The sequence below is a fragment of the Serratia sp. DD3 genome, from assembly GCF_000496755.2.
Map to the genome: position 1 here is coordinate 230,686 of NZ_AYKS02000047.1, position 57,671 is coordinate 288,356.

56 protein-coding genes and 1 pseudogene (2 of these 57 only partly in view) are annotated in these 57,671 nt (G+C 49.6%); 30 read left to right on the forward strand and 27 right to left on the reverse strand.

The features are described from left to right. Both IO95_RS08555 and phnW read right to left on the reverse strand, forming a co-directional pair. Positions 1–686: the start of an aspartate aminotransferase family protein gene (locus tag IO95_RS08555; protein WP_023492342.1), read on the reverse strand. 709 nt of this gene lie to the left of the window's left edge; 686 of the gene's 1,395 nt are visible here — the first part of the coding sequence; its start codon is at positions 684–686; the stop codon falls past the left edge of the window. Beyond that, positions 683–1,825: a 2-aminoethylphosphonate--pyruvate transaminase gene (gene phnW, locus IO95_RS08560; protein WP_037384979.1), complete on the reverse strand. Its 1,143-nt coding sequence runs from the start codon at positions 1,823–1,825 to the stop codon at positions 683–685. Before phnW ends, IO95_RS08555 begins: the two co-directional genes overlap by 4 nt. A gap of 178 nt (positions 1,826–2,003) precedes the next feature. Here phnW and phnR point away from each other — a divergent pair, with 178 nt between their 5' ends. The 5 genes from phnR to IO95_RS08585 all read left to right on the forward strand — a co-directional run bounded on the left by phnR (position 2,004) and on the right by IO95_RS08585 (position 7,884). Beyond that, the gene (gene phnR, locus IO95_RS08565) at positions 2,004–2,711 is read left to right on the forward strand and encodes a phosphonate utilization transcriptional regulator PhnR (RefSeq protein ID WP_023492344.1); all 708 of its coding nucleotides are present in this window, start codon (positions 2,004–2,006) and stop codon (positions 2,709–2,711) included. 99 nt (positions 2,712–2,810) lie between these two features. Continuing rightward, on the forward strand, positions 2,811–3,830 hold the full coding sequence (locus IO95_RS08570; protein ID WP_023492346.1) for a putative 2-aminoethylphosphonate ABC transporter substrate-binding protein: 1,020 nt from the start codon (positions 2,811–2,813) through the stop codon (positions 3,828–3,830). Positions 3,831–3,986: 156 nt separating this feature from the next. Then, complete coding sequence (locus tag IO95_RS08575) at positions 3,987–5,051, forward strand: putative 2-aminoethylphosphonate ABC transporter ATP-binding protein (protein WP_023492348.1); 1,065 nt, start codon at positions 3,987–3,989, stop codon at positions 5,049–5,051. Continuing rightward, positions 5,048–6,766, forward strand: a complete 1,719-nt coding sequence (locus IO95_RS08580; protein ID WP_023492350.1) for a putative 2-aminoethylphosphonate ABC transporter permease subunit — start codon at positions 5,048–5,050, stop codon at positions 6,764–6,766. The genes IO95_RS08575 and IO95_RS08580 overlap by 4 nt, the downstream gene beginning before the upstream one ends. A gap of 287 nt (positions 6,767–7,053) precedes the next feature. Next, entirely contained in the window at positions 7,054–7,884 is an 831-nt protein-coding gene (locus tag IO95_RS08585; protein WP_037384812.1) for an alpha/beta hydrolase, read from the forward strand. A 124-nt stretch (positions 7,885–8,008) separates the two neighbouring features. Here IO95_RS08585 and cpxP read toward each other — a convergent pair whose 3' ends face one another. Continuing rightward, the gene (gene cpxP, locus IO95_RS08590; protein ID WP_023491255.1) at positions 8,009–8,470 is read right to left on the reverse strand and encodes a cell-envelope stress modulator CpxP; all 462 of its coding nucleotides are present in this window, start codon (positions 8,468–8,470) and stop codon (positions 8,009–8,011) included. A 148-nt stretch (positions 8,471–8,618) separates the two neighbouring features. On the opposite strand from cpxP, the gene cpxR reads away from it, so the two are divergent. The 3 genes from cpxR to trmL are packed head-to-tail and all read left to right on the forward strand — an operon-like array spanning position 8,619 to position 11,215. After that, entirely contained in the window at positions 8,619–9,317 is a 699-nt protein-coding gene (gene cpxR, locus IO95_RS08595) for an envelope stress response regulator transcription factor CpxR (RefSeq protein WP_023491254.1), read from the forward strand. Next, positions 9,314–10,684, forward strand: coding sequence for an envelope stress sensor histidine kinase CpxA (gene cpxA, locus IO95_RS08600; RefSeq protein WP_023491253.1), 1,371 nt, complete (start codon positions 9,314–9,316; stop codon positions 10,682–10,684). Before cpxR ends, cpxA begins: the two co-directional genes overlap by 4 nt. Before the next feature lie 57 nt (positions 10,685–10,741). After that, complete coding sequence (gene trmL, locus IO95_RS08605) at positions 10,742–11,215, forward strand: tRNA (uridine(34)/cytosine(34)/5-carboxymethylaminomethyluridine(34)-2'-O)-methyltransferase TrmL (protein WP_023491252.1); 474 nt, start codon at positions 10,742–10,744, stop codon at positions 11,213–11,215. 254 nt (positions 11,216–11,469) lie between these two features. On the opposite strand, the gene cysE is transcribed toward trmL, so the two are convergent. The 4 genes from cysE to IO95_RS08625 all read right to left on the reverse strand — a co-directional run bounded on the left by cysE (position 11,470) and on the right by IO95_RS08625 (position 14,408). Beyond that, positions 11,470–12,291 carry a serine O-acetyltransferase gene (cysE, locus tag IO95_RS08610; protein ID WP_023491251.1) on the reverse strand — a complete coding sequence of 274 codons (822 nt, stop codon included), beginning with the start codon at positions 12,289–12,291 and terminating at the stop codon, positions 11,470–11,472. Between the two features lie 68 nt (positions 12,292–12,359). Next, positions 12,360–13,379 (reverse strand): NAD(P)H-dependent glycerol-3-phosphate dehydrogenase, encoded by a 1,020-nt coding sequence (gene gpsA, locus IO95_RS08615; RefSeq protein WP_023491250.1) that lies wholly within the window; start codon positions 13,377–13,379, stop codon positions 12,360–12,362. Further along, positions 13,379–13,861 (reverse strand): protein-export chaperone SecB, encoded by a 483-nt coding sequence (gene secB / locus IO95_RS08620; protein WP_037384815.1) that lies wholly within the window; start codon positions 13,859–13,861, stop codon positions 13,379–13,381. The genes gpsA and secB overlap by 1 nt, the downstream gene beginning before the upstream one ends. 112 nt (positions 13,862–13,973) lie before the next feature. Continuing rightward, the gene (locus tag IO95_RS08625; RefSeq protein WP_023490537.1) at positions 13,974–14,408 is read right to left on the reverse strand and encodes a rhodanese-like domain-containing protein; all 435 of its coding nucleotides are present in this window, start codon (positions 14,406–14,408) and stop codon (positions 13,974–13,976) included. A gap of 356 nt (positions 14,409–14,764) precedes the next feature. On the opposite strand from IO95_RS08625, the gene gpmM reads away from it, so the two are divergent. The 3 genes from gpmM to IO95_RS08640 all read left to right on the forward strand — a co-directional run bounded on the left by gpmM (position 14,765) and on the right by IO95_RS08640 (position 18,741). Next, a complete protein-coding gene (gpmM, locus tag IO95_RS08630; protein WP_023490538.1) occupies positions 14,765–16,309 on the forward strand; it encodes a 2,3-bisphosphoglycerate-independent phosphoglycerate mutase in 1,545 nt (514 codons plus the stop codon). 9 nt (positions 16,310–16,318) lie between these two features. After that, a complete protein-coding gene (gene envC / locus IO95_RS08635; protein ID WP_023490539.1) occupies positions 16,319–17,650 on the forward strand; it encodes a murein hydrolase activator EnvC in 1,332 nt (443 codons plus the stop codon). 155 nt (positions 17,651–17,805) lie between these two features. Further along, entirely contained in the window at positions 17,806–18,741 is a 936-nt protein-coding gene (locus IO95_RS08640) for a divergent polysaccharide deacetylase family protein (RefSeq protein ID WP_023490540.1), read from the forward strand. 33 nt (positions 18,742–18,774) lie between these two features. Here the strand turns inward: IO95_RS08640 and tdh are convergent, their stop codons facing one another. After that, positions 18,775–19,800, reverse strand: a complete 1,026-nt coding sequence (gene tdh / locus IO95_RS08645; protein WP_023490541.1) for an L-threonine 3-dehydrogenase — start codon at positions 19,798–19,800, stop codon at positions 18,775–18,777. A gap of 9 nt (positions 19,801–19,809) precedes the next feature. Then, the gene (locus IO95_RS08650; protein WP_023490542.1) at positions 19,810–21,006 is read right to left on the reverse strand and encodes a glycine C-acetyltransferase; all 1,197 of its coding nucleotides are present in this window, start codon (positions 21,004–21,006) and stop codon (positions 19,810–19,812) included. Between the two features lie 239 nt (positions 21,007–21,245). Between IO95_RS08650 and rfaD the strand changes: the two genes are divergently transcribed. From rfaD to IO95_RS08680, 6 genes are read left to right on the forward strand one after another with little or no spacing between them, the layout of a single operon-like run. Then, positions 21,246–22,178: an ADP-glyceromanno-heptose 6-epimerase gene (gene rfaD, locus IO95_RS08655; RefSeq protein WP_037384818.1), complete on the forward strand. Its 933-nt coding sequence runs from the start codon at positions 21,246–21,248 to the stop codon at positions 22,176–22,178. Between the two features lie 22 nt (positions 22,179–22,200). Next, positions 22,201–23,247, forward strand: a complete 1,047-nt coding sequence (gene rfaF, locus IO95_RS08660) for an ADP-heptose--LPS heptosyltransferase RfaF (RefSeq protein WP_023488971.1) — start codon at positions 22,201–22,203, stop codon at positions 23,245–23,247. Between the two features lie 2 nt (positions 23,248–23,249). Continuing rightward, complete coding sequence (gene rfaC, locus IO95_RS08665) at positions 23,250–24,212, forward strand: lipopolysaccharide heptosyltransferase RfaC (RefSeq protein ID WP_023488970.1); 963 nt, start codon at positions 23,250–23,252, stop codon at positions 24,210–24,212. Continuing rightward, positions 24,212–25,381, forward strand: coding sequence for a glycosyltransferase (locus IO95_RS08670; protein ID WP_037384821.1), 1,170 nt, complete (start codon positions 24,212–24,214; stop codon positions 25,379–25,381). The genes rfaC and IO95_RS08670 overlap by 1 nt, the downstream gene beginning before the upstream one ends. A gap of 21 nt (positions 25,382–25,402) precedes the next feature. Then, positions 25,403–26,635 carry an O-antigen ligase gene (locus IO95_RS08675; protein ID WP_037384823.1) on the forward strand — a complete coding sequence of 411 codons (1,233 nt, stop codon included), beginning with the start codon at positions 25,403–25,405 and terminating at the stop codon, positions 26,633–26,635. Next, on the forward strand, positions 26,632–27,630 hold the full coding sequence (locus tag IO95_RS08680; protein WP_037384826.1) for a glycosyltransferase family 2 protein: 999 nt from the start codon (positions 26,632–26,634) through the stop codon (positions 27,628–27,630). Before IO95_RS08675 ends, IO95_RS08680 begins: the two co-directional genes overlap by 4 nt. A gap of 7 nt (positions 27,631–27,637) precedes the next feature. Here the strand turns inward: IO95_RS08680 and IO95_RS08685 are convergent, their stop codons facing one another. Continuing rightward, the gene (locus IO95_RS08685; RefSeq protein WP_037384828.1) at positions 27,638–28,735 is read right to left on the reverse strand and encodes a glycosyltransferase family 9 protein; all 1,098 of its coding nucleotides are present in this window, start codon (positions 28,733–28,735) and stop codon (positions 27,638–27,640) included. A gap of 1 nt (position 28,736) precedes the next feature. Further along, positions 28,737–29,693 (reverse strand): polysaccharide deacetylase family protein, encoded by a 957-nt coding sequence (locus tag IO95_RS08690; protein ID WP_037384831.1) that lies wholly within the window; start codon positions 29,691–29,693, stop codon positions 28,737–28,739. 214 nt (positions 29,694–29,907) lie between these two features. Between IO95_RS08690 and rfaQ the strand changes: the two genes are divergently transcribed. Genes rfaQ through IO95_RS08705 form a run of 3 tightly spaced genes read left to right on the forward strand, consistent with a single transcriptional unit; the run spans position 29,908 to position 33,214 of the window. Continuing rightward, complete coding sequence (rfaQ, locus tag IO95_RS08695) at positions 29,908–30,990, forward strand: putative lipopolysaccharide heptosyltransferase III (protein ID WP_023492585.1); 1,083 nt, start codon at positions 29,908–29,910, stop codon at positions 30,988–30,990. Next, positions 30,987–32,114, forward strand: a complete 1,128-nt coding sequence (locus tag IO95_RS08700) for a glycosyltransferase family 4 protein (RefSeq protein WP_023492584.1) — start codon at positions 30,987–30,989, stop codon at positions 32,112–32,114. The genes rfaQ and IO95_RS08700 overlap by 4 nt, the downstream gene beginning before the upstream one ends. A 2-nt stretch (positions 32,115–32,116) precedes the next feature. After that, positions 32,117–33,214, forward strand: coding sequence for a glycosyltransferase (locus IO95_RS08705; protein ID WP_023492583.1), 1,098 nt, complete (start codon positions 32,117–32,119; stop codon positions 33,212–33,214). A gap of 33 nt (positions 33,215–33,247) precedes the next feature. Here IO95_RS08705 and IO95_RS08710 read toward each other — a convergent pair whose 3' ends face one another. Beyond that, positions 33,248–34,264, reverse strand: coding sequence for a glycosyltransferase family 9 protein (locus IO95_RS08710; RefSeq protein WP_037384833.1), 1,017 nt, complete (start codon positions 34,262–34,264; stop codon positions 33,248–33,250). A gap of 123 nt (positions 34,265–34,387) precedes the next feature. On the opposite strand from IO95_RS08710, the gene waaA reads away from it, so the two are divergent. The 3 genes from waaA to coaD all read left to right on the forward strand — a co-directional run bounded on the left by waaA (position 34,388) and on the right by coaD (position 36,984). Next, a complete protein-coding gene (gene waaA, locus IO95_RS08715; RefSeq protein ID WP_023490035.1) occupies positions 34,388–35,665 on the forward strand; it encodes a lipid IV(A) 3-deoxy-D-manno-octulosonic acid transferase in 1,278 nt (425 codons plus the stop codon). Beyond that, positions 35,666–36,436 carry a glycosyltransferase family 2 protein gene (locus tag IO95_RS08720; protein WP_023490034.1) on the forward strand — a complete coding sequence of 257 codons (771 nt, stop codon included), beginning with the start codon at positions 35,666–35,668 and terminating at the stop codon, positions 36,434–36,436. It begins immediately after the preceding gene. Positions 36,437–36,498: 62 nt separating this feature from the next. Beyond that, complete coding sequence (coaD, locus tag IO95_RS08725) at positions 36,499–36,984, forward strand: pantetheine-phosphate adenylyltransferase (protein WP_023490033.1); 486 nt, start codon at positions 36,499–36,501, stop codon at positions 36,982–36,984. On the opposite strand, the gene mutM is transcribed toward coaD, so the two are convergent. From mutM to radC, 4 genes are all read right to left on the reverse strand, one after another. Then, positions 36,985–37,794: a bifunctional DNA-formamidopyrimidine glycosylase/DNA-(apurinic or apyrimidinic site) lyase gene (gene mutM / locus IO95_RS08730; protein ID WP_023490032.1), complete on the reverse strand. Its 810-nt coding sequence runs from the start codon at positions 37,792–37,794 to the stop codon at positions 36,985–36,987. It lies immediately after the preceding gene. A gap of 127 nt (positions 37,795–37,921) precedes the next feature. Then, complete coding sequence (gene rpmG, locus IO95_RS08735; protein ID WP_002208990.1) at positions 37,922–38,089, reverse strand: 50S ribosomal protein L33; 168 nt, start codon at positions 38,087–38,089, stop codon at positions 37,922–37,924. Between the two features lie 11 nt (positions 38,090–38,100). Then, positions 38,101–38,337 carry a 50S ribosomal protein L28 gene (gene rpmB, locus IO95_RS08740; protein WP_004931195.1) on the reverse strand — a complete coding sequence of 79 codons (237 nt, stop codon included), beginning with the start codon at positions 38,335–38,337 and terminating at the stop codon, positions 38,101–38,103. A 262-nt stretch (positions 38,338–38,599) separates the two neighbouring features. Continuing rightward, on the reverse strand, positions 38,600–39,268 hold the full coding sequence (gene radC, locus IO95_RS08745) for a DNA repair protein RadC (RefSeq protein ID WP_200874164.1): 669 nt from the start codon (positions 39,266–39,268) through the stop codon (positions 38,600–38,602). 196 nt (positions 39,269–39,464) lie between these two features. Between radC and coaBC the strand changes: the two genes are divergently transcribed. From coaBC to slmA, 3 genes are all read left to right on the forward strand, one after another. After that, on the forward strand, positions 39,465–40,682 hold the full coding sequence (gene coaBC, locus IO95_RS08750; protein ID WP_023490030.1) for a bifunctional phosphopantothenoylcysteine decarboxylase/phosphopantothenate--cysteine ligase CoaBC: 1,218 nt from the start codon (positions 39,465–39,467) through the stop codon (positions 40,680–40,682). Continuing rightward, positions 40,660–41,118, forward strand: a complete 459-nt coding sequence (gene dut, locus IO95_RS08755; protein ID WP_023490029.1) for a dUTP diphosphatase — start codon at positions 40,660–40,662, stop codon at positions 41,116–41,118. Before coaBC ends, dut begins: the two co-directional genes overlap by 23 nt. A gap of 219 nt (positions 41,119–41,337) precedes the next feature. After that, positions 41,338–41,934: a nucleoid occlusion factor SlmA gene (gene slmA / locus IO95_RS08760; RefSeq protein WP_023490028.1), complete on the forward strand. Its 597-nt coding sequence runs from the start codon at positions 41,338–41,340 to the stop codon at positions 41,932–41,934. 65 nt (positions 41,935–41,999) lie between these two features. Here the strand turns inward: slmA and pyrE are convergent, their stop codons facing one another. Then, a complete protein-coding gene (gene pyrE / locus IO95_RS08765) occupies positions 42,000–42,641 on the reverse strand; it encodes an orotate phosphoribosyltransferase (protein ID WP_023490027.1) in 642 nt (213 codons plus the stop codon). A gap of 88 nt (positions 42,642–42,729) precedes the next feature. Continuing rightward, positions 42,730–43,446 carry a ribonuclease PH gene (gene rph, locus IO95_RS08770; protein ID WP_023490026.1) on the reverse strand — a complete coding sequence of 239 codons (717 nt, stop codon included), beginning with the start codon at positions 43,444–43,446 and terminating at the stop codon, positions 42,730–42,732. A 130-nt stretch (positions 43,447–43,576) separates the two neighbouring features. Here rph and IO95_RS08775 point away from each other — a divergent pair, with 130 nt between their 5' ends. Continuing rightward, entirely contained in the window at positions 43,577–44,440 is an 864-nt protein-coding gene (locus tag IO95_RS08775) for a YicC/YloC family endoribonuclease (RefSeq protein WP_023490025.1), read from the forward strand. Positions 44,441–44,689: 249 nt separating this feature from the next. Here the strand turns inward: IO95_RS08775 and IO95_RS25120 are convergent, their stop codons facing one another. Beyond that, the gene (locus IO95_RS25120) at positions 44,690–44,953 is read right to left on the reverse strand and encodes a hypothetical protein (RefSeq protein ID WP_152554916.1); all 264 of its coding nucleotides are present in this window, start codon (positions 44,951–44,953) and stop codon (positions 44,690–44,692) included. A gap of 304 nt (positions 44,954–45,257) precedes the next feature. Between IO95_RS25120 and IO95_RS08785 the strand changes: the two genes are divergently transcribed. Both IO95_RS08785 and dinD read left to right on the forward strand, forming a co-directional pair. Next, complete coding sequence (locus tag IO95_RS08785; RefSeq protein WP_051791157.1) at positions 45,258–47,291, forward strand: RNA-binding domain-containing protein; 2,034 nt, start codon at positions 45,258–45,260, stop codon at positions 47,289–47,291. A 281-nt stretch (positions 47,292–47,572) separates the two neighbouring features. Then, positions 47,573–47,668: pseudogene (gene dinD, locus IO95_RS26045) on the forward strand (DNA damage-inducible protein D); the annotation flags it as partial. A 1-nt stretch (position 47,669) separates the two neighbouring features. On the opposite strand, the gene IO95_RS08790 reads toward dinD, so the two are convergent. From IO95_RS08790 to glyQ, 8 genes are all read right to left on the reverse strand, one after another. Further along, complete coding sequence (locus IO95_RS08790; RefSeq protein WP_023491294.1) at positions 47,670–48,227, reverse strand: MltR family transcriptional regulator; 558 nt, start codon at positions 48,225–48,227, stop codon at positions 47,670–47,672. A 143-nt stretch (positions 48,228–48,370) separates the two neighbouring features. Next, entirely contained in the window at positions 48,371–49,525 is a 1,155-nt protein-coding gene (locus tag IO95_RS08795; protein WP_023491295.1) for a mannitol-1-phosphate 5-dehydrogenase, read from the reverse strand. Positions 49,526–49,590: 65 nt separating this feature from the next. Then, a complete protein-coding gene (locus IO95_RS08800; protein WP_037384843.1) occupies positions 49,591–51,507 on the reverse strand; it encodes a PTS mannitol transporter subunit IICBA in 1,917 nt (638 codons plus the stop codon). Between the two features lie 174 nt (positions 51,508–51,681). Continuing rightward, positions 51,682–51,948, reverse strand: coding sequence for a hypothetical protein (locus tag IO95_RS08805; protein WP_037384846.1), 267 nt, complete (start codon positions 51,946–51,948; stop codon positions 51,682–51,684). After that, positions 51,932–52,843 (reverse strand): cation transporter, encoded by a 912-nt coding sequence (locus IO95_RS08810; RefSeq protein ID WP_037384984.1) that lies wholly within the window; start codon positions 52,841–52,843, stop codon positions 51,932–51,934. The genes IO95_RS08805 and IO95_RS08810 overlap by 17 nt, the downstream gene beginning before the upstream one ends. Before the next feature lie 293 nt (positions 52,844–53,136). Beyond that, positions 53,137–53,856, reverse strand: a complete 720-nt coding sequence (locus tag IO95_RS08815; RefSeq protein WP_037384849.1) for a DUF3053 domain-containing protein — start codon at positions 53,854–53,856, stop codon at positions 53,137–53,139. A 189-nt stretch (positions 53,857–54,045) separates the two neighbouring features. Then, a complete protein-coding gene (gene glyS / locus IO95_RS08820; RefSeq protein ID WP_023491269.1) occupies positions 54,046–56,115 on the reverse strand; it encodes a glycine--tRNA ligase subunit beta in 2,070 nt (689 codons plus the stop codon). 9 nt (positions 56,116–56,124) lie between these two features. Next, positions 56,125–57,033, reverse strand: coding sequence for a glycine--tRNA ligase subunit alpha (gene glyQ / locus IO95_RS08825; protein WP_023491270.1), 909 nt, complete (start codon positions 57,031–57,033; stop codon positions 56,125–56,127). 366 nt (positions 57,034–57,399) lie between these two features. Between glyQ and IO95_RS08835 the strand changes: the two genes are divergently transcribed. Beyond that, a protein-coding gene (locus IO95_RS08835; protein ID WP_051791159.1) for a LuxR family transcriptional regulator crosses the window boundary here: on the forward strand, positions 57,400–57,671 show its 5' end (the start). Its footprint extends 490 nt past the window's final position; 272 of the gene's 762 nt are visible here — the first part of the coding sequence; it begins with the start codon at positions 57,400–57,402; the stop codon falls past the right edge of the window.

Sequence of the window (57,671 nt, forward strand, 5' to 3'; positions counted from 1 at the left end):
CCCTCTTTTTCAATCACATATTCAAGGTAATCGGCGTAGTGCAGGTCTTCCCCTTCGCCACGATACCAAACCCCGCGATAGCGAGTCGGCGGTGGAATACGCTCCACTCCCGCCATCAGCGGCCCCATGCCAGCACGGAAGCAGGCCTCTCCGCCGACGGCAATAGCATCAAGGGAGGCACCGTGGAACGCATCCCACAAAGAAACCACTTTGCTGTTGCCGGTAATAAAGCGGGCCAGTTTGAGGGCTATCCCCACCACTTCGCTGCCACCAGGGGCAAACAGCACCCGGTTAAGGTCACCAGGGGCCAATTCAGCGAGGGTGCGGGCGCACTCGATAGCGATAGGGTGAGTATAACGCCGTGGCACAAATGGCAGTGATGCCAGTTGCTGTTGTACCCGTTTCACCACCTTGGGGTGGCCGTGCCCAAGTTGGTGCACGTTGTTACCATGAAAATCAAGATATTGCTTACCTGACTGGCTGGTGAGGAGCGCGCCTTCAGCAGCCGTCAGCACATCAAGGCAGGGCGTTGATAGCGCCTGATGGAGAAAGTAGCGGCTATCTTCAGCCAGGGACTCTTGAGTGGCTGCGCTTTGTTCGGCCCACCACTGCTCCCGGGCCGCACTTTGGTTGATATCCCCTTCCGTGTCCGCCCCACCAGCGGGTAGTATCAACGGGTGTTTCATGCGTTGGCTTCCAGCCAGTAGCTGGCTTGCTGTATCGCCGCCAATAACTGCTGAATTTGCTGTGGGGTGACATTGCCGATATTGCCGATGCGAAAACAATCCGCTTTCGAGACTTTGCCTGGATAGATCACAAACCCCTGTGCTTTGAGGCGCTGGTAAAAATCGACAAAACGGTAATCGGGATGAGTCGGGGAATAGAAGGCGGTGATAATCGGAGATTGCCACTCCTTGGGCAACAACGGTTCAAAACCGAGCGCCTGCATTCCGGCTACCAACGTGTGTTGGTTTTCCTGATAACGTTGATAGCGTGCGCTGACGCCGCCTTCTTCATCCAACTCGCGCAACGCCTGGGCAAAGGCTAATACTGTATGGGTCGGGGAGGTAAAACGCCATTTCCCCCCCTGTTGTTCCATGGTTTGCCACTGGGCATGAAGGTCAAGAGAGACTGAACGGGCTTTACCGGCACAAGCGGCCAAGGCGGCGCGACGGGCAATAACAAAACCAAAACCCGGTACGCCCTGAATGCACTTGTTGGCTGAGCTGATAAGAAACTCGACACCAAGCTGGCCGATATCAAAAGGAATGCCGCCAAAGCTGCTCATTGCATCGAGGATCAGGCGGATCCCATGGCGTTGACAGAGGCTGGCAACCTGTTCCAAGGGGTTCAACATACCGGTGGTGGTTTCGCAGTGAACCATGGCCAGATGGCTGATTTCAGGGTGCCTTATCAACAGTTCTTCCAGATCCTGCACCTCTGGGCGGGCGGTTTCACCACAATCCAGCACCCGATGGTTCAGCCCCAGACATTGAGCCATCTCCACCATCCGGGCACCGTAGGCTCCGTTGTTGACAATCAGCACGCAGTCATCAGCACCCAATGCGGACCCCAGTACGCTCTCTACCACATAGCTGCCACTGCCTTGCAGTAATACCGCGCTGTAATCGTTGGCAAATTCCGGGCTGGTTGCCAGGCGCACCAGTTCACGGCGGATGGGTTCCACCACGCCAAGATTATAATCAGCATCCCAGGTACAGCTGTCTTGTAACATCGCCGCTCGCACGGAAGCCGTGGTGGACAGAGGGCCCGGGGTCAACAATAGATAATCGACAGCCTCTTGTGTAGGGGGAATATGGGTCATCATTACGCTCTCTTTTGGTATAGACCAGAATAAAGCCATTGTGAGCAACTTATTCGACCAGGTCAAAGGGGGTGCCTATCGTGCAACAAAAAATTCATGTTTCACGCCCTTGATGAGATAAGCTCTCTGTTCCGGCTTTATTGGTTATTACTGGTCTTGACCAACACCAAGGTTCATCATGACGAAACCGCAATACCTGCAAATCAAAGATGCTCTTATCACCCAGATTCAGGCCGGGGGATTGGTAGCCAATGACCGCCTCCCCTCCGAGCGGTTGTTGTGCGAACTCTATGGCACCACCCGGGTGACCATCCGCGAAGCATTAGTCCAGTTGGAGGCTAATGGCCTTATTTATCGGGAAGATCGCCGGGGCTGGTTCGTCACGCCGCCGCGCTTTCAACTCAAACCACGGCATACCTCCAATTTTCACCAGATAGTGCGTGAACAGGGCGGTGAACCGCGCACCGAATTGCTGGAAAAGGGCCGTAAAGCTGTTCCACCGTTTCTGCTTAATCGGCTGTTACTCAAGCCATTTGACAGTATCTTCCTGCTCAAGCGGCTGCGTTTTGCCAATGAGCGGGCAATCTGTTATTGCGAGAACTACTGCCTGCCTGAACGCGTACCGGGCCTGTTAGATCTCAATCTCAATGGCAGCTTGACTGAGCTTTACCAGAGCCATTACGGGTTACATTACGCCCGTATGCAGGTGACCTTTTACCCCACGGCGCTACCGGATGAGGTTGCCAGCCATTTAGGGGCCACGGCGGGGCTACCGGCACTTCGCTTGGAGAGACTTAACTTCGATCAGCATGGGCAGGTACTGGATTTTGACCTGGAGTATTGGCGTCACGACAGCCTGGAAATTGAAGTGGATACCCAAGATTAAACGCATCAAGTTGTCATATTGACGTCACGGGGGTGTCATAAAGATCCCCTAATCTTTCTCCCATATCATCTGGTTTATACCAATTTTGCTGGAGAAAACATGAAACCGATAACTTCTTTGCTCATCACCTCGCTGATTGCCGGTATCGCTGCACCGGCAGTGGCTAATACCGATCTGACTGTCTATACCGCCTTCGAGCCCGAGCAACTGGCTGAATTAAAAAGCGCTTTCGAACAGCAACACCCGGATATAAATATTAAGTGGGTGCGCGATTCTACTGGGGTGGTTACGGCGCGCTTGTTGGCAGAAAAAGCGCAACCTAAAGCCGACGCAGTATGGGGGCTGGCCGCCACCAGCCTGATGCAACTCGATCAACAGCAAATGCTGGCAGGGTATGCCCCTAAAGGGTTGGAGAAACTGGATAGCCGTTTCCGTGACGACAAGGCACAACCTCACTGGATTGGGCTGGATGCCTTTTTCAGCGCCATTTGCTTTAACGAGGTAGAGGCTAAAAAACAAGGGATCCCTGCCCCAGAAAGTTGGGCTGACCTCACTAAGCCTATCTACAAGGGTAAAGTGATCATGCCTAATCCCAGCTCTTCGGGTACTGGCTTCCTGAGCGTCGCAGGTTGGTTACAGACCATGGGGGAACAGCAAGGCTGGCAGTTTATGAATGACCTGCACCAGAATATCAGCCGTTATACCCATTCAGGTTCAGCACCTTGTAAACTGGCGGCCAGCGGTGAAACGGTGGTCGGTATCTCGTTTGATTTCCCTGCTGCGAGCCTTAAGGCTAAAGGCGCCCCCATTGAAGTGATCTTCCCCAAAGAAGGCTCCGGTTGGGATATGGAAGCCGCCGCTATCATCAAAGGCACCAGCAAGTTGCAAGCCGCGCAGCAGTTGCTGGATTTCGCGGCAACAGAACAGGCTAACAGGCTGTATAACAAGTCGTTCGCTGTGGTTGCCATCCCACAGGTGGCACAAGCTCGGCCAGGTTACCCGGCTGATATCAACAGCCAGATGATCAAGAATGATTTTGCCTGGGCGGCCCGTGAGCGTGACAATATACTGACCCGCTGGAACTCTAACTTCTCTGGCAAGACTGAAGCTAAAAAATAAGCGGGTTGTTACCGCACAGGCTGACCATCGTCGGTCTGTGCTGGTTGTCTTCCCCTTGGTTAGTCGCGCCTTAATCAGCTTGTCACTGTTTATTCATGGCATCGTCATATTTCAACGCTAAATTGGTATAGACCAAAAATAGCCGCGAGCCTTGTCATGACCCAGCCCTATCTGGATATCAAACACCTTAACAAACACTTCAAGGCCTTTCAGGCACTCAAAGATATCTCCCTGACCGTAAAGAAAGGGGAGTTTGTCTGTTTTCTCGGCCCCTCCGGGTGTGGAAAAACCACCTTATTACGGGCTATCGCCGGGCTTGATCTGCCAGACAGCGGTGAAATCTGGCAAGGGGGGTGCGATATTTCACAGCTCCCTCCGCAGAGACGGGATTTTGGCATTGTATTCCAGTCTTATGCCCTGTTCCCTAATCTAACAGTGGCGGAGAACATTGCGTTTGGGTTGCGAAATCAAGGGCTCGATAGTCAGGTAGTAAAAGAGCGGGTGGAGCATTGGCTCGCCTTGATTGGCCTTGGTGCGCAGTCGAATAAATATCCAAGCCAAATCTCAGGTGGCCAACAACAGCGAGTGGCTTTAGCCAGGGCTTTGGCTTTATCCCCGGGGTTATTGCTACTGGATGAACCCCTAAGTGCCCTCGATGCGCTGGTACGTACTCATCTGCGTAGTGAAATTCGTGCCCTGCAACAACGGTTGGGGATCACCACAATTATGGTGACTCACGATCAGGAAGAAGCGCTCACTATGGCAGACCGCATTGTGGTGATGGAACATGGCACCATTGTGCAAGTCGGGACGCCGCAGGAGATCTACCACCATCCCGCAAGCCGTTTTGTTGCCAGCTTTGTTGGCAGTATGAACTTTCTCGATACGCAGGTACTCAATGCTCAGCAGGTGCGTCTTAACGAGCAGCCGCTGCCGCTGACCAATCATGCCGCTGCAGGCAGTACGTTGCAGGTGGCTATCCGCCCTGAAGCTATCAGCCTGGCCCCACCAGCGCAGCAAGGGCTACAAGCCAGGATTGAGCAAGTGGAGTTTCTCGGTTCTGCCCAGCGGTTGATCTGCCTGGCCGATACGCTAATGGGCCCCCAGCGGCTGCTGGTACAACTCTCTAACGATGAAGGTCAAGACTGGCGCAGTGGCATGGCGTGCTCTCTGCACTGGCCCACCAGTGCTATGCAACCTTTTTATGGGAAAGCCGCATGACACAGCATCTTGTTACCACCGTTCCTCGTTATTCAATCTGGCAACGGTTATGGGGTAGTTGGAGCCGCGATAAGGGCCTACAGTTGATTCTGTTGCTACTGGGGATTGCCTTGTTCGCAGGTGGGCTGCTGTTCCCGGTGCTCGCCATGCTGCAAAAAAGCCTGCAAGACAGTGACGGTAGCTGGGTCGGCTTTGCCAACTTCCGTCATTATCTTTCCACCCCATCGCTGGGGCGTACCATCAGTAATACCCTTTCGCTTGGCTTGAGCATTACGCTATTGGTGGTCACTGTCGCCTTTGGTTATGCCTATGCGCTGACCCGTACTTGCATGCCCGGGAAATCCCTGTTCCGCTTGATTGCTCTTATTCCTCTCCTGATGCCCTCATTGTTACCGGCTATCAGTCTGGTTTACTGGTTTGGTAACCAGGGGATTGCCAAAGGGTTACTGGGTGATGCGAGCATCTATGGCCCCATTGGTATCGTGATGGGCCTCAGTTTTTGGTGCTTTCCTCATGCCTTGATGATTCTTATTACCGCTCTCAGTCATAGTGATGCACGCCTTTACGAGGCGGCCAAGGTGCTCGGTAGCCCTGCCTGGCGAACCTTTTTCACCGTGACGTTGCCCGCTGCTCGCTATGGTTTGCTCAGTGCGGCGATTGCCGTTTTCACGCTCACTATCTGTGACTTCGGGGTGGCGAAAGTTATCGGCGGGCAGTTTAGTGTGTTGGCGACGGATATCTATATCCAGGTTGTCGGGCTGCAAAACTTTTCACTGGGTGCGGTGACCAGCGTCATCCTTTTGCTGCCAGCGCTATTGAGCTTTGCCCTGGAGCACCGGGTGCGCAGTAAGATGCAGGAACAAAGTAATAGCCGGTCAGTTCCCTATCAACCAGCACCACATCGCTTGCGGGACTTACTGGCTCTGCTTTGGTGCAGCCTGTGGGCGCTGCTGTTTTTCGCCCTGGTGGGGATGGCCATCTATGGATCGCTGGTACAGTTCTGGCCTTATAAACTCAATTTGACGTTAGATCACTACGCCTTTAACAGTAATAGTGTTTATGGCTGGCAACCCTTTATCAATACGCTAAAACTGGGGGCGCTCACGGCCATCAGTGGAACGGTTATCATCATGGTCATCGCCTGGGTGCAAGAGAAAGGGCAGTATTTCGCCCCGTTGCGCCACCTCATCCACCTGCTTGCCATGCTTTCGCTGGCAGTACCCGGGCTGGTGCTGGGGTTGGGCTATATCTTCTTTTTTAACCGTGCTGACAGTTTGCTAAGTGCTCTATACGGTACTTTGCCGTTGATGGTGCTCTCTTGTGTGATCCACTACTACACAGTGGGCCATATGACCGCGCTGACCAGCCTGAAGCAGTTACCGAAAGAGCTGGAGCTGGTTGCCATCTCTTTGCGTATTTCGCAGTGGAAAACATTCTGGCGGATCACCCTGCCAGCCTCACTGCCTGCTTTATTGGAGATCTTCATCTACTTGTTTGTTAACGCCATGACCACCACCTCGGCGGTGATCTTCCTCTACTCCAGCGACACGGTGTTGGCTTCGGTTGCGGTGCTGAATATGGAGGATTCCGGGGATACCGCCACCGCGGCCGCCATGGCAACGTTGATCTTGCTGGCAGCGGCTACGGTTAAGCTTATTCAGCTTGGCCTCAGCCGCGCACTGTTGGAAAGAACTCAGCGCTGGCGCCAGAGTTAAGAGATAAAAGATAAGAGTTAAGAGATAAGAGATCCGCGAGAGTGAGGTTCCCCTCTCGCGGCATCGGCGGGAAAGGCATCAACGGTAAGACTAAACTAACCTCCTTTATCGGGTAATACGCGCAATAAAGCACACATTATGCTTAACCAATAAAAAACGGCAGTGGTAGGCTTGGCACGTGTTTTTAGCAAAACCCGAATAACCCGACTTCAGCGGTAGAAACGTTTGAGCATCGCCAAGATTTTCGCAGCTTGATTGGCGACGGGTATAGATAAGGAATATTTAAGATGAAAGAAGTATACAAAGGAATGACTCGCGAGCAATTAGATGCTGCATACAATAATACTAAAGCCGTTAAAAACTTTGCCGAGCTACTAGGTGAGTTTCAGGCCAGAAGCAAAAAATTATATTCAGAAAAGAGCTCACAAAGAAACATACCTTATCACTCATCCCCAAGAACCACCTTCGACTACTTCCCTGCCGACAAAAAAGGGTGCCCTACCTTTATTTTTATCCACGGCGGCTATTGGCAGAACTGTAACAAAGAGGATTTTGCCTTTATTGCCAACGGCATTTTAAATGCAGGGATTAATGTTATTCTCGCCGAATACACTTTAGCGCCCGATGCATCAATGACACAAATAGTTAGCGAGATTGGCCTACTCTTAGATTACCTCCATCAGCATCGTGCTGAATTTAATATTACCCAAGGTAAAGTCTGTCTTGGTGGCCATTCCGCTGGCGGCCATTTAACCGCTATTCACCGCAGCCACCCGCTGATTTCACATTCCATGCCAATCAGCGCGTTGATTGATTTACAACCTATCAGCCTATGCTGGTTGAATGAGAAACTAGCATTAACCGGTGAAGAGATAGAGAAATACAGCCCCATCAATAAACTCACCCAAGGTGGACCAACCGCTGTTCATGTTGGTGGTGGGGAGTTACCTGAGCTGATAAGGCATTCTCAAGAGCTCTATGACGGGCTTAAGGCTATTGGGTGTGATGTCACCTATCAAGAAGTGGGTCACGATGACCATTTTACTCAGTTGTATGAATTTGAACGCGCGGATGGTCTGTTGGTTAACTCATTGCAGGCGTTGTTCGAAAAAGCCTGACCGATGATTTTATTAAATAAATAGGAATATTGACTGACGCCGGATAAAAAAAGCCCCGCCATTACGACGGGGAAAATAGGGATGGTATTATGGCAAGGAAAAACAGGGTTTACTCAGTCGTACTCTACTTCTGGGCAGAAGTTCCTTGTAAACCAGAAATATGCTGCATACGTTGCTGATGTTTCTGGTCTAAAACATTTTTTTGCTCTGGTGTCAGCAGGTTATACATTTGGTTGCGTATCCGGGCCAATTCGACCTGGTGTTTTACCTGCTGATGAACCATTTTTTCCGCCTGGTCGTGCACGGCGGCTTCATCAAATTTATTTGCCGTCACCAGTTTATACATGGTGTCTATTTCTACTACATTAACCCCTGGCGGGTCGTCATGACCCTGGCGCATTAAGTCGCGCATTTGCTGGCGTTGCTGTTCAGTAAGGTCAACGCCATCAAATATGTGATTCTGACCTGAGGTTCCAAGTAAAAAGTCATCAACATAAGGCAGGTCAGTTTTCGGTGCAGCAAAAGCAGGAGTGCTAGAACCTATCACTAGCATTGATGCCATAACCACTGCGCCTACCTTAAACATTTGAGCTCCTCGCGCTTTCTGACTTTGCGAATCAACGAAGAGCAGTGTATCGCCGTACCTGCAAACATGCGTCAGTGCATGTAAAACTACGTAAAGTCATGGAATGCCAGCAGTTGATAGCGTATTTTGCCTTTGGAGGTAAAGCACAATGAATAAAATTCTGTTAGTTGACGACGACCGCGAGTTAACCTCGCTACTGAAAGAACTGCTCGAAATGGAAGGGTTTAACATTGTCGTCGCTTACGACGGTGAACAGGCGTTGTCGCTGCTAGACAGCTCCATCGATCTGCTGTTGCTCGATATCATGATGCCGAAGAAAAACGGTATCGATACCTTGAAAGAGCTGCGCCAGAATCACCAGACGCCCGTGATCATGCTGACAGCACGCGGTAGTGAACTGGATCGGGTTCTTGGCCTGGAACTGGGGGCGGATGACTATCTGCCGAAACCGTTTAATGACCGCGAACTGCTTGCTCGTATCCGGGCTATTCTGCGCCGTTCCAACTGGAACGAACAGCAGCAGACTATGGATAACGGTGCCCCTACGCTGGATGTAGATGGCCTGCAACTCAACCCAGGTCGCCAAGAAGCCAGTTTTGATGGGCATGAGTTGGAGCTGACGGGTACCGAATTTACCTTACTCTATTTGCTGGCAAAGCATCTTGGGCAGGTGGTTTCCCGCGAGTTACTCAGCCAGGAAGTGCTGGGTAAACGTTTGACACCCTTTGATCGCGCGATTGATATGCACATCTCCAACTTACGGCGTAAATTGCCGAACCGTAAAGATGGTCATCCTTGGTTCAAAACCTTGCGTGGTCGCGGTTATTTGATGGTATCTGCTACATGATTAATAGTTTGACGGCACGCATCTTCGCTATTTTCTGGTTCACATTAGCGTTGGTGCTGATGCTGGTGTTGATGGTGCCCAAACTTGATTCACGCCAAATGACCTCATTGCTAGACAGCGAACAGCGGCAAGGGGTGATGCTGGAGCAGCACGTCGAGGCTGAGCTGCAAAACGATCCGCCCAATGACTTGATGTGGTGGCGGCGGCTGTTTCGTGCCATCGAGAAATGGGCTCCACCGGGCCAGCGCCTGCTGCTGGTCACCAGCGAAGGGCGAGTGATTGGCGCACAGCGTAATGAGATGCAGGTGGTGCGCAATTTCATCGGTCAATCAGATAACTCAGACCAACCGAAAAAGAAAAAGTATGGCCGAGTAGAGTTAGTCGGTCCTTTCTCGATTAGTGATGGTGAAGATAATTACCAGTTGTACTTGATCAGGCCCGCCAACAGCCCGCAATCAGATTTTATTAATCTGCTGTTTGATAGGCCATTAATGATGCTGATTTTCACCATGCTGATCAGCGCCCCGCTATTGCTCTGGTTGTCTTGGAGCCTGGCTAAACCTGCGCGCAAGTTGAAAAATGCTGCCGATGATGTGGCTCACGGCAACCTGAAGCAGCACCCGGAACTGGAGTCCGGGCCACAAGAGTTCCTGGCCACCGGCGCCAGTTTTAACCAGATGGTGAGCGCGCTCGAAAGAATGATGACTGCCCAGCAACGGCTGATTTCTGATATTTCCCACGAATTGCGCACCCCATTAACCCGTCTACAGTTGGCAACCGCGTTAATGCGTCGCCGCCACGGTGAAGGGCATGAGCTTGCACGGATTGAAATGGAAGCCCAACGCCTGGATTCAATGATTAACGATTTACTGCAGTTATCTCGTGGGCAGCAAAAGAGCGAACTGGCACGCGAACTAGTGAAAGCCAATCAATTGTGGGCCGAGGTGCTGGATAACGCCGGTTTTGAAGCCGAACAGATGGGGAAACAACTGGCTGTCACCGCGCCCCCAGGCCCCTGGACCCTCTATGGTAACCCTGCGGCGCTGGATAGTGCATTGGAAAATATTATCCGCAATGCCTTACGTTATTCTCATACGCAGATCGCCGTGGCATTTAGTGTTGATAATCAGGGCATTACTATCGTGGTCGATGATGATGGCCCCGGTGTCAGCCCGGAAGAGCGCGAACAGATTTTCCGGCCATTTTACCGCACCGATGAAGCCCGTGACCGTCAATCCGGTGGATCTGGTCTCGGTTTGGCCATTGTGGAAGCCGCCGTCAATCAGCATCGTGGCTGGATCAAAGCAGAAGACAGTCCGTTGGGTGGGTTACGCTTGGTATTATGGCTGCCATTACATCAGCGTTAATCGCCAGCGTTACAAGATTTTGTTATTCTGCTCGCCTCGTCGTGAGAGGCTTTTGACATGCTGAATATCGTTTTATTTGAACCCGAAATTCCACCTAATACCGGCAATATTATCCGTCTGTGTGCTAATACCGGTTTCCAACTGCATCTGATCGAGCCGATGGGGTTCCCTTGGGATGATAAACGCCTACGCCGAGCCGGGCTGGATTACCATGAGTTTGTCAGCATCAAGCGCCATGCCGATTATGCGACTTTCCTCGCCAGCGAAAACCCCCAGCGGCTATTCGCTCTGACCACTAAAGGCACACCAGCACACAGTGCGGTCAGCTACCAGGCTGGGGATTATCTGCTATTTGGCCCAGAAACCCGCGGCCTGCCCGCCAGTATTCTGGATGAGCTACCTGCACAACAGAAAATTCGTATCCCCATGCTGGCCCAGAGCCGTAGTATGAACCTGTCAAACGCTGTCTCGGTGGTGGTTTATGAAGCCTGGCGCCAATTGGACTACGCAGGTGCACTAATCAAAGAGTAGCGCGTACAGTTGATATTACGCGAGAGTGGTGTTCAAAAGTGCACCGTGCTTTTATCCGGCAACTTGATTTCACTGGGGTATATACCCAAGTTCAAAGAAATTGCAGGTAGACGGCAAGCGCTGGTCCGCAGGGTGAACCTCATGGAAGAGGTTTATTAACCCCGATAAGCTTACATGGGTAAGTGATTCGGGTGAGCGAGCGTAGCCAACGCAGCGCCGCGCTGCCAACAACTCGAATTATTTAGTGTATAGCGCTAGATCCCGTCGCCATATTCAAATCCGTTATTGTCGCCGTTGAAGTACTGATCCATATCCATGGAAGGAGTATCACTTTCCGGGCGACCAACAATACGCGCGGGAACGCCAGCAGCGGTGGTATGTGGCGGAACCGACTGTAATACCACCGAACCTGCACCAATTTTTGCCCCTTTGCCCACTTCAATATTGCCGAGGATTTTAGCCCCCGCGCCAATCATCACCCCTTCACGGATTTTCGGATGGCGATCCCCCCCGGTTTTGCCTGTCCCACCCAGCGTCACCGACTGCAGAATAGAGACGTTATTCTCCACCACGGCGGTTTCACCGATCACAATACCGGTGGCATGGTCGAGCATAATGCCGCAACCAATGTTGGCGGCCGGGTGTATATCGACACAAAAAGCGACGGAGATTTGGTTTTGCAGATAAATAGCCAAAGCCTGACGGCCTTGCTTCCATAGCCAATGACCAATACGGTAAGCCTGCAAGGCATGGAAACCTTTCAGATAGAGCAATGGCGTTGAGTATTTATCCACAGCAGGGTCACGCAAGCGTACCGCCAGAATATCGCGGGCGGCGGAAACAATCATCTGTGCATCAGAACGGTAGGCATCTTCCACCACTTCACGCACGGCAATCGCTGGCATGATGGGGTTAGCCAATTTATTGGCCAGAATATAACTCAGTGCACTGCCCAGATTTTCATGCTTGAGCAAGGTCGCATGAAAAAAGCTGGCCAACATCGGTTCACATTCAGCCAATGCCCTCGCTTCTGATTTAATATTGTTCCACACCTGTGCTAACTCTTCTGACGACATCCCTTTTTCTCCGCCTCAAAAAAACAGCCTTTCGCCATCACTCCAGCACCCGAGCAATACCTCGGGGATCAAACACTGCGCTTTTCGTCTTTCTTGGTACGCCCAAGCAGGCTCAATGCTGCCTCACGGGCATTTTTATCACAATACAGCACTTGATAAACCTGCTCAGTAATGGGCATTTCCACCCCAAAACGCTGCGCCAGTGCCAATACTTCCTTGGTATTGCGGTAGCCCTCTACCACTTGACCAATTGCCTCTTGGGCTTCCTTTACTCCCATACCTTGCCCCAGCATAATACCGAAACGCCGGTTGCGAGACTGATTATCAGTACAGGTCAATACCAGATCACCCAGCCCAGCCATCCCCATAAAAGTGGCCGGATCGGCACCCAATGCTGAACCCAGGCGGCTCATTTCCGCCAAGCCACGGGTAATCAATGCGGTACGGGCGTTAGCACCAAAACCAATTCCGTCTGACATCCCGGCACCAATTGCAATCACGTTTTTAACCGCGCCCCCTAACTGCACGCCGATAAAATCCGGATTACTGTACACGCGGAAACTTTTGCCACAATGCAACAATTGCTGCAGGTCATCGGCAAACTGTTGGTCCGTGGCTGCTAGCGCGATAGCCGTAGGCAGCCCTGCCGCCAACTCTTTGGCAAACGTGGGCCCAGACAGCACCGCCAGTGGGATATCCGGCCCAAGCGCATCCCGTGCTACATCTTGCAGCAGGCGGCCGGTTTCGGTTTCTAGCCCTTTGGTGGCCCAGACAATACGAGCATCCTGACGCAGATGGGGCTTCAACTGGCGCAGTACATCGCCAAAAACATGGCTGGGAACGACCACCAGCACATCTCGGCTGGCGGCCAGCGCACGAGCCAAATCGGTTTCAAGCAACAAAGTATCGGGGAAGGGGACATCAGGCAGAAACGCCTGATTGCAGCGATCACGCTGCATAATTTGGATCTGTTCGGGGTTATGCCCCCAGAGCACGACCGGATAACCGTTACGTGCCAGTGTAATAGCCAATGCGGTGCCGTACGAGCCGGCACCGATGACAGTCATTGAAGCATTGACGCTACTCATCAGGCATCCTGACGCGGTTCAGCACCTTCCGTTCCCGCTGTTTCCGCCGCTTGCTGCTGCAAATAGCTCATGAACAGTGCGTCAAAATTGACAGGGGCCAGATTCAACTGTGGGAATGTACCGCGAGAAACCAGGTTGGTGATGCACTCACGCGCATAAGGGAACAAAATGTTCGGGCAGTATGCACCCAGGCAATGTGCCAACTGTGTACCTTCGATACCAGATACAGAGAAAATCCCTGCCTGTTGAACTTCACACAGGAAAGCAGTTTCTTCACCCAGAGAAGCGGTTACGGTAACACGCAGTACCACTTCGTACACCTCATCTGCCAGCAGAGTCGAGGCCGTGTCCAGATCGAGTTTCACTTCTGGTTGCCACTCTTGCTGGAATACCTGCGGAGCCTGTGGTGCTTCGAATGAGATATCTTTGGTATAAATACGTTGGATCTGGAAAGCCATCTCTGCGCTATTTTGTTCTGACATGTGTGTAATATCCTTGTTTAACGATGTTTATTGTTTAACTATGTTTATTGTTTAACTATCTTTATTGACACTCTGTGACTGGGATACCCCGTCAGCCAGAGCGAATAAAAACTTACTTGCCGCGAGCCAATGGCAGGTTTTCACCACTCCAGCCCGTAATGCCGTCTTTCAGAGTATAAACGTTTTCAAACCCGGCTTTGCTCAGGTTTTCTGCTGACGCGCGAGAAGTCGTACCATTGGCGCAAACCACAATCACAGGTTGAGCTTTGTGCTTTTCCAACTCGCCAAAGCTGCCACTTTTTATTTCGCTTGCCGTCAGGTTGATAGCGTTGGCGATATGGCCTTTACGGAAATCATCACGGCTGCGGATATCGACAATAACCGCGTCTTCTTTGTTAATCATTAGGGTAGCCTGACCTCGACCGATCTCTTTCACCTTAGAGAAACGGCTCTTGAAGGTCATGACGATCACAGCAATCAGTAAAGCGACCCAAGCCAGGCTCAGTATGGTGTTCCTACTAACAAATAGCATAATTTCTTGCAGCATGGGGGGTAACAACTCCCGTCAGTTAAGGGAAAATAAGTCAAGGCTTCAGAGTATACCTGCCGAATGCGGCAAATACAGCCAATAAGCAAGACCGGAATGCAGAAACTGCGGAGTAAATTGGAAAAATACCCTGATGAGAGCCAGAAATGCACCATCGTTAAGTGCATATTTGATCTCTCTGGGTTCTTTTTAGCCAGCTACGTTGTAGAATTACCCGGTTTGGGAGAGTGAATAGCCATCACTCCTGTGGGCTGATGGCTATTCACAACTTGTATACCTATCATCCTTCAAGTGACAAGCCGTTAATAGCTACTTGAAAGATGACACGTATAGCGATCATAAAAGAGGTTATTGCAATGTCGAGCACGAAAAAGCCCATGGTACTGGTGATCCTGGACGGTTACGGCTACCGGGAAGAGCAACAGGATAATGCGATCCTGAATGCCAACACACCCGTGATGGATCAACTGTGGCAGCAACAGCCACATACCCTGATTGCCGCTTCAGGCCTGGATGTCGGCTTACCCGATGGCCAGATGGGTAACTCGGAAGTGGGCCACGTTAACTTGGGGGCCGGGCGTATCGTGTATCAGGATCTGACCCGTCTGGACAAAGAGATTAAAGAGGGTGATTTCTTCACCAACTCAATACTGACCAACGCTGTCGATAACGCAGTAAAAGCGGGTAAAGCGGTCCATATTATGGGTTTGATGTCCCCAGGAGGCGTACATAGCCATGAAGACCATATTCTGGCCATGGTCCAACTGGCAGCACAACGGGGAGCCAAAGCGGTTTACCTGCATGCCTTCCTGGATGGTCGTGATACACCACCGCGCAGTGCTGAAAATACACTGAAACGTTTCAATGACCAATTTACCCAACTGGGTTGTGGTCGCATCGCATCGGTGGTGGGCCGTTACTATGCCATGGACCGTGATAACCGTTGGGATCGGGTGCAATTGGCCTATGATCTAATGACTCAGGCAAAGGGCGAATATACTGCAGATAACGCAGTCAGCGCACTGCAAGCGGCTTACGCTCGTGATGAGAACGACGAATTCGTCAAACCCACCGTGATTCAGGCCGCAGGTGAAGCCTCTGCCGCCATGAATGATGGTGATGCACTTATCTTTATGAACTTCCGTGCTGACCGTGCGCGTCAAATCACCCGTGCCTTTGTGAATGCCGATTTCGATGGTTTCCCACGGAGCAAAGTGGTCAAATTCTGTGATTTCGTGATGTTGACCGAGTACGCAGCCGATATTCAGACGGCCAGTGCCTACCCGCCAGAGTCACTGACCAATACCTTCGGTGAGTGGCTGATGAAACACAATAAAACCCAGCTACGCATCTCCGAAACCGAAAAATACGCTCATGTCACCTTCTTCTATAACGGCGGTGTCGAAGAGCCATTTAAAGGTGAAGATCGTCTGCTGATCAACTCGCCCAAAGTCGCCACCTACGATCTGCAACCAGAAATGAGTTCAGCAGAACTCACCAAAGAACTGCTGGCTGCGATCAACAGCGGTAAATATGACACCATTATCTGTAACTACCCGAATGGCGACATGGTAGGTCATACCGGCATTTACGAAGCCGCTGTCAAGGCGGTAGAAACTCTGGATAACTGCATCGCGCAGGTGGTTGATGCCGTGAAAGCCGTTGATGGCCAACTGTTGATCACCGCCGATCATGGCAACGCAGAACAAATGCGCGATCCCGCAACTGGTCAGGCGCACACCGCACACACCAGCTTGCCGGTACCGTTGATTTATGTGGGTAAAGCGGCCAAAGCAGTAGAAGGTGGCAAACTGTCAGATATCGCCCCCACCATGCTGTCATTGATGGGAATGGAAATCCCGCAAGAGATGACTGGTAAGCCGCTGTTCATCGTGGAATAATCCTTCTCCATGAAGGAGAAGGCCACTTTTGTATTATCAAAGGCAACGCCAAACGCATATTCAGGCAAGCTATCACGGCCTGAATATGCTGGGTGGTCGTTTGCTACCCTCTGCGCCAGTGTTTTTTTTGCTGGCGCATTGTTGTGGCCATTAACCAGCCACAGTGCAGAAGATAACAACTCCCAACTCAAAGACATCCAGCAGAGCATCGCAGAAAAAGAGCAGGCAGTTAAACGGCAGCAGCAGAAACGCAGTTCCTTGCAGGATCAGCTCAAGCAGCAAGAAAAAAGCATCGCACAAGCTAGCCGCGCGTTACATGGTACCCAGGGAACACTCACGGTACTGGGCAAAGATATTTCTGGCCTTAATACCTCAATCGCCAAACTGGAAAAACAACAAGCCACCCAGCAAGAAATCCTCGCCAAGCAACTTGATGCAGCGTTTCGACAAGGGCAGCATGGCGCATTGCAGCTTATTCTCAGTGGTGAAGAAAGCCAACGTAGCGAACGTATTCTCGCCTATTTCGGTTACCTCAATGAAGCACGCCAGCAATCCATAGAACAACTCAAGCAGACTCGCCGTCAATTGGCGGAACAGAAACGTTCGCTGGTGGCTAAACAAGGTCAACAAAAATCTCTACTTAACGAACAGCAAAGCCAGCAACAAAAGTTGGAGCAGGCGCGCAGTGCACGTAAAAAAACCTTGGTGTCATTAGAAGCCTCGTTGGAAAAAGATCAACAGCGGCTAGTGGAATTACGCCAGAACGAAACCCGTCTACGTGACCAAATCGCCCGGGCAGAACGTGAAGCTAGAGCCCGCGCCGAACGGGAAGCGCGTGAAGCGACTAAAGTACGTGAACAAGTGAAGGTCAAAGAACAGCAGGCGAAAAAAACCGGCACCAGCTATAAACCCAGTGAAAGCGAACGTTCATTGATGGCACGAACCGGCGGTTTGGGTCAGCCATCTGGGCAAGCGATGTGGCCAGTGCGAGGTCGCGTCCAACATAATTTTGGCGAACAACTGCAGGGTGAGTTACGCTGGAAAGGGATTGTGATCGAAGCTCGAGAAGGCAGCGAAGTAAAAGCCATTGCCGATGGCCGGGTTCTGCTGGCTGACTGGCTGCAAGGTTACGGCCTGGTGATCGTCGTTGACCACGGCCAGGGTGATATGAGTCTGTACGGTTACAATCAGAGTGCGTTGGTTAACGTCGATGCACAAGTGCGTGCTGGCCAACCCATTGCCTTGGTGGGTACCAGTGGTGGGCAGGGTACACCGTCGCTGTACTTTGAAATTCGTCGCCAAGGCCGAGCGGTCAACCCGGTGCCATGGTTAGGAAGGTAGCTTTGTACTATACCCGTTATACTTCAAGTTTCTTGGGTGTTAGCTGCGCTCAATCACCCCAGTCACATAGTTTTCTATGCTCCTGGGGATTCCATCGCTGCCATGCCTACAAGCAACTCGAATTATTTTGTGTATATACCAAAACAGGTATCGCCATGTTGCTGGGGGCGCTACTGCTCGCTAGCACTGTGCAGGCAGGAAAGTTGTCGATTGTAATCGATGATATGGGTTATCTGCCACGTGAAGACCATGCCATACTGCAAATGCCGGTAGCCATTTCTGTGGCCATCCTGCCTAATTCCCCTCATGCCCACCAAATCGCCACCCAAGCGCACAATCAGGGCCGCGAAATACTCATCCATATACCCATGGCTCCGCTCAGCAAACAGTCGCTAGAGCGTGATACGCTGCAACCCTCCATGAGCAGTGAAGAGGTTCAGCGCATTATTCGTGATGCCGTCAATAATGTGCCCTATGCGGTAGGGATAAATAACCATATGGGCAGCGCCATGACCTCCAGCCTACCGGGGATGCAAAAGGTGATGCAGGCGCTGGCCGGCTACCAGCTCTATTTTCTGGACAGCATGACCATTGGAAATAGTCAGGCCACACGCGCTGCCACGGGCACCGGGATAACGGTGATCAAACGCAAGGTGTTCCTTGATGATAGCGCCAACCCGAATGATATCCGCCAGCAGTTTAATCGGGCCGTTGATGTAGCACGCCGTCATGGTTCGGCTATCGCCATCGGCCATCCTCGCCCCGCCACAATAAAAGTGCTGCAACAGATGTTGCCGACCTTGCCCGGTGATATCGTCCTGGTGAAACCCAGCGCACTGCTTAATGAACCACAGCAAAGTCATGGCAGCGATACACCGCAACGGCAACCACACATCCTAACGCCGAAGTCACCATTTAGCGGCACCATCAAGCAGTGCAAGGTTAAGCTGCCGAAACAGGGGGTCAACACAGGTGACGCCTTGAAGGTGATTGGGGAAGGAGTGGCGCAATCACCCATCGTGGTATTAATTAAACGCCATTGGCAGAACTGGGCCGGTTCAACGCAAAACCTACAAAACCAACAAGATTAGCGGAGGAGCACGCCGTGGGCTCCTCCTGGCCGCTTAATCCCAGCTCAAGACGACTTTCCCGGATTGCCCGGAACACATGACATCAAACCCCTGCTGAAACTCGTCGATCGAGAAACGGTGGGTGATAATCGGTGTCAGATCAAGACCTGATTGAATCAATGCCGCCATCTTGTACCAGGTTTCAAACATTTCACGGCCATAAATCCCTTTGATAAACAGCCCTTTGAAAATGACTTGATTCCAATCGATAGACATATCCGAAGGTGGGATCCCCAGTAGCGCAATGCGCCCACCATGATTCATCGCATTGAGTAACGAACGGAATGCCGGTGGTGCGCCGGACATCTCGAGCCCCACATCAAAGCCCTCCGTCATGCCCAACTCGGCCATCACCGCCGTCAGGTCCTCTTTAGCCACGTTCACCGCACGGGTGACACCCATTTTGCGCGCCAGGTCGAGACGATACTCATTGACGTCGGTAATCACCACATGACGAGCGCCGACATGCTTACATACCGCAGCAGCCATAATGCCAATTGGGCCAGCACCGGAGACCAGCACATCCTCACCCACCAGATCGAAAGAGAGAGCGGTGTGTACAGCATTGCCGAAGGGGTCAAAAATAGCGGCCAGCTCATCGGAAATATTATCCGGAATTTTGAAGGCATTAAACGCTGGGATCACCAGATATTCAGCAAAAGCACCAGGGCGATTAACCCCCACTCCGGTGGTGTTACGACACAGATGAGTACGGCCACCCCGGCAGTTACGGCAATGCCCACAGGTAATGTGCCCTTCACCAGAAACACGATCCCCGATATTGAATCCTTTGACCTCTTGGCCAATAGCCACCACTTCCCCCACATACTCATGGCCAACCACCATGGGTACCGGGATGGTTTTCTGCGACCATTCATCCCACTTGTAGATATGAACATCAGTACCGCAGATGGCCGTTTTGCGGATTTTAATCATCACATCATTGTGACCCAGCTCTGGCTGAGGCACATCAGTCATCCAAATACCGGGTTCCGCTTTTAGTTTTGATAATGCTTTCATAGAAGTACCTTATGCAATAACACCCAGTGTCTTACCGATACGGATAAATGCCTCAACCGCATGTTCGATCTGCTCTGGTGTGTGATCAGCAGACATCTGGGTACGGATACGTGCCTGGCCTTGTGGTACCACCGGATAGAAGAAACCGGTGACGTAGATACCTTCTTTCAGCAAAGCGTTGGCAAAATCCTGCGCCAATTTGGCCTCACCTAGCATCACCGGAATAATCGCATGGTCAGCCCCGGCAAGCGTAAAACCGGCAGCGGTCATTTTTTCACGGAACAGCCGGGCATTACTCCACAAGCGTTCACGCAGTGCATCCCCTTGTTCCAATAGCTCCAGCACTTTGATCGACGCAGCCACAATCGCCGGGGCCAGCGAATTGGAGAACAGATAAGGGCGTGAGCGCTGGCGTAACCACTCCACCACCTCTTTTTTCCCTGCGGTATAGCCACCGGAAGCACCACCCAACGCCTTACCCAAGGTGCCGGTAATAATATCAACCCGGCCCATCACTTCGCAGTATTCATGTGTCCCGCGCCCATGGGCACCGACAAAACCCACCGCGTGGGAATCATCCACCATCACCAGTGCGTTGTATTGATCTGCCAGGTCACACACCCCTTTCAGATTGGCAATCACCCCATCCATCGAGAACACACCGTCGGTGGCGATCATGATGTGACGCGCACCATCCGCCTTGGCCTGCTTGAGTTGCTCCGCTAATTGATTCATATCGTTATTGGCATAGCGGTAGCGTTTAGCCTTGCACAAACGCACGCCATCGATGATGGAAGCATGATTCAAGGCATCAGAAATAATGGCATCTTCCGGGCCAAGCAAGGTTTCAAACAAACCGCCATTGGCATCAAAACAGGAGGAGTAGAGGATGGCATCTTCCATCCCCAGGAAACCCGCCAGTTTCTGCTCCAATTGTTTATGGCTATCTTGCGTACCACAGATAAAACGTACTGAAGCCATACCAAAACCATGGCTATCCATGCCCGCCTTGGCAGCAGCGATCAATGCCGGGTGGTTAGCTAGCCCAAGATAGTTATTGGCACAAAAATTGATAACATGGCGGCCATCGGCAACGGCGATATCTGCCTGCTGGGCGGAAGTGATGATACGTTCTTCCTTGAATAGCCCTTCGGCACGAGTGGTAGCAAGTTGTTGTTCTAACTGCTGATAAAAGGATGCGGACATTTAGTCATCTCCAAAATAGGGATATTTTGGGATATTTTACTGATTTATAACTAAGCTGACGACAATACACGACAGAGAAAATTAAAATTGCAGCAGATATCACGGCAAATGGCAGCGTCAATTAAGCGAATAGGATATTAACCATACCGCCGATGCTCCTGATGCAATGAAATGCTATTATAGGCGGCATATCAGAGTGAGCATGGTGCATCACCAAACAGAATATAGGGGTAAACCCAATGATTATCGTCACTGGCGGCGCTGGCATGATTGGCAGCAACATCATTAAGGCACTGAATGATCAAGGATATCGTGACATTCTGGTCGTCGACAACCTAAAAGATGGCACCAAATTCGTCAACCTGGTAGACCTTGATATCGCTGACTATATGGATAAAGAAGAGTTTCTCGTCAGCATTATGGCGGGTGACGATCTGGGTGATATCGAGGCTGTTTTCCACCAAGGTGCCTGCTCTTCCACCACCGAGTGGGATGGCAAATACATGATGGATAACAACTATCAGTATTCCAAGGATCTCCTGCATTTCTGTCTGGACCGCCAAATCCCCTTCCTGTATGCCTCTTCTGCTGCCACTTACGGTGGTCGCACCGATAACTTTATTGAAGAACGGCAGTATGAGCAGCCGCTGAATGTCTACGGTTACTCAAAATTCCTGTTCGACCAATACGTGCGTGAAATCTTGCCAGAGGCGGATTCGCAGGTATGCGCTTTCCGTTATTTTAATGTGTATGGCCCCCGTGAAGGGCACAAAGGCAGTATGGCCAGTGTGGCATTCCACCTGAACAACCAGATCCAGCGCGGTGAAAACCCCAAATTGTTCGCCGGTAGTGAAAACTTCAAGCGTGACTTTATTTATGTCGGCGACGTGGCGGCAGTGAATCTGTGGTTCTGGCAAAACGGCGTATCCGGTATTTTTAACTGCGGTACTGGCCGGGCGGAAACCTTCCAGGCGGTGGCGGATGCCGTGGTGGATTATCATCAATCAGGTGCCGTGGAATATATTGAGTTCCCGGAAAAACTGAAAGGCCGCTATCAGGCCTACACGCAAGCGGATCAAACCAAATTGCGCGCAGCCGGTTATAGCGCACCATTCAAAACCGTCGCCGAAGGCGTTAAAGAGTACATGGCCTGGTTGGATCGTACCGCTTAAGCTGAAGGAACGAATTTACGGTATGAAAATTCTGGTTATCGGCCCTTCGTGGGTTGGCGATATGATGATGTCGCAAAGCCTCTATCGCACCTTGAAGGCCGAGTATCCCTCAGCAGAAATCGACGTGATGGCCCCTGCCTGGTGCCGTCCTCTGCTGGCTCGTATGCCAGAAGTGAATCAGGCATTAGCCATGCCACTGGGCCATGGCGCCCTGGGGCTGGGTGAGCGCCGTCGTCTTGGTCATGCTCTGCGCTCGCAGGGTTATCAGCGTGCCTATGTGCTACCCAACTCGTTCAAATCTGCCCTGGTTCCCTTCTTTGCCAAGGTACCTTTGCGTATCGGTTGGCGCGGTGAGATGCGTTACGGTTTACTCAATGACCTGCGTGTGTTGGATAAAGCGGCGTTCCCCTTGATGGTGCAGCGCTATGTCGCCTTGGCTTACGATAAACAACGTATACACCGGGCGGAAGATCTGCCCCAGCCGCTACTCTGCCCACAATTGCAGGTCAGCGCCGGGGAAATCGCCGAAACCACAGCGGCATTTAACCTCACCGAGCAGCGGCCGATTATCGGTTTTTGCCCAGGTGCCGAGTTTGGCCCAGCCAAGCGTTGGCCGCACTATCATTACGCCACCTTGGCACAAGCGCTGATCAATCAAGGTTATCAAATTGTCCTGTTTGGTTCGGCCAAAGACAGTGAAGCGGGGGAACAGATCCGTGCCGCACTGGAAGAAAACAGCCGTGATTTCTGCCTTAATCTGGCCGGGAAAACACAGCTCGAACAAGCCGTCGTGCTGCTGGCTTCCTGCCAGGCAGTTGTCAGCAATGATTCCGGTTTGATGCATATTGCCGCGGCCCTGAATAAACCACTCATCGCACTGTATGGCCCAAGTAGCCCGGACTTCACTCCTCCGTTATCTCAGCAGGCCAGGGTGATCCGTTTGATTGATGGGTATCACAAAATCCGTAAAGGCGATGCTGATCAGGGTTATCACCAAAGCCTGATCGACATACAGCCCCAGCAGGTGTTAGACACGCTGATGCCACTACTTGCCGCCAGCGAGGAATAACCATGCAGGTACTGATCGTTAAAACCTCCTCAATGGGGGATGTACTTCATACCCTGCCTGCACTGACCGATGCCGTGCAGGCTATCCCTGGTATTGGTTTCGATTGGGTGGTGGAGGAAGGATTCAGCCAAATCCCCAGTTGGCACCCGGCGGTGGACCGCGTGATCCCGGTGGCACTTCGCCGTTGGCGTAAAAATTGGTTTGCTAAAGAGACCCGGCAGCAGCGCAACGATTTCAAACAGCAGGTACAACAACGCCAGTATGATATTGTCATTGATGCGCAGGGGTTAATTAAGAGCGCTGCGTTGGTGACGCGCCTTGCTCGCGGCAGCAAACATGGTCTGGATTGGCACAGCGCACGGGAACCACTAGCCAGTTGCTTTTATCAGCATCGTCATCCTGTGGATAAACAGCAACACGCAGTAGAACGTATACGCGAACTATTTGCCAAAAGCTTGGGTTATGAAAAACCGCATAATACCGGGGATTACGCCATTGCCGCGCGTTTTCTTAGCCATCCCCTTGCAGATGGCGGGAAATATCTGGTTTTCCTGCACGCAACCACGCGTGATGAAAAACATTGGCCAGAGCAGCATTGGCGTCAACTGATTGAATTACTTGCCCCTAGCGGGTTAAAGATCAAGCTCCCCTGGGGGGCCGAGCATGAACACCAGCGAGCTTTACGCTTGGCAGACGGGTTTGGGCATGTTGAAGTGTTACCCAAGCTGACTCTTGAGCAGGTAGCCGCCGTGTTGGCAGGCGCTAAAGCGGTGGTTTCAGTCGATACCGGGCTGAGTCATCTGGCTGCCGCCCTGGACCGCCCGAATATCACCCTGTATGGTCCAACAGACCCGGGGTTGATTGGGGGGTATGGGTTGAATCAGAATTCATTGATTGCGCCGAGAAAAAATATGCTAGAAATCACCGCTAACGCTGTCCGGACAGAACTACAAAAGGCCATCTAATGAAGAAACTGCATATTATTAATTTAGGGAAAATGGGTGGTGTTGAACGCCTGTTTTTGCAGTATATCAACGATACCACTGATAACAGTAACGAAGTAATTTGCATCAGCAGTGAGGTCGCTAAAGAAATTCGCCAACAGATGCCAAACCAGGCCGTGACGTTTGCCAATCGATTAATCAATTCACTCTCGCTGCGCTGCCCGCAATTTTTACGAAAATACCTGCTAACAAGAAAAATAGAAAGGGCCAATGCCGATGTGATCATCGTATGGGATCTGATTCCCGGTCTAGCAGCAAAACCTAAACGCGGCAAATTGATTTATTACGATCATGGCTGCTCCTGGCGTTATCCCAAAAATCATAAGACTCTGGGTTTCTTCGCTATGCTGGATGGTGTTATTTCTGCATCCCATGCGTCGAAACGCGTGATGGAATTACGTTTTAATTTACCCTGCCCAAACCCAGTAGTAATCAACCGTATCAAAACGCCAACAGGGCTTAACGATACCCCCAAGTTACTATCGCAACCAGTCAAGATCGGTACTGCTTCTCGACTAGTAAGTCTTAAAGGAATCAGCGTTTCCCTGCTGATGATGCAAGAGTTATTGCGTCGTGGACATCATGTTTCTTTAGAAATTGCAGGCAAAGGTCTAGACAGAGCAGCCTTTGAAGCTCTGGCTGAACGGCTACAACTCGGTGATCACGTCATATTCAGCGGTTTTCAAGATAATGTCGCAGACTTCTTTAACCGTATCGATATTTATATGAGTACACCGATTACCGAACCGTTCGGTTTGTCCTGTATGGAATCACTCTATTTTGGTGTGCCTGTAATATTCCCACTAATCGATGGTCAACCAGAGGCAGTGAAGGATGGTTATTGTGGTATTGGGCTAACACCGTCTATCACTATTGAACAGCATCAACATCTAACCGGCATAAAAGTTGATTTCCCGCATGATGTTTACGATCCACTCAGTGATTCACTCGTTAAGCCAAAATTATTGTCACATATCGATTGCGCAGATGCTGTGGAGAAACTGTTGGTGACAGATACTTACCAATTTCTCAGCAAAAATGCCCGTAATTACCCAATGACACATTTCAATTATGCAATGTTCAAGACTGATTTTGACCAGACTCTACTATCCTTGGCCACCCAGAATTAACCTAGTTGGAAAAACAGAACCATGCTGACAGAAAAGGCCCCCCATCCAGCATTTAGCTATCTTATTTATTTAGGGTGTGCTGTTGCTTTTTTTACCATTCCTTTCGGTTCCAACATTGGGCGTGATTTTTTTTATATCTCCAGTTACCTCTCATTGATTGTTATTTTCCTGCACGCAAAGTACTTCTTCAGAAACAAGATGAACCTAATTTTACCTATGCTTTTTTTCTGCGTAGGGATAGGATCCATTCTCTGGATGAGCGATTTTAAGCAACCAGGTGACTATATCAATATTTACCGCTCATACTTATCAACCGGAAAGTTACAAATAGCTACCGCATTTCTTTTACTGTTCGCACTGAATGAACGCCTTTGTATGCAGCGTGCATTTATTGTCGTGGCTTTAAGTTGCGGTTTGGCTGTCAATGGCTACGCACTTTATCAGGGATTGATATTAAATATTCCACGTATTGAACTCAACTTTGATCGCGCCACTGTCGTTGCCTATATTATGACCGCCATCAGTCTGGTCATGATGCAAGCCATTCTGATGTTACAAACTCGTTACCGCCTGATTTTATATGTTTTGGCTTTCTTGCTCACGTTCTCCAGTATCATCCTAACCGGAACAAGAGCTGCCATGTTGGTCTATCCTCTTGCGTCCATCTTATCGCTACTAGCAACAACAGAGTTAATATCTAGAAAACGCAAAATCCAGTTGGTAATCTCAATCCCTTTATTACTGCTAGTGAGTGGTGTTGTCTTCAAAACACAGATAGAAAAACGTATTAGTGATTTTAAAACCGACATACAAAGGATTGACCAACCCAAAGTGGAGAATTCAATTATTTCCAGGCTAAGTATGCAGGTCGTGGCTATACATGCTGGATCAGATGCACTATGGGGCCAATCCGCAGAGTTACGTGGCGAAAAAATCCGTACCATTGTCGCGCAAGAGCCCCAGCTATATGGAGCCATGCCCTATATCAATGTCCATCTACATAACGAATTACTGGAAACCTTTTCTCTTAAAGGTCTCTGGGGGGCGCTATGTTTACTGGCACTCTATATTGGTCTGTTTGTCTCGTCGCTGAGACCTCACCGCAATGCATTACTGCTAGGAATAAGTTTCAGTCTATTTGCTTACGGACTCAGCGATGTCGTTTTCTTCAGTAAGGAAGGCACCGTTATATTCTGTCTAGCGATTATTGCCAGTGTACTTTCCGTGAAAAAAAGTCGGGAGCCAACAGCATGAACCTGACATCACCTCTGCTTAGTATTATTGTTCCATTCTACAATAATGAGGATTTTATCATCGATAGTTTGGGGTCATTATTTGATCAAATTCGTGATGATATTGAAGTAGTAATTATTGATGATGGCTCGACAGATTCATCCTTTGTATTGGTCAACGAGTTTCTACTAAAAAAACAACATCCCTTAGTAAAATTTATTTCTCAGACAAACGGTGGTATTGCCAATGCCCGCAACGTCGGGTTACAAAATGCCGGTGGGCGCTATGTCACTTTTCTGGACGGAGATGACATGCTATGTACTGATTATCTGGCAGTTTTATACCCATTACTGCTCGAAGACCACGAGGATTTGATTGATTTCAACTATCAGAAATTCACCGTTTCTCCCTCTGTTTTACCCACAAATCAGCAGGTCAAACACATCGTGTACGACTTTCAACATCAAGGGCTGGATTGTCTAAAACCGCTATTTGCCAACTCGATGTGGCATCTTTGGAGTCGGGTTTATCGGCGTACATTGCTAGCAGGAGATACTTTTGAAAATGGGCGGCGCTATGAAGATGTTATCTTCACACCTTTCCAATATTTCAAAACCCGAAAAATTGCCCATATTGACCATGCGCTCTATCTATATCGCGATAATAACCAAGGGATCACCCGCAATATCAAGGCTAAAGATATTGAAGACATGCTGTTTGCGATGAAAAAAATGCTGCAATTTGTGGCACAACACCAAGGTGATGAACCGCTACGACAATTGGCTGCATTGATGCTCGCCAACTGTTTCTCCGAGGTGAAGTCCATGTCAAAAATAGTTTACGGCTATTATCACTATGAACCAGAGACCCTAAATACTCTTCGTCAGGCGGCCATGATATGCCAAGATAGTGACGTCCCGGGAAAAAAAGTCCGCCAAATGCGTTATGCACGAGTGGATACTTTTCTATCGAAAATGCGTTGGTGGCTACGCACCATCATACCAAGACGTTTCTAGCTTCTTATCAAGAGTTCAAAGACATATGAGCCACAATCTCATCATAAACACGCTGTGGCTGAATAACCCCCACCGGTCCATCAACCTCCAATGGCATGGTATAACCCGTTCGAGAAAGATGAATAATTCGGTGCAACTCTACATCCTGAATTGGTCCGGTAGACCGAGGATCAGCCGTCACAAATAAACTTATCGTCTTGGTTTTCAATGCAATCGCCAAATGCAAAGGCCCCGTGTCCCCAGATACCAGTAGATCGAGGCTATCAATTAATGTCAACGTTCCCTGTAGCCCAGTCTTACCTATCTTATTATCAACACAAGTCCGAGTATCAGGATGAATAAGCTGCAGGAACTCTTGTGCTTTCTTTTCATCTTTTTGCCCTGCACCAATCAACACAAAGCGCACATTTTGATATTGGACAGCCAACATATCCGCCAACTTGGCAAAGTGACCAACCGGCCAACAACGAGACTCTGTAGAAGCCCCAAGTTGAAATCCAATTGAGCAAAATTCGATGTTTCTAATGCCTGGCTTATAGGGGACAGGAATTTCCATAGTCGGATCGTCACAACGACACCCTAAAATGGAAATCAACTCCAGTTTTCGGCGGATAAAGTGCCCATAATAATGAAATACATAGTTGGTCAACCAAGGTTCCAACCCACATATCCCTGAACTATAGTTATCTCTGATGACATATTTTGCACCGGCCATAATGGCACTGATAACGTCATAAGGTAGGTGTGAATGCAGGATCAGAGCCAGGTCCGGCTGATGTTGCCGCAATGATTTCAACAGAGGGCCGATGGTCTTTATTTTACTGTTCCAGTAAATCACCCGATCATAATAGCGACCATTTTCTACTAACTCGCTATTTTTTTCATGTACTACCAGTGTGATATGTGCGGCAGGATAACGTTCACGCATCGCTCTCAACACCGGGGTATTGAACATGAAATCCCCTAAAGCTGTCGTGGAATAAATAACGATATTCTCGAACTGCATTTTGCTGTCAAAGGTCGCTTTATCCTGGAAACGACCATACTTCGCGGTATAACGTCGCAAGAACCAATCAGCAGCCTTGATTTTCCACTTTTTCGACATGTTAATTCACTTTAACCTGATAATATTCAGCCAACGTCATACCCACCGTGCGTTGCTGTAGCCAATCAAATAACTGTTCTAAATCCCGATACAAGGCTTCAATATCCTGCTCGTTTTTAAAGGTCGGGCTACCACCGGGCATAAACTCGGAAGAGTGAAGCATAAACTCAACATAATCATGCCCTTGTGCCAGCGAATTTTCCGCCACTCGCTTCATTTTTGCCAGATTATGACCGGATGGCCGCAGCCAATCTACTGATGGTGAGCGTTTTTTACCGCGAAAACGATCATAACCTTGCTTGAGCAAATTCATCAACGCAGAGTGTTTATACTGAATACTCATAGGAACTTCCAGCAACATCGAGTTACCGGGTTTGGCAATATTGGCTGGGTCAATAAAATAAGCCTGAGAGGGAAAATGGCGATAATCAGTTCCGCCGTTACCTTGGGGATTGCCCGGTGAATACTGCCAGTTAACCCGTGGAGTGACCGAACAATCTACCTGATAGCCATATTCCAGCAAAAGTGACGCATAAAACTCATTAAACGCCCAGCGCCCGGCACGGTGGCTGCGCATCTTGGTTTGAAAGGTATCTTCCAGCAACTTAGTCATATGATCGACTTTGGCACGGATCTGATTAGCGGGATATTCAATCAGATAAGGCTTATGGCGCCAGTCATTGTCAGTCAGTGGCTCAAGTGGGGGGCTGTTCCAGGCATGCAGATGCATACCCACTTCGGCGGTGCCGCGGGCAATCACATCACGGGCAAATTCGATATAGTGCGCATCCACTGCCATCTCATAATTGGTTAGATAAACTGGCTTGAACCCATATTTTTCACACAGCGCTTGAAATCGCGGCAAAAAACGGCTGTTCTCGGTCAAAATACGATCATGATTTTGCCAAAGGTTATCGCCTTCAGTATCAATGGTAATAAGAAACGCTGGTACGCTCATAAAGATACCTGTTGTTGTGCAAGCAGCGGGCTGATACTCATAAGGCATACATGTTACGCAGCTGATTTCTTCAGGGCAAACAACTTTGTCATCAGACTGTCCGAGGCTTTGATCGTCAGGGGAGATTTTCGTTATCGGTAAGAAAACTTGGCAATAGTAGCAACATACGATTAGGTCATTTAGAATCACACTTTGGTTTCACTGAAAGCGACTTATGATGAACGACGCGTTAGCCTCGGCTTCTGCCACGCCAATACAGCATATTCTGATCATTAAACTGCGCCATCACGGCGATATGCTGCTGACTACCCCAGTCATCAATACTTTGCGACAGAACTACCCCCAAGCCCAGATAGACATATTACTATATCAAGAAACGCAAGATATGCTGGCCAGCAACCCGGCACTATCACAGATATTTGTTATCGATCGCCAATGGAAAAAGCAGGGCCTCAAAGCTCATCTCAGCCATGAGTGGCGTTTGATCCGTCAGCTCCGAGCCCAACGATACGATCTGGTGATCAATCTTGCCGATCAGTGGCGCAGCGCGCTACTTTCACGTTTAACGGGGGCGCGCATCCGCCTGGGGTTCGATTTTCCCAAACGCCGAGGTTTTCTGTGGCGCCATTGCCATAGTCGATTGGTCTCGGTGGCTGAACATCAGCATCTGCACACTGTTGAGCAGAACCTTTCATTGCTGCAACCGCTCGGTTTACCGAATCTCAGCCAGCAAGTCACCATGAGTTACAGCGCGCAAGACTGGCAAGCCAGCCAACAACTTTTACGCCAGCATGGCATCAAGGATAGCTATATTGTGGTACAACCCACGTCACGCTGGTTCTTTAAATGTTGGAGTGAAGAAAAAATGGCCGCTACCATCAGCGCACTACAGGCTGATGGACACCAATTAGTGATAACCTCCGGGCCCGATACCAAAGAGCAGCAGATGGTCAAGCAAATACTGGAGCTGTGCCCACAGCCAGGTATCGTTTCCCTGGCAGGGCAACTGACGCTGCGGCAGTTGGCTGCACTGATTGATCACGCCAAACTGTTTATGGGTGTCGACTCTGTCCCTATGCATATGGCAGCAGCATTACAGACGCCTTGCGTGGCGCTTTTCGGGCCATCAAAATTGACATTCTGGCGCCCTTGGCAAGTCATCGGCCAGGTAATTTGGGCGGGGAACTATGGCGAACTGCCAGACCCTGATGCGGTTAATACCCGCACTGATGAGCGTTACCTCAACATTATTCCTACAGACGTGGTGATTGCAGCCGCGCGGAGCACCCTGGCATGAAAGCATTTCGTTTGGCGATTGTTCGCCAAAAATACCGCCCAGATGGCGGGGCAGAACGTTTTGTTTCCCGGGCACTGGAGGCTCTCGAGCAACAGGATCTGGATCTGAACGTTATCACCCGAGAATGGCAAGGTGATGCCAATCCGCAATGGCATATCCATCTGTGCAATCCGATGAAATTTGGCCGTATCAGCCGCGAGCGTGGTTTTGCGCAGGCCGCTAGAGCCTTGTGGCAAAAAGAGCATTTCGATCTGGTACAAAGTCATGAGCGCATCCCTGGCTGCGATATTTATCGTGCGGGTGATGGTGTACACCGCCGCTGGCTGTTGCAGCGAGCACGCCTGCTGCCGGAATGGCGGCGCAAATGGTTATTCTCTAACCGTTACCATCGTTATGTCATGTGCGCTGAACGCGCCATGTATGCCGCACCTGAGTTAAAAGCGGTGATTTGTAATGCCGAAATGATCAAGCAAGAAATTATCGACGACTTTAGCGTCCCTGCGGATAAAATCAGCGTGATCTACAACGCTATTGATAACCAGAAATTTTTACCTGCGGGTGAACAGCAACGGCAACAACTGCGCGCGCAATTTCAACTTCCCCAACAAGCACACTGCCTGGTCTTTGTCGGTTCCGGTTTTGAACGTAAAGGTCTGGCAGCAGCCATCCGTGCGGTAGCCGCAACAGAGAGTTATCTATTGGTCGTGGGTAAAGACAAAGCCGAGCAACGTTACCGAGCACTGGCGCAGTCACTGGGTTGTGGCCACCGAGTGCGCTTTATGGGCGTGCAGCAACAAACCCTGCCGTTCTACCAAGCTGCAGATGCTCTGCTGCTGCCAACCTTATACGACCCCTTCCCCAATGTAATCCTGGAAGCGATGTCATGTGGATTACCGGTGATCACCAGTACCACCTGCGGTGGAGCCGAGTTTATCACCCCAGGTGCAAATGGATTTGTCAGCGATGCACTGGATATTCGCGCGCTGACCGAAGCAATTGATGCATTACCTCGGCAAGCGTTGGGGTCCGCCATGGGAGAAACGGCAAGGCAGCGTATTATGTCGGCAACACCGACACAACTCTCAGAACAACTTATTGCACTCTATAACCGACTGCTGGATTAACTATGCGTATTCTGATGATTATCGACGGTCTGCCTGGTGGCGGGGCAGAAAAGGTAGTACTGACGTTATGCCAAGGCATGCAGCAAGCAGGGCATGACATCAGCCTGATTTCACTGCGTGATATCTGTAACTATCCCATCCCTGCTGGGATTAATTATCAAGTGATTCCCGACACCTGCAGGACACCCTGGCGCAAATTGACTGAGCTGTCACGTCGTGCTGCCATGCTGGACCGAACAATTAGTACCAATGAACAGCAAAAGGGCCGTTATGACCTGGTGTTCTCTAACCTGCATAAGACGGATCGTATTGTCAGCCGTAGTAAAGTGATTGATCAGCAACGTCTCTGGTTCTGCATACACGGTATTCTTTCCACTTCCTATCTGGGCCACCGAGCTGGGCTGGATCGCTGGTTAAAGCGCCGCAAGATAGCAAGTATCTATCAGCACAAAAATATTGTTGCCGTCTCACAGGCGGTAGGCCATGACCTGCATCAAAATTTAAGAATTGAGCCCAATCGATTGGAAATAATCAACAATCCTTTCGATATCAAAGCAATAGAACAAGAAGCCGCCGAGCCCTGCATGTTAGCAGGCAAAGATTATCTGATACATGTAGGCCGTTTCCATCCACACAAGCGCCATGACCGCTTGCTGAAAGCCTATGCGCTCTCCGGTATTAAAGCCCCTTTGGTATTACTGGGTGGCGGAGAAGAAAAAATAGTCGAAGAGACAAAACAGTTAGCGCAAGAGTTGGGGATCCATGAACAAGTACAATTTCTTGGTTTTCAGGCCAACCCCTTCCCATTTATCAAACACGCGCGCATGTTGGTGCTTAGTTCAGACAATGAAGGTTTCGGCAACGTACTGGTTGAGGCATTGCTGTGTGCGACTCCAGTGGTTAGCACGCGTTGTCCCGGTGGGCCGCAGGAAATCCTGGAAAAAGCAGGTATGAGCAATGCACTGGCCGAATTAAATGAAAAATCTCTAGCGGAAAAGATGGCAAACATTTATGCCAACCCTCCCGAAATTAATCATCAACAATTATTAAGTTATGGTCTAAAACCTATTTGTGAACAATATATTGCATTAAAAAAATAAACATAGGCAGGGTTGGCCTGCCTTTGCTTAAAACTATTTTAACTGTTGCATTTTTTGCCAAACCTCTTCAACCGGAATATCAGCACAGTTACCACTCGTAGCCTGTATTATCTGATAATCATCCGACCAAGGATGCCATTCTTCCGGTTTGGTCTCACCAAAAAATACCACCTGCTTTTTATTCAATGCCGCAGCCAAGTGCATTTGACCACCATCACTGCACAACACCAGATCGCACAAATCAAATGCGGCTAGCAACTCACGTACCGAGGCGGTGGGATACAGCGCCACTCGCGGATTTTGACACTGCATCAACAACTGTTCAGCGCGTTTATCATCACCAATATCATCTGGAGCCAACGTACCCGGCGGTGACCAAAAAATCAGTACCGAGGCATGATGATCCGTCGTTAAGTGACGAATAATCTCAGCATAGCGCTCCAGTGGCCAACTACTCTTTACTCTGCGGTTACTGAAATGCACAGCATAGAGATGCCCACTGCTGGCAGGTAACAATGCCTTTAAACGTTGCCTGGCGATATGACGCTCTTCATCGGTTAGATAGACACGCACAGGTGGAATCGGAATAACCTTATCCGTTATTGCCGACAAATAGCTAAAGGTACGTTCTACCTGATGTTTACCATGAAAATTAGCTGATTTAAAAGGATGATGAATGTCGCTGGTGCCTAAATCAGCACCGATAATCTTTTTAGCCCCAATCATTTTTGCCATGCGTAAGCTATACTTGCAAGGCTCTGGATTAGCGAGGATCACTGCATCAAATTTTATTTTTCTTAACTGCCAGAGCATCATTAACCGTTGAAAATAGACACCCAGTGTTGTCTCATTCTTGGCTTTATGTTTCGCCTTTTTATACACGAATACCTTTTCAAGGTGGGGGTTATGCTTCACCACGTCTTGGCTGACTTTATTGATCAACAGATACAGTTTTGCATCAGGGTAGGCAATTTTCACTCCTTCAATCAATGGAGTGGTACAAACCAAATCACCAATATTGTCACGGCGTATAATTAAAATATTCTTCATTCCAAACCTATCAGCCAAATCTTGTGTCAGTCGTCGCCAGCGCTCTTCAAACCACCAAACTAGCACCTTTCCGTGCTGGATATGATACTATTCAGAATAACGCATATAAATGAAATTGATAGCATGCTGCTTCGTGTATATCAGGTACTACTCTACCTTATCCAACCTCTGATCTGGCTCCGTTTGCTATGGCGTAGCCGCAAAGCGCCTGCCTATCGTAAACGCTGGGCTGAACGCTACGGTTTCTGCGCCGGAAAAGTGGTGCCGGGCGGTATTATGTTGCATTCAGTTTCCGTTGGCGAAACCCTGGCCGCAATCCCGTTAGTTCGAGCGCTGCGTCACCGTTATCCCTACCTGCCGATTACCGTCACCACCATGACACCAACCGGCTCTGAGCGTGTGCAATCCGCCTTTGGTAAAGATGTTCACCACGTCTATCTCCCTTATGACTTGCCGGGTTCCATACGCCGTTTTCTCAAGCAGGTTGAGCCTAAGCTGGTGATCATCATGGAGACCGAACTTTGGCCAAACCTAATCAATGGGCTGTATCAACGCCAAATCCCGTTGGTCATCGCCAATGCTCGCCTTTCTGCACGCTCCGCAGCAGGCTATAAAAAAATTGGCGGATTTATTCAAGATATCCTGCAGCATATTACCTTGATTGCCGCTCAAAATCATGAGGATGGTGAGCGCTTTCTTGCCCTTGGCTTAAAACGCTCTCAACTGGCTATCACCGGTAGCCTTAAGTTCGATATCTCGGTGACACCAGAACTTGCCGCGCGGGCCATTACGCTACGCCGCCAATGGGCACCACGCCGTCCGGTGTGGATCGCCACCAGCACGCATGAGGGTGAAGAAACCTTGTTGCTCGAGGCTCACCGCAGGTTATTGATCACCTACCCGAACTTATTACTGATTTTGGTACCACGCCATCCAGAACGCTTCCCTACCGCTAAGGCACTGGCACAAAAAGCGGGTTTTAGCTATATCACTCGTAGCAGTGGTGAGATCCCCTCCGGTAGTACGCAGGTGGTGATTGGCGATACCATGGGGGAGTTGATGCTGCTGTATGGCATTGCCGATTTGGCTTTTGTTGGTGGCAGCCTGGTGGAACGTGGGGGGCATAATCCCTTGGAGGCTGCTGCGCATGCCATTCCGGTCCTGATGGGGCCGCATACCTTCAACTTCAAAGATATCTGTGCCAAGCTCACCGAAGCGGGGGGACTTATCACGGTCAATGATGTCGATGCTCTGGTAAAAGAAGTAGCGACATTACTGACTGATGAAGATTACCGCCATTACTATGGCCGTCATGCCGTTGAGGTGTTGTATCAGAATCAGGGAGCACTGCAGCATCTGCTACAATTGCTGCAACCCTATCTGCCGCCACGGAGTCACTAAATGAGCGACCGTAAACGTCTTTCGGTTGTGATGATCGCTAAAAACGAAGCCGAGCTGTTGCCTGAGTGTCTGCAATCGGTCTCTTGGGCTGATGAAATCATCGTTCTCGATTCCGGCAGTACAGACGGTTCTGTCGCCTTGGCGGAAAGCCTCGGTGCTAAAGTATTTATGCATACCGAGTGGCAAGGTTTTGGCAAGCAACGCCAAAAAGCGCAAAGCTACGCCACCCATGATTACATTCTGATGATCGACGCCGATGAGCGTGTCACGCCAGAACTACGCCAATCGATTGAACAAGCGCTGGTAACTGCAGAAGACAACGTGGTCTACAGCCTTGGGCGCCGCAACCTGTTCCTTGGCCGCTTTATGCGCCATAGTGGTTGGTACCCAGATCGGGTCAATCGGTTGTATGCCAACGCCCATTATCGTTACAACGATGATTTAGTTCACGAGTCACTCAATACGGCGGGCGCCAAAATTGTGCCATTAAAAGGTGATTTGCTACACCTGACCTGCCGCGACTTTTTTGCTTTTCAGCGCAAACAACTGCATTACGCCGAACAGTGGGCTGCCCAGCGCCATCAGGCAGGTAAACGCTGTGGTTACTTGTCGATCCTTACCCACACCTTGGGAGCCTTCTGCAAAACCTGGTTGCTACGGGCTGGTTTTCTTGACGGTAAACAAGGCTTGCTGTTAGCCATGGTCAACGCGCAATATACTTTCAATAAATATGCCGCACTGTGGGCATTGGGACGTAACGTTACCCAATAACCCTCAAGATACAGCCATGCTGCTTCTTGAAGGTCGTTAGGTCTATTCAGAGAATATGAGTGATGAGCAGCAAAGCAATCTATCCTGGCACTTTCGATCCCATGACCAATGGTCATCTGGATTTAGTCACGCGCGCCTCAAAGATGTTTGATCACATCATCTTGGCTATTGCCGCCAGCTCGAGCAAAAAACCTCTGTTTACGCTGGAAGAGCGCGTAGCCTTGGCTACACAGGTAACCGCGCATCTGGATAATGTTGAAGTACAGGGTTTCAGTGAGCTGATGGCACACTTTGCCGCCCATCAGAATGCCAATATTCTGGTACGTGGCCTGCGCGCCGTGTCTGATTTTGAATATGAATTACAGTTGGCAAATATGAATCGCCACCTGATGCCACAGCTTGAAAGCGTCTTTTTGATGCCATCGGAACAGTGGTCATTCATCTCTTCAACACTGGTGAAAGAAGTCGCTCGCCATGGCGGTGATATCACCGCCTTTCTGCCTGATGTCGTTGCCAAGGCATTAATGGAAAAACTCGCCAAACAGTAATCAATGCTGGCAGTTGCGGCAGAAAAAGGTGCTGCGCTGCCCGTGTTTTGTGCTATCAATCAAGGTACCACAGACGCGGCAGGGCTCTCCTGCTCGGCCGTAAACCTGCAGTTGTTGCGCAAAATACCCAGGTTTGCCATCTGATTGCAGAAAATCACGCAATGTCGTGCCGCCTTGTTTAATGGATTGTAGTAAAACCGCCTTGATGGTTGCTGCCAACAACTCTGCCTCTGCTTGGCTTAATGACCCTGCTTGACGACCCGGCAAGATCCCCGCACTGAACAGTGATTCACTGGCATAGATATTACCCACCCCAACCACCAGTTTGTTATCCATCAACCAAGGCTTAATCAATGTGCGTTTGTCGCGGGATTTCTGGTAGAGATAAGTACCATTGAAAGTTTCGCTCAACGGCTCCGGGCCAAGATGAGCTAACACCGAGCTCTGCGCAAGATCTGCACACCACAGCCAGGCACCAAAACGGCGCGGATCGGTATAACGCAGGATCATGCCATTGCTCATCACCAGATCAACATGATCATGCTTACCGGCTTCAGTCTCCTCTGTCAGCATGCGCAAACTGCCAGACATGCCTAAGTGAACAATAATCCAGCCATCATCTAACTCAATCAGCAAGTATTTAGCACGGCGTTGCACACTACGTACCAACCGATCACTCAATGACAGGATCTGTTCTGAAACCGGCCAACGCAGGCGAGAATTACGTACCACCGCATACTGAATGTGGTGACCAACAAGATAAGGCTCAATGCCACGGCGGCTGGTTTCGACTTCAGGTAATTCAGGCATACCAGGCTCCTTCTCTGCTTTTGTTACTCCAAGCTACAAGGGATATCGGCGACAACAACTTGGCTTACTGAGTGATACAACGAAAAAAACCCGGCCTAGACCGGGTTTTTATTATAATCCACTAAAATTATTTAATTTTAGCTTCTTTGTAGAGCACGTGTTGACGGACAACTGGATCGAATTTCTTCAGTTCCAATTTTTCCGGCTTAGTACGCTTGTTCTTCGTAGTGGTATAGAAGTGACCAGTACCAGCAGAAGAAACCAGCTTGATCTTCTCGCGAACACCTTTAGCCATGATTCAGTTCCTTAATACTTCTCACCACGGGCACGTAGATCGGCCAAAACCGTCTCAATACCCTTCTTATCAATAACACGCATACCTTTAGCAGATACACGCAGAGTGACAAAGCGCTTCTCAGCCTCAACCCAAAAACGGTGTGAGTGCAGGTTAGGCAGAAAACGGCGTTTAGTCGCGTTCATTGCGTGGGAACGGTTGTTACCGCTCACCGGGCGCTTGCCAGTAACTTGGCAGACTCGGGACATGTCTATTCTCCAAAAATCAAATCAGCTCGAGCTCAAAGGGGTATGGCCGCCTCGTCAGGCTTTTAGAGCCCATCTCAGCAAACTTCATACTGAGGAGACTCTCGTCATCAGGTCAGAAACCACACATCAGGTCAGAAACCTGCTGAGATAGGCTCTTAACGCCAAACCCAAGATTCTCAAAGGTGGCGTAGTATACGCTCTGAAGCGTAAGTGCTCAAGTCCCGAACAAATAAAGATCCCACAAGGATCGCGAAAAAGTGACTTAAAGCCATCCACGCTCAGCAAAAGAGACGCATTCTCCCCGGCCAATCACCACATGATCGAGCACTCGGATCTCCAATAATCGGCAGGCATTGACCACTTGCTCGGTTATTGAACGGTCAGCGTGGCTAGGTTCCGCCTTACCCGATGGGTGATTATGCGCCAAAATGATGGCCGCTGCATTAGCCTTCAACGCTTCACGCACAATTTCTCTTGGGTGCACGACGACACTATTAATGGTACCAGCAAACATCTCCTGATGGCGAATCACCCGGTGTTGATTATCCAAAAAAAGCACTAAAAAAACCTCCCGTTCGTGATGAGCCAGCAAACTATGCAAATAATGCTGGGTAATTTTCGGATTGAGTAGAGCATTCTCCAACAGATGGGGGCCAGAAAATAACCGGAAAGCCAATTCAGAAATCGCCTGTAGCTGTGTATACGTCGCTATCCCTAACCCTTTCTGGCTGCAAAATTGTTGGTAATCAGCCGAAATAAGGTGATACAGCGAGCCAAAATGTGCCAATAACTGTTCAGCACGTTGTGAAACATGCACGCCTGGTGAACCTGTTCGTAAAAAAATTGCCAACAACTCGATGTCAGACAGCGCCGCCGCACCATCACGCATCAGTTTCTCTCTGGGCGCCAGAGCCCCTGGCCATATAGACATATCTTGACTACTCATCGCCTCCTCCCTGCAAGCCACAGAGTATGCCTCGAGGGATTTTGGACTGCGACAGGTGCTTGATAACATTGCGATGCATAGCGAAAACCACCATGCAACTGGCTGCATACACAGCAGAATCGCGCTCCCTGGCAGTGGTTATGCTAATATGCTGCATCTTTAGATTTTCAATCGGACAATCATGATGACGGGACTTTCCGGTAAACATATTGTGCTGGGTATCAGTGGCGGTATCGCTGCTTACAAATGCCCAGAGTTGGTACGGCGACTGCGCGACAGGGGGGCAGAGGTACGGGTGGTAATGACCACCGCCGCCAAAGCATTTATTACCCCACTGACACTGCAAGCGGTTTCCGGCCACCCGGTTTCCGACGATCTCCTCGACCCTGCGGCGGAAGCTGCCATGGGACATATCGAATTAGGTAAATGGGCTGATTTGGTGATCCTGGCTCCCGCCACCGCTGATCTGCTGGCTCGTATCACCGCCGGTATGGCTAACGATTTGTTAACCACCGTCTGCTTGGCAACCGATGCCCCCATCGCCGCAGCCCCGGCCATGAACCAGCAAATGTATCGCGCAACCGCCACCCAAGCGAATCTGCAAACCTTGCAAGCCCGTGGTTTGCTATTATGGGGGCCAGATTGTGGCAGCCAGGCTTGTGGCGACGTTGGGCCTGGGCGCATGTTGGACCCTCTGCAGATCATTGAACTGGCAGAGAGCTATTTTTCTGCGCCACAAGATCTGAAACAATTAAAAATTATGATTACCGCGGGTCCTACTCGCGAGGCGCTGGACCCAGTGCGCTTTATCAGCAACCACAGCTCCGGCAAAATGGGCTTTGCCATCGCCCATGCTGCTGCTGCTCGTGGTGCACAAGTGACGTTAGTGGCCGGGCCGGTAAACCTGCCAACGCCCCCTGGCGTAACTCGTGTGGATGTCATCAGTGCACTGGAAATGGAACAAGCAGTAAAGCAACAGGTCGAACAACAAGATATTTTTATTGCCTGTGCCGCCGTCGCTGACTATCGGGCAGAGCAGGTTGCCAATGAAAAAATCAAAAAACAGGGTGATACCATCACCCTTAAAATGGTAAAAAATCCCGACATCGTTGCGGGTGTTGCCCTGATGAACAAAAATCGACCTTTTGTCGTCGGGTTTGCGGCAGAAACCCAGAATGTGGAAGAATACGCCCGGCAAAAACTGGCGCGTAAAAAACTGGATTTAATCTGCGCTAACAATGTATCGCTTGCAGAGCATGGTTTTAATAGTGATACCAATGCACTGCATCTTTTTTGGCAAGATGGAGAAAAACGCCTCGCCCATAGTGACAAGGCATCCCTTGGCCAACGTTTAATAGACGAGATAATCAGCCGTTATGATGAAAAAAATCGACGTTAAGATCCTCGACCCACGTATCGGTCAAGATTTCCCATTACCGACCTATGCTACCCCAGGCTCTGCTGGTCTTGATCTGCGCGCCTGTCTGGACAGTGCTGTCGAGTTGGCACCCGGCGAAACCACTTTACTCCCCACCGGTCTGGCGATTCATATTGCCGATACCGGTCTTGCCGCAGTGATCCTGCCGCGCTCGGGTCTGGGCCATAAGCATGGGGTGGTACTCGGCAATCTGGTTGGCTTGATCGATTCCGATTACCAAGGCCAATTAATGGTGTCGGTATGGAACCGTGGCCAGAAATCTTTCACCATTGAACCCGGTGAACGCATCGCACAAATGGTGTTTGTGCCAGTTGTACAAGCGGAGTTCAATCTGGTGACTGAGTTTGATAGTAGCGAGCGTGGAGCCGGTGGTTTCGGCCATTCGGGACGCCAATAGGGTTGCTCTATCTTAAGATGATCACTGAAAACCTTGCTGCCCAAAAGAGGAAGACATCTCTATGGCAAGGTTTACCCGACAATAAAATACCGAATACCAGGTCACACGCAGAATCATTGTCGGAGAAACTTTTGGCTTATATCCAGGTTGATTCAAATTGCCCGACAGCAGTTTGAAAGACGGTGGGTGTCGGCTGTTTTAGCAAGGGTCTTATTACACATGGCAGAAAAAGAAAATACCAAAAGGAATCGGCGCGAGGACATACTGCAGGCGTTAGCCCAGATGCTGGAATCCAGCGATGGCAGCCAGCGTATCACCACAGCCAAGCTTGCCGCGAACGTAGGTGTCTCTGAGGCAGCCCTTTACCGGCACTTCCCTAGCAAGACACGAATGTTTGATAGCCTGATCGAGTTTATTGAAGACACCCTGATAACGCGCATCAATTTGATCCTGCAGGATGAAAAAGAGACACTCAACCGTCTGCGCCTAATTATGCTACTCCTACTTGGGTTTGCTGAGCGCAATCCAGGCCTGACACGTATCATCACCGGGCATGCACTGATGTTTGAGCAAGATCGCCTGCAGGGTAGGATCAACCAGTTGTTTGAACGTATTGAAGCACAGCTGCGTCAGGTGCTGAAGGAACGTAAACTGCGTGAAGGGAAAGGCTTTAACGTTGATGAAACGTTGCTGGCCAGCCAATTATTGGCATTTTGCGAAGGGCTATTTTCACGCTATATCCGGTCTGAATTCCGCTACAGTCCAACACAGGATTTCGATGCCCGCTGGCCACTCCTGGCAGCACAGTTGCAATAATCTTTTGAAGTAGCGCTACTTAAATAGTGATGAATGAGGTGCCGGGGTTAACCCGGCATCACTCTTTATACTCCGTACTGTTCGCGATACGCCCGCACCGCTGCCAAATGTTCAGCCATCTCCGGTTTCTCTTCCAGATAAGCAATCAGCTCCTTGAGCGTAATAATTGAGATCACTTTACAGTGATAATCGCGCTCTACTTCCTGAATTGCCGAAACATCAGCACGGCCGCGCTCTTGGCGATCAAGGGAGATCAGCACCCCAGCCAAAGTGGCATGATGAGCCTGGATAATCTCCATTGACTCACGAATCGCCGTCCCTGCGGTGATCACATCATCCACCAGCATCACCCGCCCTTGCAGTGGACTCCCCACCAAAGTGCCACCTTCGCCATGATCCTTGGCCTCTTTACGGTTAAAGCAATAAGGCATATCTCGGTCATGATGTTCCGCCAGTGCGACCGCGGTGGTCGTAGCAATGGGAATGCCCTTATAGGCTGGGCCAAACAGCAGATCAAAATCAATACCAGAATCCACCAAGGCTTCAGCATAGAAACGCCCTAATAACGCCAGATCGCGCCCGGTATTAAACAGGCCAGCATTAAAAAAATAAGGGCTGGTACGTCCCGATTTCAAGGTGAACTCACCGAATTTCAGTACCTGTTTGCTAAGCGCGAATTCAATAAACTGGCGCTGATAGGCTTTCATGACTCACTTTCCTCGTCTGAACTGTAATGTTTATGCTGTGGTTGCAAATTTAAGTTGTAAAAAAGGCGACTTCGTCGCCTTTGAAAAATTATTCTGCCAACGCCGCTTTCTGCGCTTGAAAGATGGTTTCGATACCCCCACGGGCCAATGCCAGCAAGGCCAGCAACTCATCATGGTTGAACGGCTCACCTTCAGCGGTCCCCTGCACCTCGATCATGCGGCCATCTTCCATCATCACCACATTCATGTCGGTTTCTGCTGCAGAATCTTCAACATATTCCAGGTCGCATAACGCTTCACCATTAACGATGCCCACCGAAACTGCCGCCACCAAGCCTTTCATCGGGTTGGTTTTCAATTTCCCTGCAGCAACCAACGCATTCAGCGCATCGGCCAGGGCCACACAGGCACCTGAAATTGAAGCGGTACGGGTGCCACCATCGGCTTGCAATACGTCGCAGTCCAAAGTAATGGTGAATTCACCGAGTTTTTTCAGATCGACAGCAGCCCGTAGTGAACGTGCAATCAGGCGCTGAATTTCCAACGTGCGCCCACCTTGTTTTCCTTTCGCTGCTTCGCGCGCATTACGGCTATGGGTAGAACGCGGTAACATACCGTATTCAGCGGTCACCCACCCTTGCCCCTGACCTTTCAGGAAGCGTGGAACGCCCTCTTCGACGGTGGCGGTGCACAAAACTTTGGTATCGCCAAACTCGACCAGCACTGAACCTTCAGCGTGTTTGGTGTAGTGACGGGTCATTGTCAGGGGGCGAATTTGTTGTGGTGCTCTGCCTGCAGGACGCATGGGCTGTTTTCTCCGGCTTCTTATCAACAATTTGAGGCGTATTATACGAGCTTCGTGACGTTATGCCTATCCTGCCCTCAGGTGCAACGCTATAATCAACGCATCTTTAGCTATTACAGGGTAAGCAACAATGATCCGCAGTATGACCGCCTATGCCCGGCGTGAAATCAAGGGCGAATGGGGTAGTGCAGCCTGGGAGCTACGCTCTGTTAACCAGCGCTACCTTGAAACCTATATCCGCTTGCCGGAACAATTCCGTAGCCTTGAGCCGGTGATCCGCGATCGTATCCGTGGCCGCCTGACTCGTGGCAAAGTGGAATGTAACCTACGTTTCGAACTCGACCCAAGTGCACAGAGCTCGATGATCCTGAACGAAAAGCTGGCAAAACAACTGGTTGAAGCCGCCAACTGGGTGAAAATGCAAAGCGATGAAGGGGAGATAGACCCCATCGATGTATTGCGTTGGCCTGGTGTCATGTCCGCAGAAGAACAGGATCTGGATGTCATCAGTGAAGAGCTGATGCAGTTACTGGAAAATACGCTCGACGATTTTATTACGGCACGCGAAAGCGAAGGTAGTGCACTGAAAGGCATGATCGAACAGCGGCTGGAGGGCGTAAACACTGAAGTGGCAAAAGTACGCACCCAGATGCCCAATATCCTGCAATGGCAACGTGAACGGCTGGTCAGTAAGCTGGAAGAAGCGCAAGTGCAATTAGAAAACACACGTCTTGAGCAAGAACTGGTGCTAATGGCACAACGCATTGACGTTGCAGAAGAGCTGGACCGTCTGGAAGCGCACGTCAAAGAGACGTTCAATATCCTGAAGAAAAAAGAAGCGGTGGGCCGCCGTCTCGACTTTATGATGCAAGAATTCAATCGTGAAGCGAATACCTTGGCCTCAAAATCAATCAATGCGGAGGTCACAGCCTCAGCCATTGAACTAAAGGTATTGATTGAGCAAATGCGTGAGCAAATCCAGAATATCGAGTAATCATTCAGGAAGCATCAACAAGCCGCATAAATCCAGAATGCCCGCATAACAGCGGGCTTTTTTGTTATCATGAGCTAGCATAAAGAAGCAAGAAAGCACACTATTGCCATGTACCTCGCTTTGCCCCTCAAAAATTGGTCGAGATCGCCTTAAAATGAGTTTGGCCTGATGACTTGAACCAGCCTTGGCAAGATGTATCAATTTACCAGGCAATTCGTGACGGTATGGATCTTGCCCCATATCGGAGTTTTATTCTGTAAAATGACCATGGCCACGGCGAGTCGATAACAAAAAACTCTGAGAGGTGGTATCGATGCGAAAGAATCGGCGTGAAAAGGCTGCGCAGCACACGGCAACGATTACCGGCACAATCGCCAACACACCCAGGCGCATAAAGACACGAATGGGCCGAGTTATGGCCGCCGCCACAGTGCTGGTGGAGTCGGACAAGCCCAACCCGTACCCGATGCAGGTAATCGGCTTTGTCTGTTGGCGCTGGGATTGATGATCCACCGGCGGAGTTAACGGTTATCAGATAACGGTGCATACAGCTTCTCCGTCAAGAGTTTCCTACTCTAATGAACTCCACCAATCTCATAACGGATAAGGAACAATTGATCACGGATAGGCTTAACGTCATAACGGATTGTAGATCACTCGCCTTCTTACCACACAAGGCTACCCACTTAAAAAACTGTTCAAACATACAGTTATATTTTTAATTTGGCGTTTTAATGATCCTTCCTGGACTTTCTTATCACTTAAACTAGGGTAAGATACGACCAATTTATACCCACAATACTCACATGGAGGTACAGTGTTCCGGATATCTGATCTGACAGATCTGCGTGCACTATCTGAATCCTCAGAGCTGGAGTTTAAATTGGCTCAAGGGAAAGATGGTAGAGGCAAGTTGCCGGATGACTTCTGGCCAACTTATAGCGCCATGGCAAATTGTCGCGGTGGATATGTTGTTTTAGGTATTCGTGAAAAGAAAGGTGAGTTCACTGTTGCGGGTATTCCGGATGTTAATACCGTCAAAAAGCAGCTCTTTGACCTTGCAGGCAGCAAGAAAAAGGTAAACGTTAATCTTCTTACTGATCAGCTTGTTCAAACTGTCAAATTAGACGGCAAAGAGATACTTGTCATTGAGGTACCGATTGCAAGACGTGAGCAAAAACCAGTCTATTTAAACAATCAACCAATAACAGAAACATGGTTCAGAATGCATGAAGGTGACCATCGTTGTTCTGAAGAACAAGTTCGCAGGATGATGGCTGAACAAGTTGAAGAAAGCCGTGATAACCGCATTGTCCAGAACTTCGATATGAACGATATAAACCTAGAGAGTCTTCTGGCCTATCGAAACCTTCTTTCAGCCTCTAATCCAGTCCATCCCGCGTTAGAGCTAGACAATTTTGCATTCTTACGCAGCATCGGCGGATATAGAAAAGATCGCCAAACAGGTACTGAAGGTATGACTTTGGCAGGCATCCTCATGTTTGGAACATGGGAGGCCATACAAGACGTAGCTCCAAACTATTTCGTAGATTACCAAGAACGACCAGAAGCGAGAACAGAGAGAAGGTGGGTTGATAGACTCTGCCCTGATGGAACGTGGTCGGGTAACGTATTCGATTTCTACAGGCGTACATACCGAAAACTAATAGCCGACTTGAAAGTGCCTTTTGAACTAAAAGAAGGTATCAGGCAAGACGATACACAAATACATACCGCTCTGCGTGAAGCGCTGGTAAACACCTTGGTACATGCGGACTATACAGGCCGGATTTCAATCATGGTCGTAAAAAGACCTGATTTATTCGGCTTTCGCAATCCTGGGCTCATGCGTGTACCTCTTGAACAAGCGATAAAAGGTTACGAGAGCGATTGCCGTAATCGTCTTATGCACCAGATGTTTTTGATTATCGGTGCTGGGGAGCGCTCAGGCTCAGGGATTCCCAAAATATTTAGTGGTTGGAAGTTGGCCAACTGGCGTCTCCCCCGGTTGTATGAAAAAACAGAACCGGAACAAACACTGCTTGAACTCTCTATTGGTAACCTTGTCTCGGAAGAAACAGCGGCTCTTCTGCATTCCAAATTCGGAGACAAAGTTGATCACCTAAGCGAGCTTGAACGCAGTATCGTAATTACAGCAGCGGTAGAAAAATGGATAGATCATGAACGGGCTTGCCAACTCACCAGCTTGCATTCTCGTGAAGTTACTCTTACGCTTCCTCGCCTCGTAACTGGCGGTTTTTTGATTCCACACGGTGAAAAAAGAAACAAATCATACACATTACCAGGGCAAGAGCTCCCCTCTCCTGAAGATGTTTTTGGTGTTAATCCGTTATCAACAAGCACACCCGATTCCCTACACGGCCAAATCATCACGGATAATACCTCTTTGATCACGGATAGCAGCTACTTGATCACGGATAACGACGAGATAATAACGGATAACGAGCAAGAACGAGACGATCTGGGCCGTTTTGTTACAGACAAACTTCCTTATCCTTATATCGACAACCTCGATCACCTTTCTTTGTCGCTAAGGCAGCAACTAGAAGCAGCATCAGCATTAGCAAGAGAGAAAAAAAGACTCTCAAATGAAGTTATGGATGAAATTATCCTTGCGCTTTGCGCAGGCCATTACATGCCGCTTAGTATTATTTCTAAACTGATGTCCCGCACCCCACAAAACTTGCGAGAGAAACAACTAGTTCCTTTAGTAAGGATGGGAAAAATTCGTTTAGCCTTTCCTCATGCAAGAAGACATAAACGGCAGGGCTACATAGCTTGTGAAGTGGTGAATACCAGCATGTGTACAAAAAACAGCCCGAAAAGGTGAGCATTCCTTTTTACCGTGTACACAAGGGTGTACACAATAGAAAAGCGCATTATAAGAAATCCAGTAATCAAAAGGATTTTAAGCCGACACTCAATGTATAAATCCAATATCGAGTAACCATTCAGGAAGCATCAACAAGCCGCATAAATCCAGAATTCCCGCATAACAGCGGGATTTTTGCTTGTTATGGAGCAGTATAAGGCAGCAATAAAACGCAACGTTTACATGAGATTGTCGGATGAGTGCGCATTTACCTGATGGCAGCCACGAAGCAAAACCGGAATGTATCGGATCATTTCGTTGAAGCCACCTAAAAGGTCACTCTTGGTTCTGGGGCTCAACGCGAATTAGATGATATTCATCTATCTCGGTATGCTACTACGATTTTTGCTCACCCAGTGGCGAGAGCCTGGACGGTTGTTTAGCACCAATGCCAGCCAGTAGTTCGGTAAGCGATAACACCATGGTGGAACGTACCATCTGTTGATAGCGCTGGTGTTGCATGGCAATCAACGACTCATCCGCTTCACTCGGCTGTAAAAAGGTGGGTACTGGGGGGAGTTCACTCACACAGTGCAGTTCACCAAAGGGCCCCAGGATTTCATCATCAATAAAGCGATATTCAGTGCCATCATGATTCAACTCTTCGCGCATTGCCATCAGCAACTCGGCATCTTCATATTCATGCCGTGAAATAACCCCCAGGCCATACATCAGTTTAAGGCGAACTGAGAGTTCACCAAGCGGGCCAGCACCAGACAATAGGGGTTCGACGGCATACTTCACCGCATAATCGTCTTTACGAAATACCTGCACCACTAATACGTTCAGTGCTTCGGCTAACAACTCGACCGCTGCGATCAGAAAGCTACGTACCGTTTTGCCAGCATTCAGTTTTTCCAATACTTTGTTTTCAAATGCCTTTGTGTCAATCATCGTCACTTTTCGAACAGCATTAGGGGTGCCCTTTCTTAGCGGAAATCAATATAGGCCAGGGCAAAAAAATTTGCCCTGCATCCTAACCGTTATCCGTGAAGTAAGGGAGTGTTTATTGACACCGATTTATTGCGCCATGGAATTTACTGCGACTGCATGGTGTTATACGCAGCCACCGCCTCTTCCACCACCTTGCTGTCAGCCGGTAAGCCAGAAATTTGTATCAGTGCCGCTTTTGGCCCCAGTTTTTCCAGCAATTCTACCAACTCTTTGGCCTGCGGGTCTTGTTCACTGCGGTAACTCATGGCGGCCGCAATCCCTTTTATCAGGTTGCCATGTGGCAAATCGTATTCCAATGTTCCCAACAATGGCTTAATCAAGCGGTCGCCTGCACTGAGTTTACGCAGTGGCTGGCGCCCAACACGCTCAACATCATCATGCAGATAGGGGTTTTCAAAGCGAGAGAGGATTTTGTTGATATAAGCGGCATGTTTATCCGCATCAAAGCCATAACGCTTGATCAACACCGCACCACTCTCTTCCATCGCCCCTCGTACCACCTGACGAACTTGTGGGTCGAGAATAGCATCACGAATCGTCAGTAAGTTGGCGCGCTGCCCCAGATAAGCCGTGATTGCATGGCCAGTATTAAGAGTGAACAACTTGCGTTCAACGAACGCCATCAGGTTGTCAGTCAACTCCATACCCGCAATAGCAGGCGGGGGCCCCTTGAACTGAGTCTGATCCACAATCCATTCGCTGAACGTTTCCACGGTAACTTCCAGCGGATCGCTGCTGTTGGCTTCCGCGGGTGGCACGATACGGTCTACGGCAGAATCCACAAACCCGACATGCTGCTCAACCCAAGCCTGCTCATCCTGCGGCAATACGTCGAAAACAGAGTGCTTGAGCTGGCTGGTGCCGCGCACCATATTTTCACAAGCAATGATATTGAGTGGCTGGGTGTTTCCTTGTTGATGGCGTTTAATCAACCCCTTGGCAATAGTCCCGGCGATTTTAGCCAAGACCTGTGGGCCAACTGCTGTTGTCACAATATCCGCCTCAGCAATCAAATCCACCGCCTGCTCACTGCCGCTGTTAACCGCACTGACATTATTCACTTGTTCAATACGTGATTCATCACCTACCACGTGTACCTGGTAGCTTTTACGTTGGTTCAGTTCATCCAACAACGTCTGGTTAACGTCAGCAAAAGTCAGTTCGGCATGAGCATCAGCCAGTAACTTGCCGATGAACCCACGGCCGATATTACCCGCGCCGAAGTGTAATGCTTTCATAGTTCTACCTTTGTTAATATCGAAGGGTGCACACCCGGTGCACCCTTTAAAACAGTGCTGTGATATTAGCTCTTCTTACTACCAAGTAGTTCCAAAACTTCTTGGACGCTTGCCGTATTAGCTAACCGCTCAATAACCGTTTCATCATCCAATGCATTGGTTAGACAAGTAATCACCTGAATATGCTCATTATTACGGGCTGCAATACCAATCACCAGACGGGCAACCTCATCCTCACCGTCACCAAAACGCACGCCTTGCGGATATTGACAGAACACCACGCCAGTACGCAGTACGCGATCTTTCGCTTCGATGGTGCCATGTGGTACGGCAATCGACTCTCCCAAGTAGGTAGAAGTGAGCTTTTCACGCTCCAGCATCGCCTCTACGTATTCAGGTTCCACATAGCCGCCCTTCACCAATTGCTCACCAGCAAAGCGAATTGCCTGCTGTTTGTCGCTAGCCTGTAGACCGAGGAACACATTATTTTCACTCAATTTAAACAGGTTCTTTTCGCTAGCTTCAAAGCTGTCATCCAACGTTGAAATCACTTTCTGTTCTGTTTCGCTGGTTTTGTGAGCGGCTAGCAGGCGTGCGGTCAAATCACTGTATAACTGACTGTCCAGGAAATTGGTTAATGAAATATGCTGTGCTTGTGGTGCATGACGCATGGCACGTTCCGTCAAATCACGGTGGGTAATCACCAGATCGACATCTTCCGGCAAACTGTTGATCGCGCAATTGGTAACAGAGATATTTTTCAGTCCTGCATCTGTCACTTTCTTACGCAGAACACCCGCCCCCATCGCACTGGAACCCATACCCGCATCACAAGCCACAATAATTTTACGCACGGTACTCAGATCACCATCTACCGCTCCATTAGGCGCTTTAGCTCCTTTGGATTGCGCCTTCATCTCCTGCATACGACGGGTGGCTTGTTCCAGACCCTCTTCCTCTTTAACTTTCGACGTTTTCAGCAGGAAAGAAGAAACCAGGAAGGAGACCAGGAAAGCAGCGAAGATGGCAGCCAAATTGGCGAAATAGGCCCCTTTTGGCGTCATTGCCAATACGGCCAGAATCGACCCTGGGGAAGCCGGCGATACCAGACCCCCATTCAACACCGTCAGCGTGAATACGCCTGTCATACCACCCAGAATCACCGCCAGCAGCAGGCGTGGATTCATCAGTACATAAGGGAAGTAAATTTCATGGATACCACCCAGGAAGTGGATGATAGCGGCACCACCAGCAGACTGTTTGGCACTACCACGGCCAAAGAACATATAAGCCATCAAGACTCCCATACCTGGGCCCGGGTTGGCTTCAATCAGGAAGAAGATAGACTTGCCAGCCTCTGAGGCTTGCTGAATACCCAGCGGCGAGAAGATACCGTGGTTGATGGCGTTGTTCAGGAACAGAATTTTTGCTGGTTCAACAAAGATCGAGGTCAATGGCAGCAGGTTATTAACCACCATGACATGTACACCCGCCGCCAGAATTTTGGAGAGCGCTTCGACCAATGGCCCAATCCCCATAAAGGAGATAAGTGCCAGCAGCATACCGATGATACCGGCGGAGAAGTTGTTCACCAACATCTCAAAACCACTTTTGATCTTGCCATCTACCCAGCGGTCAAAATGCTTAATCGCCCAACCACCCAGCGGACCCGCGATCATGGCACCGAGGAACATCGGGATATCAGCACCCACCACGACACCCATGGTGGTAATTGCACCAACCACACCACCACGATCGCCACCCACCAATTTACCGCCGGTATAACCGATCAACAGTGGCAACAGATAGGTGATCATTGGCCCAACCAGCTTGGCCAATGTCTCATTTGGCACCCAACCGGTAGGGATAAATAATGCGGTGATAATACCCCAGGCGATAAATGCGCCGATGTTGGGCATAACCATATTGCTTAGGAAACGGCCAAAGTTTTGCACTTTAACCTTGATATCTGGTGAAAACATAAAACACCCCCCTATTGCTACGCGCTGACAATAAGAGCGCGCATTCATTGTTGTCATATCCAGCCGTGTTGCTGCTGTTTGCGAAATGGACTCTACCACGCTCCTCTGACTACGCGAACCTCACCCAAGAAACGTGATTAAAATCACACAACAGAGGGGGTTAACCCAGTGGATTTAGTGATTGAAATCACAATTACTTTCGATATTAGAAATAATAGACACCAATAAAGCGTCACCGCCAGCCAATAACGTGATTAAAATCACGTTATTGGCCGAAGGGTTTGTTCTTAAATTGATACATTGATCACGATTTATTTTACGCACCACAAGCGAACCGCGCTCTTGAATGGGATCTTCCCTGCGGCACCCACTCTGCCAGAGAGCTGACCAGGCAAACTCAGCGACCCACATCTCTGGCTGACACTCAAAGCCATTTTTCATGCCGGCAAAAAGAAACACTGATCCACAAATCCAATTCTGGATCCTTTATAACCTGGACAATACGCTCACGAATCAAATCCAACTGGCTGATGCCGATATGTTCCATGCTTTCTGGCAGAACGACATAGATCTCCAAGAATAATCCGCGACCTATACGTGTTTCATAGTGGGAATATTTGATGAAGCCGTATTCACGGCTAAGTTGTTGCATTAACTCTTCCACCTTTTTATCCAATGCTGCAGGTGTCATCATCAGAACTTCTTTTATGGCATTAAAGATTATTTTGGCCGGCATTGGCATGACAAACAGGATCAGGACTGCCAGTATCATCGAATCCACATAGGGGACCAGATAGGCAAAGCGCGTGTCTTGTAAAAACCAGGCGAGGATAAAAGCGACAAAGATCGCGGCACTGATCGCTGTGGAGATCATCCAGCCCCGCACGTCCAACTCGACCAGTGGGGAAGATATCCCTTTGTTAGCGTTTTTTTGTTTCAAAAATATCGCAAAACAAATGACGGTGATACTAAAGGCATAGGCTATCGCCCACCCTAACTCAAAATGATTTCCCCCTCCCAAAAGACTTTGAATCGCGTTAATAAAAGCATACAGACAGAGTAACAACAGTAGGCTGCCGTTAAATACCAGAACCAAGGGTTCTACGTGCCAAAAACCGTATTGAAAACGGCGACTGCTCGGGTTTTGCCCGATTAGCCGTAATACGAATAACGCCAAGCCGGATAGGGTCGCATCCAATATGGCGTACATACCATCAAACATGATCGATCTTGAGCCGGTAATAAAACCGAAGGTGATACTCAAACAAGATATCCCAAGAGCACCATAAATTGAGCGCCTTAAAAGCTGTTGTTCACGTTGAGTACTGGGCACGATAATGACCTCCAACTGACCGAATGGCTCTGTTCCCGTATTTTACGGCGCTGTTGAATATACCCATCGTCAAACAAGTCGCCGGGGTATTCAAAAAGCCAGATGTTTTATCCTGCAAGTTAATTGAACTTGGCCATAGTTATGCTTCGACCACGCGTTTTCGGCCCGATAACTGAAGTGTAGTATAGAGATCAGGGTACGGAAGGATGACAAGGCGTTGAAAAAAGGGGAACCCATACTCAGGTACATTCAAACTACAGCCTGAAAGCCGCTCGAATGTACCTGGATAGTTTTGCTTACTGCATCACTGCCTGCACCGTTTTCTGTGCATTGAGCCAATCCTGCTGCTTAGCCACCAGATTGGACATCATGGTGTTGTACTGCGCCACCTGCTGCTGAGTACGGAACTGTACACCGCCATTATTGAAACTCACCTGATTACCCTGAGCCTGCAAGAAATCCCCAACTAGCACCAGTTCCTGAACAAAACTGCTGGTGGTTGGGATCACTGGCATCAAGCTATTGCTTGGTGTGGTAACAATCTTGTCATACACCTGGCTATACACCGCTTTCAAATCATCAGGTTGCTTCAACGCGGCACGGGCGCTATCCGCCTGTAACTTCGCTGACTGTATCTGTTGACCCAACAGGTTCAATGCACCCAACGATTGCTGCAAGGTATCGCGCTTAGCGATATAGTCTTGTGCGGTGCGAATTTGATTAATCTGTTCCAGTGCTGGTGTCAGACTTGCCTCAACCGATTTCGACAATTGCTGAGAAAAACCCACCAGAATGGCGTAATCACTCACATAAGTGCCAAATTTCTGTTTTTGGTCTTCACTCAACGTTGGAATGTGTACACCGCTACGCATCACCGTATTATGTAAATAATCAATAAACGCTTTACGCTGTTCTGGCTCTTTATCGCCGCAGGCGGTCAGTTGCATCACGACCAACAATGCAAATACCGGTGCCAACCAACGCGAAAAGCCTCTGCTTTGGATCCCTACCGCCATGTGACATAACTCCCGTTATTAATGTCTCTTTTATCTGGCTCCATGCCTTATGTTGCACTCCGTTGCAGATAAGAATAGATCAACTCCCTGCTATAGGATACGTGATTCAACGTTCAGCCCAGAATAACCGACGGATTCTCATGATGATGAAAAAGCGCCCTCAGGCGCCTTTTCATTAATACTTTACCCTTACTGCAACACCGAAATATCCGCTACTTGCAGGAACAGCTCACGCAACTTACTCAGCAACGTCAAGCGATTCACCCGCACCGCATCATCTTCAGCCATCACCATCACACTGTCGAAGAACGCATCAACCGTCTCACGCAACGCCGCCAGTTCAACCAATGCTTCCTGATAACGACCTGCAGCAAACAAAGGTTCCAGCTTGTCACGCAACACCACCAGATGAGTGGCTAATTTCAGCTCTGTCGGCTCTTTCAATACCGAGGCTTGAACCTGATCCAGCAATACATCGTTGGATTTGGCTAAGATATTGGAAACACGCTTGTTAGCCGCAGCCAACGCGGTGGCCTCAGCCAAGGTACGGAAATGTGTTACCGCCTTCACCCGTGCATCAAAGTCTGCCGGCCGGGTTGGGCGACGCGCCAATACCGCCTGGATAGTATCCACTGCATGGCCTGCTTCCTGATACCAGGTACGGAAACGCCCCAACATAAAGTCGATGACATCATCCACCACCTTGGCATTGGTCAGCTTGCTGCCATACAGGCGCGCAGCCTCTTCGGTCAGGGTTTGCAAATCCAGTGACAGGTTTTTCTCAACGATGATACGCAGCACGCCCAACGCAGCACGGCGTAAAGCAAACGGGTCTTTATCACCTTTTGGATGCTGGCCAATACCAAAAATACCGACCAGCGTGTCCATTTTGTCAGCGATTGCCAACGAGCAAGCCACCAGCGATTGAGGCAGTTCATCACCCGCAAAGCGTGGCTGATACTGCTCGTTAAGCGCAACAGCTACGTCCTCGGCTTCACCATCATGGCGTGCGTAGTGCATCCCCATCACACCCTGAGTATCGGTGAATTCGAACACCATATTGGTCATCAGGTCGCACTTCGACAGCAGCCCGGCACGCGTTGCGTGATTAACATCAGCACCAATCTGGCCCGCAATCCAGCCGGCCATGGCTTGAATACGGTCAGTCTTATCACGCAGGGTACCCAACTGCTGCTGAAACAGTACCGTTTCCAGGCGCGGTAAATGATCTTCCAGACGCTTCTTGCGGTCAGTATTAAAGAAGAATTCAGCATCCGCCAAACGAGGACGCACCACTTTCTCATTACCAGAGATGATTTGCTGCGGGTCTCGGGACTCAATATTGGCGACGAAGATAAAATTCGGTAACAGTTTGCCAGCGGCATCGTAGACCGGAAAATATTTCTGGTCACCCTTCATGGTATAAACCAACGCTTCAGCAGGCACTGCCAGGAATTTCTCTTCAAATTTTGCCGTCAGCACCACCGGCCACTCAACCAATGAAGTCACTTCCTCCAGCAGGCTCTCACTCAGATCGGCTTTTCCACCAATCTTCTGTGCTGCCAGTTCAGCATCACGTTTAATCAACGCCTTGCGGGTTGCGTAATCGGCGATCACTTTACCGCGCTCCTGCAGGATTTGCGGATACTGATCGGCGTTCTCAATAGTAAACTCTGGCTCACCCATAAAACGGTGACCACGAATGGTGCGAGCCGAATCGATGCCCAGCACGGTGCCTGGGATCAGTTCTGCCCCTAGCAGCATGGTCACCGTATGTACCGGACGCACGAACTGGGTTTCTTTATCACCCCAACGCATCAATTTGGGAATCGGCAGCTTTGACAGTGCCGTGCTCACCATACCGGCCAACAGTTGCTGTGCGGATTGGCCTTTAACATGGGCGCGATACAGTAACCATTCACCTTTATCGGTCACCAGGCGTTCAGCTTGATCAACGGTAATGCCGCAACCACGCGCCCAGCCCTCAGCGGCCTTACTGGGCTGACCGCTGGCATCGAATGCCTGAGCGATGGCCGGGCCACGTTTTTCAATTTCACGGTCAGCCTGTGCCGCGCTGAGTTTAGCCACTTTTAATGCTAGGCGACGCGGAGCAGCAAACCAGCTCACTTCGCCATGTGCCAAGCCGGCATTATCAAGTTCAGCCGTAAAATCTGCAGCAAAAGCTTCTGCCAGTGAGCGAAGAGCCTTCGGCGGCAGCTCTTCGGTGCCGATTTCCACCAGGAAAGTCTGTTGAGTCATAGCTGCCTCTTACTTCTTATTACACATCGGGAAGCCTAACGCTTCGCGGGAAGCGTAGTAGGCCTCGGCAACGGCTTTGGTCAGCGTGCGGATACGCAAAATATAACGTTGACGTTCGGTGACCGAGATCGCCTTACGCGCATCCAGCAAATTGAAGGTATGGGCCGCTTTGAGAATACGTTCATACGCAGGTAATGGCAGGGGGTTTTCCAACGCCAATAGGGTTTGCGCTTCCTTTTCGTATTGCTCAAAACAGGAAAACAGGAAATCTACATCCGCATACTCAAAGTTGTAGGTGGATTGCTCCACTTCGTTTTGATGGAACACATCGCCATAGGTGGTGATACCCAATGGCCCGTTGCTCCAAATCAAATCGTAGACGCTATCCACACCCTGGATATACATCGCCAGGCGTTCCAGACCGTAAGTGATCTCGCCGGTGACCGGTTTACATTCCAAACCACCAACCTGTTGAAAATAGGTGAACTGGGTCACTTCCATCCCGTTCAACCACACTTCCCAACCTAATCCCCAGGCCCCTAGTGTCGGGTTTTCCCAGTTATCTTCAACAAAACGGATATCGTGAATAGCAGGATCCAACCCCAGTTCTTTCAATGAACCCAGGTACAGTTCCTGAATATTTTCCGGTGAGGGTTTAATCACTACCTGGAATTGATAATAGTGTTGCAGGCGGTTGGGGTTTTCCCCATAACGGCCATCGGTCGGGCGACGTGAAGGTTGCACATAGGCCGCAGCCATTGGCTCCGGGCCAAGAGCACGCAAGCAGGTCATCGGGTGAGATGTTCCTGCGCCAACTTCCATGTCCAAAGGTTGAACAATAGTGCAACCCTGGCGCGCCCAATAGTCCTGCAGTGTCAGGATCAGACCCTGAAAGGTCTTGGTATCAAACTTTTGCATGTTGAATTCGCACGCGATACAAGTGGATTTAATAGAGGGGCTCAGTATACCTGTTGACCGTAAGATATACAGCCAGAATCCAGCAACAAGTCACAATCCCCCGATAAAAACCGTGGTGTGATATGCAAAAAGCCGGTTCAGCACGATACCCTAGTTCATTCAGCTTACCCCATGAGGCCCGAATAGCGACAGCAACAGGTTCAAGGTTGACGAGGCATCAAGGGAGTTTGCAAAATGCGGCACTTTAAACTCAGCGTTTTTGGGAGCATAGCCCACGCTATAAGTGAAGTGATATAGCGTAGCCAACACAAGTAACTTCAAGGATAATGTGTCAAACATTTTAAAATTCATTATGGACAGCTAAGTATGATAGAAGGCCTTGATAAAGATTGTCATTTATTATCAGAGAGTAAACCTAACGAACTCATTAATTCATCTATCAAAAGCTATCTAGAAAAAAAACTAAAAGAGTTTAATAATATAAAGTACGCTTATGCCATAATGAATAAAAAGAACCCTGCTGATTTTTCAGTGATTTCAAATAGAACTGAATGGTTTGATTTTTATGTCAATAACAACTTTCAGTATATCGACCCGGTTTTAGTGACTGCATCACATCGAGTTACCCCATTTTTTTG

Excerpts from the sequence above, each read along its gene's own strand:
- rfaD (WP_037384818.1), top strand. The coding sequence starts at position 21,246 with ATGATTATCGTCACTGGCGGCGCTGGCATGATTGGCAGCAACATCATT.
- rpmG (WP_002208990.1), bottom strand. The coding sequence starts at position 38,089 with ATGGCTAAAGGTGTTCGCGAGAAGATCAAGCTGGTTTCTTCTGCTGGT.
- cpxP (WP_023491255.1), bottom strand. The coding sequence starts at position 8,470 with ATGTTTAAGGTAGGCGCAGTGGTTATGGCATCAATGCTAGTGATAGGT.
- waaA (WP_023490035.1), top strand. The coding sequence starts at position 34,388 with ATGCTGCTTCGTGTATATCAGGTACTACTCTACCTTATCCAACCTCTG.
- rpmB (WP_004931195.1), bottom strand. The coding sequence starts at position 38,337 with ATGTCCCGAGTCTGCCAAGTTACTGGCAAGCGCCCGGTGAGCGGTAAC.
- slmA (WP_023490028.1), top strand. The coding sequence starts at position 41,338 with ATGGCAGAAAAAGAAAATACCAAAAGGAATCGGCGCGAGGACATACTG.
- IO95_RS08800 (WP_037384843.1), bottom strand. The coding sequence starts at position 51,507 with ATGTTTTCACCAGATATCAAGGTTAAAGTGCAAAACTTTGGCCGTTTC.
- IO95_RS08585 (WP_037384812.1), top strand. The coding sequence starts at position 7,054 with ATGAAAGAAGTATACAAAGGAATGACTCGCGAGCAATTAGATGCTGCA.
- cpxR (WP_023491254.1), top strand. The coding sequence starts at position 8,619 with ATGAATAAAATTCTGTTAGTTGACGACGACCGCGAGTTAACCTCGCTA.
- secB (WP_037384815.1), bottom strand. The coding sequence starts at position 13,861 with ATGTCAGAACAAAATAGCGCAGAGATGGCTTTCCAGATCCAACGTATT.
- IO95_RS08685 (WP_037384828.1), bottom strand. The coding sequence starts at position 28,735 with ATGTCGAAAAAGTGGAAAATCAAGGCTGCTGATTGGTTCTTGCGACGT.
- radC (WP_200874164.1), bottom strand. The coding sequence starts at position 39,268 with ATGTCTATATGGCCAGGGGCTCTGGCGCCCAGAGAGAAACTGATGCGT.
- IO95_RS08795 (WP_023491295.1), bottom strand. The coding sequence starts at position 49,525 with ATGAAAGCATTACACTTCGGCGCGGGTAATATCGGCCGTGGGTTCATC.
- IO95_RS08690 (WP_037384831.1), bottom strand. The coding sequence starts at position 29,693 with ATGAGCGTACCAGCGTTTCTTATTACCATTGATACTGAAGGCGATAAC.
- phnR (WP_023492344.1), top strand. The coding sequence starts at position 2,004 with ATGACGAAACCGCAATACCTGCAAATCAAAGATGCTCTTATCACCCAG.
- envC (WP_023490539.1), top strand. The coding sequence starts at position 16,319 with ATGAAGGAGAAGGCCACTTTTGTATTATCAAAGGCAACGCCAAACGCA.
- rph (WP_023490026.1), bottom strand. The coding sequence starts at position 43,446 with ATGCGTCCTGCAGGCAGAGCACCACAACAAATTCGCCCCCTGACAATG.
- rfaC (WP_023488970.1), top strand. The coding sequence starts at position 23,250 with ATGCAGGTACTGATCGTTAAAACCTCCTCAATGGGGGATGTACTTCAT.
- pyrE (WP_023490027.1), bottom strand. The coding sequence starts at position 42,641 with ATGAAAGCCTATCAGCGCCAGTTTATTGAATTCGCGCTTAGCAAACAG.
- IO95_RS08675 (WP_037384823.1), top strand. The coding sequence starts at position 25,403 with ATGCTGACAGAAAAGGCCCCCCATCCAGCATTTAGCTATCTTATTTAT.
- IO95_RS08640 (WP_023490540.1), top strand. The coding sequence starts at position 17,806 with ATGTTGCTGGGGGCGCTACTGCTCGCTAGCACTGTGCAGGCAGGAAAG.
- gpsA (WP_023491250.1), bottom strand. The coding sequence starts at position 13,379 with ATGAGTAGCGTCAATGCTTCAATGACTGTCATCGGTGCCGGCTCGTAC.
- IO95_RS08815 (WP_037384849.1), bottom strand. The coding sequence starts at position 53,856 with ATGGCGGTAGGGATCCAAAGCAGAGGCTTTTCGCGTTGGTTGGCACCG.
- tdh (WP_023490541.1), bottom strand. The coding sequence starts at position 19,800 with ATGAAAGCATTATCAAAACTAAAAGCGGAACCCGGTATTTGGATGACT.
- cpxA (WP_023491253.1), top strand. The coding sequence starts at position 9,314 with ATGATTAATAGTTTGACGGCACGCATCTTCGCTATTTTCTGGTTCACA.
- glyQ (WP_023491270.1), bottom strand. The coding sequence starts at position 57,033 with ATGCAAAAGTTTGATACCAAGACCTTTCAGGGTCTGATCCTGACACTG.
- IO95_RS08790 (WP_023491294.1), bottom strand. The coding sequence starts at position 48,227 with ATGATTGACACAAAGGCATTTGAAAACAAAGTATTGGAAAAACTGAAT.
- phnW (WP_037384979.1), bottom strand. The coding sequence starts at position 1,825 with ATGACCCATATTCCCCCTACACAAGAGGCTGTCGATTATCTATTGTTG.
- coaBC (WP_023490030.1), top strand. The coding sequence starts at position 39,465 with ATGATGACGGGACTTTCCGGTAAACATATTGTGCTGGGTATCAGTGGC.
- gpmM (WP_023490538.1), top strand. The coding sequence starts at position 14,765 with ATGTCGAGCACGAAAAAGCCCATGGTACTGGTGATCCTGGACGGTTAC.
- IO95_RS08650 (WP_023490542.1), bottom strand. The coding sequence starts at position 21,006 with ATGTCCGCATCCTTTTATCAGCAGTTAGAACAACAACTTGCTACCACT.
- IO95_RS08805 (WP_037384846.1), bottom strand. The coding sequence starts at position 51,948 with ATGAAAAATGGCTTTGAGTGTCAGCCAGAGATGTGGGTCGCTGAGTTT.
- IO95_RS08575 (WP_023492348.1), top strand. The coding sequence starts at position 3,987 with ATGACCCAGCCCTATCTGGATATCAAACACCTTAACAAACACTTCAAG.
- IO95_RS08580 (WP_023492350.1), top strand. The coding sequence starts at position 5,048 with ATGACACAGCATCTTGTTACCACCGTTCCTCGTTATTCAATCTGGCAA.
- IO95_RS08710 (WP_037384833.1), bottom strand. The coding sequence starts at position 34,264 with ATGAAGAATATTTTAATTATACGCCGTGACAATATTGGTGATTTGGTT.
- trmL (WP_023491252.1), top strand. The coding sequence starts at position 10,742 with ATGCTGAATATCGTTTTATTTGAACCCGAAATTCCACCTAATACCGGC.
- coaD (WP_023490033.1), top strand. The coding sequence starts at position 36,499 with ATGAGCAGCAAAGCAATCTATCCTGGCACTTTCGATCCCATGACCAAT.
- IO95_RS08680 (WP_037384826.1), top strand. The coding sequence starts at position 26,632 with ATGAACCTGACATCACCTCTGCTTAGTATTATTGTTCCATTCTACAAT.
- glyS (WP_023491269.1), bottom strand. The coding sequence starts at position 56,115 with ATGACTCAACAGACTTTCCTGGTGGAAATCGGCACCGAAGAGCTGCCG.
- mutM (WP_023490032.1), bottom strand. The coding sequence starts at position 37,794 with ATGCCTGAATTACCTGAAGTCGAAACCAGCCGCCGTGGCATTGAGCCT.
- IO95_RS08720 (WP_023490034.1), top strand. The coding sequence starts at position 35,666 with ATGAGCGACCGTAAACGTCTTTCGGTTGTGATGATCGCTAAAAACGAA.
- IO95_RS08670 (WP_037384821.1), top strand. The coding sequence starts at position 24,212 with ATGAAGAAACTGCATATTATTAATTTAGGGAAAATGGGTGGTGTTGAA.
- IO95_RS08705 (WP_023492583.1), top strand. The coding sequence starts at position 32,117 with ATGCGTATTCTGATGATTATCGACGGTCTGCCTGGTGGCGGGGCAGAA.
- IO95_RS08700 (WP_023492584.1), top strand. The coding sequence starts at position 30,987 with ATGAAAGCATTTCGTTTGGCGATTGTTCGCCAAAAATACCGCCCAGAT.
- dut (WP_023490029.1), top strand. The coding sequence starts at position 40,660 with ATGATGAAAAAAATCGACGTTAAGATCCTCGACCCACGTATCGGTCAA.
- IO95_RS08775 (WP_023490025.1), top strand. The coding sequence starts at position 43,577 with ATGATCCGCAGTATGACCGCCTATGCCCGGCGTGAAATCAAGGGCGAA.
- IO95_RS08625 (WP_023490537.1), bottom strand. The coding sequence starts at position 14,408 with ATGCTGCAAGAAATTATGCTATTTGTTAGTAGGAACACCATACTGAGC.
- rfaF (WP_023488971.1), top strand. The coding sequence starts at position 22,201 with ATGAAAATTCTGGTTATCGGCCCTTCGTGGGTTGGCGATATGATGATG.
- cysE (WP_023491251.1), bottom strand. The coding sequence starts at position 12,291 with ATGTCGTCAGAAGAGTTAGCACAGGTGTGGAACAATATTAAATCAGAA.
- IO95_RS08570 (WP_023492346.1), top strand. The coding sequence starts at position 2,811 with ATGAAACCGATAACTTCTTTGCTCATCACCTCGCTGATTGCCGGTATC.
- rfaQ (WP_023492585.1), top strand. The coding sequence starts at position 29,908 with ATGATGAACGACGCGTTAGCCTCGGCTTCTGCCACGCCAATACAGCAT.